The following is a 57671-nucleotide window of genomic DNA, read 5'->3' on the forward strand; positions in this document are numbered from 1 at the left end:
GGAAATGGAATCACAGAGCAGACCTCAATACCAGGGGGTTTTTCGAACCCTCCACGTCCAATTTCAGGCTGGCCCAGTGGACGAACAATCTCGATTTCCGCCGGAACTTCAAGATCGCCAACGCAGTTCCCATGACCGTGGCTTTCGGTGGCGAACACCGTCTCGAGCAGTACACCATCCTGGCGGGCGAGCCTGCATCCTATGAATATGGTGGCACGTCGGCTCTGGCGGGTCTGACACCGCAGGATGCCGGAAAGTGGGATCGTGATGTCTGGGCTGCCTATCTGGATGGTGATTTCCATCTTCTGAAGAACTGGGATCTGGATTTCGCCGGACGTTTTGAGCACTACACGGACGTCGGCAACACCGAGAACGGCAAGGTCTCGACGCGGTACGACATCACCAAGCGGATCGGTCTGCGTGCGACGATCAGCAATGGTTTCCGTGCGCCGACGATGGCCGAACAGCATTACAGCGCCATCAATGTCGGTCCGACATCCGTGCTGGGTCTGCTGCCGGTTTCGTCCTCCGAAGCGCGTGCGACAGGTGCGTCTCCGCTCAAGCCGGAGCGTTCGACCAGTGCGACGGGCGGTATCGTTCTTGAGCCGGTTAACGGGTTTCATGTCGAGGCGGACGTCTATCAGATCAACATCCGTGACCGTGTTGTGCAGGGTGGTAACGTGACGGGTGCGGCGGCGATCTCGGCGCTGGAAGGAATGGGCGTTTCACTGCCCGCGCTGACGCAGTTGTCTGAAAACGCCGTGCAGACCTACTACTTCACGAACGGGGCCAGTACGCGGACACAGGGGCTGGATATCAAGGCGGATTACATGTTCCGCATGCACCGTTACGGCAACCTGAACCTGTCCATGGCGCTGGACCTGAACCGGACGCGCCTGTCGCATAACGGTATGTCGGCCACCGGATCGCCGCTTCTGAATGCGCAGAACATTGCCTATCTGACGACGGCCTATCCGCGCAGCAAGATCATTCTGAACGCCTTCTGGACGATCGGGAAATGGGACGTGAATGTGCGTCAGACCCGTTACGGCGAGACGACGGGCATGATGACGTATCAGGATTGGACCCCGACGGCTGCGATCTGCCCGATCGACGGCAAGCAGCTTCAGCAGTCCAGCAGCTGTTTCGCCCAGTTCAAGAATTCCCCGCGCTGGCTGACGGATCTTGAGATCGGCTATCGTGTGAATTCGCGCTGGCATGTGGCCGTGGGTGCGAACAACATTTTCAATGTCCGTCCCCGCAAGCTTTCGGGCGAGCTGAACCAGCTTGGTGCCAACCCTTATGATACCTTCTCGTCGCAGGTTCCGATGACGGGTGGTTATTATTACGGGCGTGTCAACTTCACGCTCTGAGGCCCGAGCTTTTTTCAGACCGAAGAAGACTTCCCTGTAACGGGGAAGTCTTTTTTGCTGGCGTGCTATCCTGATCTTCAGATCAGCCCGTAACGCTCCAGCAGATCATCGATTTCCGTTCCATCCGTCAGGCGACGGAGCATCCCGGACGCTGGAACCTTTTTCCCGTCCCGCAGTTCCGCGGCTGCCTGTAGCAGCATCCGGACGTCATAGATGCTGCCAAAAACCTCCGGGACGGCCCGGTCGATATCCAGCAGCGTATAGACCGCCTCCATTGCGGTGCGGACGGAATATTCTGTCGTAAACACTGTATCACGCGGCGTCTCGGCGAACTGTCCGAGAAAGGCGAGATTGACGCTGCCTGCCGGCACGACGTTCGGGCGATCTCCCGGAGAGCGGGGCATGAACTGTGCGGTGATGAACGGCATCATGCAGGGATGTGTGATCGCGCCCGTTGCCGCCATATCGTCGATCTCTCCGGGTGGCACCCCCATATGGAACAGCCATTCCCGCGTGATCTCCTCGCCGGTACAGTCCTGCATCGGTTTTTTCACGTAATTGCCCGCCACATCGCTGAACAGTCCGTAGAGCCACGCCACCATCTGCCCTTTTTTCTGCCCCTTGAAATGGGGCTGACGACTGACAACCCAGCTCATCAGCCACGCAGAATCCTGAATGGTGACCGGACCGCCCGTGACCGTGCGGCCGGAGAACGGGTCCCGGCCCGTTATCTTCTGAACCAGATCAGGAATACGTGCATCCAGCGTCGTGACCGTTGCGGATTCCCAGCGGGATGCTGTCGTATCGCCGCAGAAGACGTCCGGGTGCCCGAAAGCCGGATCCTGCGCCGCAATGTTGCGCCAGAGCTGCCAGACGCTTCCTTCCGTGATGGTGGTATCGATGGGGGCGGGCGTGCCGTGATCGCCCCAGCGGGAGTTCTCCACCATGGAGCCGTTGGTGACGAAAACCAGTTCGTCCGCACTGAGATCGACGCCTGATGCCGCACCGTTTGTCAGCCAGTCGATATGGGTCGCCACTTTTCTGCCGCCCGACGTATCGACCACGACGTTCGTCACTTTTACCCCATGACGAAACACGACTCCCTGCTCAGCCAGCCATGTCGCCAGTGGTTTGCTGAGGGATTCCTGCTGGTTGTATTTCGTGAATTTCAGCGTGTGCAGATCCTTCAGTCCAAGGATCTGATGGATGAAGCGGGCCAGGTAGCGCTTCATTTCAATCGCGCTGTGCCAGGTCTCGAAGGCGAACATCGATCGCCAGAACAGCCAGAAATTGGATGTCATGAAGTCATCGGACAGCATGTCACGGATGGTCTTGCCCGCAAGTTTCTCCTCATCCGCAAGAATGAGCGCAATGATCTCCCGCCGGGCCTTGCCGGTCAGCGTCAGATTATCCCGATTCGGCAGGGGGCGGCCATGCCCGCACATCGCGCGGACCGGGCTGCTGCTGGGGTCAGTCCGGTTGAGGCGGTAGAATTCATCGAGCACCGAAGCATCCGGGACTTCCAGCGAGGGGATGGAACGATACAGATCCCACAGGCACTGGAACTGCTCCTCCATCTCCCGACCGCCGCGGATCAGCCAGCCGGTTTCCGCGTTGCCAGCGCCATCCAGCGCTCCGCCGTCAGCATCCGATGCCTCAAGAATGGTGATCTTCGAAGGGGTCATGCCCGCATCGCGGATCAGAAACGCCGCCGCTGCCATGCCGCCCAGTCCGCCACCGATGATCCAGGCCGAGCGGCTGTCCATGTTTTCGGGCTTTGCGGGGCGGGCAAAGGCTTCGAAATTGCTATGGGCGTATCTCATGGCGCGTTGCGTCTTTCAGAGCCGGTCGCGGCCCAATCGATATGACGAAAAGAGAATCCTTCAGACCATAGCCGCCCTCATGGGGGCTGCTGTCGTTGATATGCGTCAACTTCACGAAGATGGCATTGTGGGCAGGCTGTCGCCCTTTTGCCCAGGGGGGCGCATCTCTTGTAATTGTGGTACGGTATAGTACCATACCGGATGATGTATGAAGGAGTTGTGTTCACGGATGATGGCCATCGATTCCCATCGGCCCGCGGTACAGGACAAAGGACTTCGGTCCAGAGGCAGTGAGCGGCTCAGAAAACTCACGGCCTCAGCCACCGAGCTTTTCCTTGAGCACGGTTATGAGGCGACCTCCATGGACATGCTGATCCAGAAGGTCGGGGGATCGCGTCGCAACATCTATGACCGTTTCGGTGGCAAGGAGGGGCTCTTTTTTGCCGTCATTGCGGAAGAATGCAGGAAACTGGCGGGGCCTCTGGAAAGCCTTACGCTGGAAGATGGTTGCGTCCGGCAGACATTGATGAAGTTTGGCACCGAAATCCTGCACATCATCAAACAGCCCCGGGTGCTTGAACTGCATCGTCTGATGATCGCTGAAGGCAAGCGGTTTCCCGAGCTTTCGCGGACCATCTGGTCTGCCGGTCATCATAACGCAAAAGCGGTTCTTGCCGCCTGGATCCAAAGGCAGCAGGAGCTGGGTCAACTTCGCTTAACCCTGGATCCCTCAGGGCTGGCTTACGCTTTCATCCACATGGTCACCGGGGAAGCCCAGTTGCAGTTGCTGAGTGGCGGCCCCTGCACGACCCAGGAACAGGACAGCAGCACGACTGCCCTGGCGGTTTCGCTTTTCCTTGCAGCGTCTCAGGAGACGGATCATGCGTAACGTTACAGGCAGACAGGTTCTGGCGTATGCCCTGGTGGGCTTCTTCATCATAGGAGCGGCCGGGAACATCATGGCGCCCAAGACCATCGCGGAAGAATATGCGCGATGGGGCTATCCGCACTGGTTCCATTATGTAACCGGCTGCCTTGAGCTGATCTCGGCCGTGCTCATGGCCCGGTCGGCAAGCCGGATCATCGGCAGCCTTCTTGCCAGTTGCATCATGGCATCAGCGGTCGCCACGGTGGTTTTCCACGGCGAATATTCTCACGCGATTGCGCCGCTCGTCGTGCTCGGTTTCCTGATGTTGTCTGTTTACCTTAACCGGAAATGACGGATGCGTGCCGACCGGCTCGCCAGAGAACGTTTCAACAATGATATTTGAGAGGTTATCCATGACCGAGCTTCAACCGATCGCACTCGTCAGTGGGGCAACACGTGGGATTGGCCGTGCCATTGCGCAGGGTCTTGCCCGGCAGGGGGTAAAGGTCCTGCTGGGGGCCCGCAATCCTGAGACCGGCCGGGAGGTCGCAGCACAGATCAGCACGCCCGAGGCGGCGGTGGAGGCTGTTGAACTGGATACGACCCGGCAGGAAACCATCGACCGTCTGGCAGAGTTGATCGGCACGAAATATGGCCAGCTGGATATCCTGGTGAACAATGCCGGCATCAGCCTGGACTTCTATCCGGAACTTTCGGTGCGGGAGAAACTCTCCAGAACGCTCGAAACGAATGTTGTCGGCACGGCAGCGCTCACTGACGCGATGATCCCGCTGCTTGAGAAGTCCTCCCATGGGCGGATTGTCAACGTATCGTCCGTTCTGGCTTCGTTTGCGAGCCGGGAACAGGCGGACTGGATTTACAAGGACGTCGCCATGCCGACCTATCAGGCGTCCAAGGCCGCAGTGAATTCCCTGACGCTCAGCTATGCAAAACTGCTGGCCGACAAAAACATCAAGGTGAACGGGATCTGCCCCGGCCTGACCGCAACGGATGCGACCAATCATTATGGTGATCGCAAACCCGATCAGGCCGCGAAGATTGCCATCCAGTATGCACTTCTGGACGATGACGGGCCGACAGGAACCTTTGTCAACGAGGATGGCGCCCTGAACTGGTAAACACGGGGTATCGGGTCTGGCCCTCCCCGTGCAGTCGGGACACAGACGGATTTTCCGATAGGGGACGGCAAGCCCTCAATCCGCTGGATTGAGGGCTGTGGATCTTCTGAGCGTGCACTCTACACGATGCGTCAGGCCGTCATCTTCCATGAAGATCGGCTGGTTCGTGGGGACGGGCCTGCCGTCGAGCACCATGGAGACATCTCCGTGGCAGACGTAGTCAGGATTTTCTACGTGCACATGATATTCCGCTGTTTTCCAGCGCAGCCGGACTTCATAGGATGGCCATCCCGAAGGAATGTGCGGATTGATGGACAGTCTGTTCTCTTCAACCTGCACACCCAGTAAGGTTTCAATCCCGATACGTTGCATCCATCCTGCCGATCCGGTGTACCAGGACCAGCCACCCCGGCCGACATGCTGGCTGGAGGAATAGACGTCCGCAACAACAGCATAGGGTTCGACCCTGTAGCGGTCTGCCGCTTTCCTGTCCCGGGAATGATGAACGGGATTGAGCGTGGAAAACATCTCATGAGCCGCGTCGCCTTTCCCGAGAAGGGCCGTTGCCATGACCGTCCAGAGGGCTGCGTGAGTATATTGACCGCCGTTTTCCCGGATACCGGCAGGGTAACCCCGGATATAACCGGGATCGGGTTCCGAGGTCTCAAAGGGTGGCGTCAGGACCATGATGATCTCCCGCTTCAGGTCAACGAGCTGTTCCTGAACGGACTGCATGGCCTTTTCCGCGCGCCCGGGAGAGCCGGCTGCCGAAATCACCGCCCAGGACTGGGCAATGGCATCGATGCGCCCTTCGCTGTTCGCACTGCTGCCCAGAGGGCTCCCGTCATCGAAATAGGCGCGTCGGTACCAGGCACCGTCCCAGGCTGATTCCAGGGCGGTTTCAAGATCCTTCATGACACGCGTCCACTTCATGACGTGTTCCGTGTCCTGCCGGGCCTGCGCCAGGGGCAGAAATGCCTCCAGCGTGGCGTGTATGAACCATCCCAGCCAGACACTTTCGCCCCGTCCGGCTTCGCCAACACGGTTCATGCCATCATTCCAGTCCCCGGTTCCCATCAAGGGCAGGCCATGCGTTCCTCTCCGCAGGCTGTGATCGAGCGCAAGAACACAGTGGGAATAGAGGGATGCTGTTTCGTCCGTAATGTCTGGCTGAAGAAAGCGTTCATGCTCTCCTTCCGCCAGCACAGGCGCTTCGAGGAAGGGAATCTCCTCATCCAGAACAGCCCTGTCACCGCTGACACGGACGTACTGCGCGACCGTGTAGGCAAGCCAGGCACAGTCGTCAGAGATCCTCGTGCGGACACCATTCCCCTTCTGGGGGAGCCACCAGTGTTGCACGTCTCCTTCCGGAAACTGCCGGGATGCCGCGCGCAGAAGATGCTCCCGTACCAATTGAGGCGCGGCCAGAACGAGAGACATGCCGTCCTGAAGCTGATCCCGGAATCCGTAGGCACCGCTGGCCTGGTAAAAGCCTGCGCGTGCCCAGATGCGGCTGGAGAGGGACTGATACAGCAGCCAGCCATTCAGCATGACATCCATCGCGCGGTCAGGGGTTGTGACCTGTATGTTTCCCGTAATTCTTTCCCATCCACGACGGACATCATCCAGAACCATGTCCAGATTTGCCGTTCTGTAGCGCCGGATGATCTGACGGGTCTGCTCGACATCCCGCCCCTGACCCAGAAGAAAGACGATCTCGGTGCTTTCTCCCGGTTCGAGCGTAATGACAGTCTGCAAAGCGGCGCAGGGATCAACGCCCGCACCGACGATCCCTCCGAGCGGCCCTCCGCGAACAATGGCTCCGGGTGCGGACAGGTTGCCATTCCGGCCGATGAATGTGCTTCTGTCATCCGTAACCGAGGTCTGCTGACCTGAAAGATCAGCAAATGCGATGTATTCACCAAATGTCTCGCCCCATTTATTCCGTGCAAAGAGGGCGGCTGTGTCGGGATCCTGTTCAGTGAAGATAAAGGGGGACGTCGTGCCGCGGGACTGTCCGAGAACCCATTCGGCATACACGGTGGCTCTGAGAATACGGGGCCGGGAGGATGTGTTGGTCAGTTTCAGTCTGGAAATCCTGACCGGATCTTCAGGCGGCACATAGTGCAGCAGGGTCGAGGCAATCTCGTTGGCATGACGGTCAAACTGACTGTACCCGCGCCCATGCCGGCAGACATAAACGGCATTCTCGTCCGGGCAGACGGCGGCCAGCGGGGACCAGAACTGCCGGCTTTCCTCATCGCACAGGTAAAATGCCTCACCGGTCGGATTGATGACCGGGTCATTTGACCATGGTGTGAGCTGGTTTTCCTTGCTGTTCTGGGACCATGTGTAGCTGCTGCCTTCCGCTGAGACCTGAAAGCCGAAATGCGGACTGGAAACGACATTGACCCACGGGGCCGGAGTACGGGTCCTGCCACGTGTTATGATGGCATATTCCCGTCCGTCAGATGTGAAGCCGCCATATCCGTTTGTCAGTTCAAGCTGGGGTAATGTCAGGGTTTCGTGGGGCCCGTGATAGGGTTTGCAGGGATGTGGAGCGCCCTGCACGGCTTTTGCACGCTGCACCATTTCGATGTGGGTTATCTGGTGTTGCAGGTTGCCGCCCTTTCCCGTCAGAACGACAGCGGAGACCGAGAACAGAAGATTCCTGACGGTTTCGGACATCAGCGTGCCGCGTAGAAGGCGGATGGTTCCTGTCTCTCCGGATGAGCGGACAAGCGCTTCGAGAGCGTGCTGCACGTCCTGGGCATAAGAGGTCGGATGATCGTTCAGGATGACGAGATCAAACGCCAGACCTTTGAAGTTCAGATACCCATGGGCGGTGAGGAGGGTTCGGGCGAGATCGAAATCCTCGCTTTCGGTCACGACCAGCAGCAGGATCGGCAGATCACCGGAAACTCCCTGTCCCCACAGGTCCGCCTGCCTGCCCGCACCCTGTTTTATCCGTGCAGCCGAAGAGCGCAGGGCGGGTCCGGGAAACAGGAGATAGCCTGCAAGCTGTTGAAACAGGTCTGCCTGTATCGGCTGGATGTCGAGATGCCGCAAATGAACCTGGGCATGGGTCCATGCCAGGGTCAGAGCCCGATCAAGGTCTGCTTCATTCTGATGGCGTTCAATGCTCTGTATGAGCGTTTCACGTGTCGAGGCCACAATCGTCCAGAATGAGACATGCCGGGAGGAACGCGCAGGCATTGTCAGCCTGCACCGGGCGGAGAAAATAGGGTCCAGAACGGTCCCGGTTGATCCGGAGATCGGCCCTGTCCCGATCAATGCAGCCGGTTCGCGTAAATCCCGGCCGCGACCGATGAATCTGGAACGGTCCGTCTCTATGGAAAGATGACTGCCCCCGACAATCAGATGCGCGGCCCAGATCTCGGGATCAGACGGATTTCTTTTTCTCCGTGTCGCGAGGATCGCCCTGTAGCTGGAGAGATACTCCGTCTGGACAAACATCTTGGCAAAGGCCGGATGGCTTATGTCCATGCCAGGCGGGCACAAGGCAAGTTCCACATAAGAGGTGACATCGATCTCGAGTGTGGACGTGCTGGAGTTGCTGACTGAAATGCGTCGGAGTTCCGCGTCGTCTTCGGCCGAAACCAGAACTTCCATTGTCGTCGTCAGCCTGTTGTCCTGACGCGTATACGTCGCGCGATCTTCCCGGAATTCGACATCATAGGCTTCAGCCTCAATGCCGGAAGGCTGCAGTCCCGCAGTCCAGAAGCGAGGGTTTCCGGTATTCTGCAGGTAGATGTAGTTTCCCCAGTTGTCGCATGTCGGGTCCGGCCTCCATCGCGTTACGGCCTGTTGGCCCCATCTGCTGTATCCTGAGCCTGCGGCCGTCAGCATCACGCTATACCGTCCGTTTGAAAGAAGATGAGCGACAGGGGAAGTTGTGTGGGCCGTGCGCAGATGGCGACCGCCGGACTGTACCTGTACGGTCAGCGCAGTGGGGGCAAACTCTTCTTCTTTCAGCGGCGTTGTGATGGCCCCTCCCGTCGGGGCACGTTCCTGAAGCAGGAGTTCTGCCGCACCAATAATGGGTTCGGCGTGGAAGCGTGAGCGCATGAGCCCTTTCAGGACCGTGTCAGCGATTGCGAGAATGGACATGCCCTGATGATGGGCCATGTAGGAATGAATGATCGCGACGGACTGCTCGGGTTGCAGGCGGGCTTTCGTATAGTCCAGAGCTTCATAAAATCCGTAGGTTCCCTGGGCTCCTGCCTCCTGCAGGGCCCGGAAATTTTCCGTGGCCAACCGTGCGTCCACCATCGTGGCCAGGGCCGTGGCATAAGGAGCGATTACCAGATCCTGTGCCAGCCCTCTTTTCATTCCCAGTCCGGGAACGCCAAAATCGGAGTACTGATAGTTGTATTCCAGGTCCCGGGCATTATAGGCAGATTCTGATATGCCCCAGGGGACACCCCGGAACTGGCCATATTCGACCTGACGGCGAACAATCTGACGGCTGGTTTCTTCCAGAAGACTGTCGAATGGCGCGGCCATGATCAGGGATGGCATGAGATATTCGAACATGGATCCCGACCAGGAGACCAGAGCCTCGCCGTGGGCAACGGCGGCGAGGGGTCTTCCCAGACGAAACCATTCCCGTGCCTGAATATCGCCTTTCGCGATGGCGAAGAAGACAGCCAGCCGCGCTTCCGAAGCCAGCAGGTCGTAGCAGTTGTCGTCCAGAATGCCTTCATTCACGACAAAACCGATCGAAAGCAGTTTCCGGTCGGGATTTCTCAGGAAGGCGAACTCCATGTCCAGCGCCAGGGTCCGTGCGTTCTGTGCAATCCTGTTGAGTTCTTCGTGCAGTGACGCATTGACCTCAAGATCCTTGCGTTCACTCCGGATGCAGTTCTGCGCGGCCTGGAGCCAGAAGAGAAGGTTCTCGACGCCGGTCGTCACAGGCGTAGTTTTGTCCGCACTTCCTGCCAAAGCGCGTCTTTGCAGAAGATGCGACAGTTCTTCCGCCTGACTGACAAGCATCTGCACCCTGTAGGCGAGCGTGATCTGGCTTGCATGGCCGTCTTTCATGTCCTGAAGGAGGGTCTCTATGAGTTGCGCCAGTTCGGAAGAGCGGAAATTACCGCTTGCCGATGTCGCTTCCTCGAACGCCAGATTCAAAGCGTCACGGACACCCTCTCTCCAGGTGTCGGATTTTCTTCCTTTCTGGATCCATTCTTCACAGGCGCAGGCCAGTGTAATCAGATGGCCTGCAAGATTGCCGCTATCAACCGTGGAGACGTAGATAGGGGGCAGCGGAGCAAGATCAGCGGTATTGTACCAGTTATAGAAATGCCCTCTGAAGCGGGGAAGCTTCAGCATTGTTCCTAGCGTGTCACTCAGACGCGACGTGGCATCACTTACCCCGATCCATCCAAAATCGCAGGCAGCGACGATGGAGAGGAGGTAAAGTCCCATATTGGTCGGAGATGTGCGGCGCGCGACGAGAGGCGCGGGGGTCTCCTGAAAATTGTCCGGCGGAAGCATGTGATCTGCGGCAGAGACGAATGTCTCGAAATACCGCCATGTCCGCCGTGCCTGCATGCGCATGAAAACAAGCTCGGCATCCGTTGCCTCAAGTCTGCGGGCGGAGGCGCGGTACTGGCTTACTTTCCAGGCGATCGCCGGGGACAGGCACCAGGTCAAGGCAAAGGGGAGAATGATCAGCCAGACACGAGGGGCCGCCACGAACATGACGCCAAACGCAAGAAGACCAATCACAACCGCGCCGCCCATCTGGCGGAAATATCCCTGGATCTGCTCGCGTGGAGCTTCAGTGGCCTGAGCGGCCGTGACCCATTGCAGGAGATGTTTCCGGGTTACGAAAACGCGCGCCAGTGTGCGGATAATGGCGTCTCCCATCAGGCAGGCCTGATCCGCCAGGAATGCAAAGCACAGGGCAGTCGTCAGGGCAGTCCGCTTGAAGTCAACGGCAAGAAGAGAAAAATAGCTCCGGAAAGTCTCTCCTCTTCTTTGCCGGATCATATCAACGAGAAGGGGGAGCGCTGCGGGAATTGCGAGCGTCGAAACAATGCAGAAACTCCAGACCACTGCATTATGAAGCCCGAGAAACCAGCCTGCAAAAAGCGCCGCTACGGCCATTGGGGCTGAAAGACTGCGCCGCAGGTTATCCAGCATCTTCCAGCGCGCAATGCCGGTGAGAGGGCGTGTCTTGATGCGAATGGTCGGGAAATGACCCATCCATGAAAAGATCCAGGGAAGAAGCTGCCAGTCTCCACGGACCCAGCGGTTCAGTCGCGTAACCGAGACCAGATAGTCCGTCGGGTATTCCTCGATGACTTCGATGTCTGTGACGAGACCCGTTCGTGCAAAGACGCCTTCGAAAAGATCATGGCTCAGAAGCGTTCCCTCAGGAACCCGACCCGCCAGTGCGGCTTCAAAAGAGTCGATTTCGTAAATACCTTTCCCCGCAAACGACCCTTCGGCAAACATGTCCTGATACAGGTCGGATACGGCAGCCGTATAAGGTTCTATGCCATTGGGACTTGAGAAAACCCGCTGGAAAAGAGTGCTCTGTCGTGCTTCGGGTAATGATGGCGTGACACGGGGCTGAAGGATTGCATATCCCTCCACAACGCGTCCTTCGTCCGGATCAAAACGGGCTGTGTTGAGGGGATGGGCAATCTTTGCGATCAGACGCCTGACAACCTCATGGGGAAGACGTGTGTCGGAATCCACGGTCACGACATACCGGACATCCTGAGGAATATTCTGCCCCGCCAGATCGAGAAAACTGGTATCAACCGCGCCGCGAAGAAGGCGGTTCAGTTCATGCAGTTTGCCGCGCTTGCGCTCCCATCCGATCCATTTTCCTTCACTTGTGCTCCACAGACGCCTGCGGTGAAGCAGAAGAAATCTTGTTCCGGCCGGTCCTGTTCCGTAAGTCTGATTCAGGCGGGCAATTTCCCGCGTGACCACTTCAAGGAGTTCCTGATCGCCTTTGCGGGTTTCTGTGGAGGAATCGGTCCAGTCGGTCAGAAGTGCGAAATAGATTTCGCCATCCCGGCTGGCGAGATAGTGTTTTTCAAGACGTTTCACCATGGAGACGATCGATGACCGCCTTGTCAGAAGGGTCGGTACGACCACCATGGTCCGGAGACTGGCAGGGACGCCTCCCTTGAGTTCGAGCGCGGGAAGCTCTGACACCCTGATGGCCCACATCAGGAAACGGTTTACCGCGGCAACAACACAATCGGTGGCGGGAATAAATCCCAGAACAATCAGGATGAAAGCAGCGCGACCTGACAGGTCGCTCCTCATGAAGGACAGAAAGGCTGCCAGAAGCAGAAGCGTCAGTAACGTAACAGCCAGACTGTATCCCGTTATGCCAAGGCGGCGGGACACCTGTCCGATCTGTACGCGCAGAGGTGCCCGGAACTTCAGTTCCGCTTCAAGCCAGGGACGCCCTTCCGCCAGAAGATAATATCCAGGGTCTGAGCGACGGGGATCAGAATTGGCCTCACTCCGCGCATGTGCTGCGAGAGATGTGACCTTTTTTGCGATTTCGCATTCCGTATGGCGGGACCCTTTTGCGAGAGCCTCAATAGCCTTGGTGTACAGATTTCGTGTGGGAAGATCCATTTCAGAAAATCTGTCATTGCCATAAAGTATATGGCTTACGGTGCTTGTCTTTTCAAAGATCTCGTTCCAGTCAAGCATTGCCGTCAGGCGCATGCTTGTAATGATGTTTTTGATTGAGGCGCTAAGAATGCTTTGTTCTTGCAGTTCTTCGGAAACGACCTGCTCCAGATTTGTTCCCTTTTCCTGCAATATTCCCTCCAGCCACAGAAAAGCCGGATCCTTTTGTGGATCACGCCCCTTCAGGCGATGCGCAAACTGGACAAGGAACGCCGGGCCCAGTTTTTCCGTGTCTATTTTGGAAAGGGTACGGAGTATTTTCGTATTGTTGCTCCGGACATCCAGAAGAACCGTATCCGCAAGACTATTGGCCTGCTTCTGGTCCTGCAGGTTCTGACAGATTTTTTCAGCTACGCGCCGAAGGTTCTCGATCAGGACTATTCTGATCTGGGCAGGGATGGCCCAGAGCTCCCTGATCAGGAGAGGCCTGTTTTTCTGATAGGCGTTCAGGAACTGGCAGAGTGTTTTCGGGTCAATATGGCTGTCCGTATGAGCCACCAGCGCCCAGGCTATTTCGAAGACCCGGGGCAGCCCGGAAAAGGGGCCGTCTGAAAGTTCGGGGAGTTCTTTGTAGTATTTGGGCGGAAGGTCAAATTTTATTTTCTGTATCTGTGCATTCATCAGATAATAATTGTCGATCAGCCATCTCCCAGCAGGTGTGATTTCTTCACCATTTTCAGAAGATTTCGATAAAATGATGTTTGCTTCCAGGAGAACCTTGGCATTATCACTCAACCGGTCCGGCAGTGTATGATTATTCTTTGACAGAATAATCTCTCCATGCGCTGCCGACAGACTTTGTGCATGCTGCAAAAGTCGATCCTCACTGAAAAGATCAGCGCGAATGATCTTTCCATCATGAAGTCGAAACGAATTGGCGGCAATTTTACTGAAAAAATTGGCCATTTCCGGGTTTCCTTTAGGCGGACAGAATCCGTCAGTTGAGTGTTTGTTTGGAAAAATTTTCCAGATAAGTAATTCAATGAATAATTGAAATGTATATTGCAGTTATAGCACCACAATTTCTTGAGCCGATAACGTGTGAAAGGAAGAATGGTTACCAGTCGCGCAAAATTTTTCAGCACGAGAGGGTAAGCTTCAGAGCGGTATAAAGGCGCGCTTGGTCTGGAGCGCGTCATCAGGACATGGCGGTGGTTTCGAGGTGGGGCGATGGATCGCGGGACTGTTTCGGCAGCCCGTTCCTGAGCAGCTCCGGTTTCCCCCAGCGCCGTGGAGGGACAGCAAAGTAACAACATGATTATCACACAATTTGTTAATGAGAATTATTTGCATTATCATCGGGGATGAGGAAAACAGGGCTCAGTCAGAACGTCGCGACGGTTTTTCTAAAGGCGGATCGTGTGGGCGCAGCTTGAAACCAGCGCGTTTCAGCCGCAGGCACCGCGGTCCCATCCGGACCAGCCAGAAGCCGTTGGAGGATCTGTGAAGTTTCCAGAGTTCAGGTGTTGCATGCCTTCAGAAAACGATTTTTCGCTCTCTTCGCCTTCGGGCACATCTTTCGGCTTTTCCAAGGATGGTTCGGGTCAGAAATGGTCGGCCCTCGTCATGCTGGCACTTGGGGCCGGGCTGGGTATTGTGGAAGCCGGGGACGCCGAAGCGCAGGACGGAACGGACACTGCAGGCACGACCGTCCCGGACAGCACGATCAACCTGTCCGCCGTGCGTGTTCACGGGCAGGTGGATGCTGACAGCAGCAATACGAACAACACCTCTCTCGACATCGGCCGGATGCCGGGCACGGTTCGCGACACGCCGCAGACCATCAGCGTCGTGCCCAAGGATCTGATTCTCCAGCAGCGTCTGTTCACGCTGGATCAGGCCCTGGCCAATGTTCCGGGCATCACAATGTCTACGGGCGAGGGCAACGGGGGTCTGAACGGGGACCAGTTTCGCATCCGCGGCCAGCAGGCACGGGGCGATATTTACGAAGATGGCCTTCGGGATTTCGGAACCTATGTCCGTGACACGTTCAATACCGAAAGCGTGGAGGTCATCAAGGGGCCGAGCGGCCAGTATTTCGGTGCGGGCAATGTGGGCGGCGTGATCAACCAGACGCTCAAGAAGGCGCATTTGGGTAATCATTACGATCTGGACCAGACGATTGCCAGCGGCATGCAGTATCGCGGCGCGGCCGACGTGAACTACCAGCTTGGCAAGCACACGGCCCTGCGCGTCAACGGCATGTACAACAAGCAGGACGTGGCGGATCGCGACAACATCCGGACGGATCGGTATGGCGTGGCCGCCGATCTGGGTTTCGGTCTGGGGACGAAGACGACCTATCACCTGAATTATCAGTGGCTCGGCAGTCGTGGCGCGCCGGATTACGGTGTTCCCATGATCCAGCTTGGCGGAATCTATTCGCCGATCACGAGCCATGGTCTGAACCGCGATACGACTTATGTGCGCAGCTTCAACATGGACCGCTCGAACATTCACATGGCGACGTCGAAGTTTTCGTCAGAAATCGCGCGCTGGCTGACGTTCAACAATGATACGCGCTTTACGCACTATCATCGTGACTATTCCGCAACGACGCCCAGTGCCTGCACCGGAGATTGTGTCACGTCGTTCCTTGCGGGCGGAAATCCGACGCTGCCTTACGGTGCGGGCGGCGGGGTGGCCTATAATCAGGACGGCTGGGGGATCCAGAATGTCATGATGGCGCGGGTGAAGTTCAGAACGGGTTTCCTGCGCCACGACATCAGCACGGGTGTGGACATCAGTTACACCAAGGATGACCGGATCATGGGAACATACGTGAACCGGCACAACGACCAGAGCCTGCGCAATCCGTACTATACTTCACCGGGCACTTACATCACCTGGCCGTCTTCGGGACACCGGACGGCAGATTTCCGGGATCTGGGTCTCTTCTTCGCGGACAGGATCCATATCACGAAGCGGCTGTCCCTGTTCGGGACGTTCCGCTGGGACAGTTACGAGAGCACCTACTGGAGCGCGGCAGCAGCGTCTGCGGGCGTGCAGTCCCAGTCATCCAACCGGTTCAGCCCGTCTGCGAGCCTGATGTATGACGTGGATGACAGCAAGACCGTCTATTTCACGTTCTCACGGTCCTACAAGCCGGTCGGTACGGATGTGTCGTCGCAGGTTACCAGTCAGGCGACCTCGGCCGATGTCACGTCCAATGGACGGGATCTCAAGCCGCAGCGGAGCGATCTGTTCGAAGTCGGCACCAAGATGGACTTCCTCAACAAGCATCTGGGCATGACGGCGGCGCTGTATCAGATCGAGCAGAACAACTCCTATACCTACGACGAGAGCGGAAACGTCATTACCGGCTTCCAGGATGCGGGAACCGGGCGTGAGATCCGGGGGGCGGAGCTGAGCCTCACGGGCAAGATCACGAAGGACTGGGAAATCTACGCGGCCTATTCCTACATGGGCGGCAAGGTTACGAATGCCACGACGACACAGGGCAAGCAGGCACCGCAGCTTCCGCACAACAACTTCTCGGTCTGGAGCACCTACGACCTGTCGTCTCTGCTGCTCAAGCCGGGGCAGGGCAGGCTGACGGCTGGCGGGGGCGCACAGTACAGTTCCGGGTACTGGGCGAACGAGGCGAACACGGCCCGCATGCCCTACAACTTCTCGCTGAATACCATGATTTCCTACCAGTACGGCCGGTATCATGTGCAGTTCAACGCCAATAACCTGTCCGATCATCTGAACTATGCCTCGGCCTTCAATACGGGACGTGCCGTGCCGCAGTCCGGCCGGACGTTCATGGGCAATTTCGGCATCGGTTTCTGATCAGGCCGCATATCCTGAAAATCCCCGGTCTTTCAGCTTTCATGAAAGACCGGGCCTCAAGAGGAACGAGATGTCATCAGTGTCAGGAGACTGTCAGGATAACAGGGTGTCCCACTCTGTGCCTTCACCTGTTCCAGAACAGGTGAAGGCACAGCTCATTCTGGCGCAGAGCCATCTTGATGCGGGGCGTCAGAAAGACGCCTTTTCCTGTTTCGGAATTGCCGCACGCAGTGGACATCCCGTGGCGCTGAACATGCTCGGCCGTGCCTATGAACGGGGCTGGGGGGTGAAGCGTGATCCGGCCATGGCGGCACGCTGCTTTGAAACTGCGATCGAAGGCGGAGACGGGTGGGCCATGTTCAATCTGGCCGATCTTTTCCTGATAGGGGAGGGGGTGCCGAAGAATGAACAGCGGGCTTACCAGCTTTATGTGGATGCCGCCCGGACCGGAAACGTCAAGGCCCTGAACATGCTGGGTATCATGCATGAAGAAGGTCCCCCACCGTCAGGGAAACCGGATGTCGAGGGCGCCCGTCAGTTCTATCAGGCGGCGGCCGAGGGCGGTGACTGCTGGGCCTGGCTCAATCTGGGACGTCTTGCCCTGGAGCGTCTTTCCTCGGGGGGCGATGAATGGCGTGTGGCGGCGGAAGCGTTCGAAAAGGCTCTGGACGTGGCGGTCGGGGGTGTGTCCGATGCCGTGCTCCATCTGATCCGGCCCCATGCGCGCAAGCCAGCCTTTCAGGCTGTTCTGAGCCGGTGCCTGATGCTGCCGGGCGTGCTAGCGTTCGTGGGGACAGGGCTCGAAATCGGTTGTTGTTTGCCCGGATGATTTACTCCTGTTTCATTTCAACCTGCGTCCGGTCCTGAGCCGGTACAAGAAAGAAATATGTTCAAAACGTTTATGAACCGTTATGGAACCCCGCTGACGACCGGGTTCTTCATCGTCTCTGCCGTAACGGGCGTAGCGATGTTCTTCCACTGGGCGCCGATAGCGTTCCATCCCATCCACGAATGGCTGAGCATGGTGCTTCTGGCGCCTTTCATCCTTCATCTGGTGAAGAACTGGACGTCGCTGGTCAATTATGCCCGACGCAGGACACTGTTTGTGCCGCTGATCATCGCCTTTGCGGCCTGCGTTCCCTTCTTTTTCCAGGGGCCCGGCGGTCATTCGGGCAACAGGCGCACGGCGTCCATCGCGCTGCCCGTTCTGGAACATGCGCCGCTGTCGGAGATCGCTCCCCTGATCCATATGGATGGGGAGGGTCTTGTCCACCGTCTTCAGTCGAAGGGTTATACAGTCGGTTCAGTTGAACAGACCCTTGGGGACATTGCAAAGGCATCGGGACGTCCCGTCAATGATGCAGTGGTCGCGGCCTTACAACAGCCGCAGGGTAATTCCGGGGAGGGATCAGGCTCCGGAGGGGGCGCCCGGAGACCGAACTGAGGCAGGGTCCCGGTCGGACCGGGGTCTTTTTCATGTTCGTGCCGGGGAAGACGCGGACACGATAAAACATGGAAGAGGGGCGAATCATTCTTGATAGTGAGAATGACTCTCATTACCGTAAGTCCCGTCTTCCCGCAGTCCGTACAGGTGCCGTGATGTCCCTAACCTTTTCCCCCTGGCAGATGTTTCTGGACGCTGGACCGGTCGTGCGGGGCGTCATGACGGTTCTGGCGATCGCATCGCTGGTGACCTGGACGATCTTCATTGCCAAATCCATCGAACTGCAGCGCCTTCGGTCCCGGCTGAAAAAGTCGGAAATCACGCTCGAAGATGCCGAGACGCTGGATATCGGCGAGGAATGGACGCGCACCGGTTCGGGCTCCGGCATCGCGCATGCAATGGTCATGGCCGCCGAAGTGGAGCGTCAGCGCTCGCAGGATATTCCGGGTGACCGCGAAGGCATCAAGGAGCGCATCGTGCTGCATCTTGAAAGGCTGGAAGCGGCGGAGGGCCGCCGCCTGATGCGGGGGACGGGCGTTCTTGCGACCATTGGCGCGACCTCTCCGTTCGTCGGCCTGTTCGGCACGGTCTGGGGCATCATGTCGTCCTTCACGGGCATTGCGGCCGCCCATGCCACCAGCCTCGCGGTCGTGGCGCCGGGCATTGCCGAAGCGCTTCTGGCCACGGCACTCGGTCTCGTCGCCGCCATTCCGGCCGTGGTCATCTACAATCATCTCGCCCGTCAGACGGCAGCCTGTCGCGCCTGTGTCGCGGACCTGACGTCACTGGTGATGCGGCTGGTGTCGCGGGATCTGGCGCGTGGGATCAATGGCGGCAAGGTGCTTCGCTTCGGTCGCGATACGCTGGCTGCGGCAGAGTAAACTTCCATGGCGATCCGGATCCGTCACGCGGACGAAACCGTGCTTGAAGCGCACGAAATCAACGTCACGCCGTTCATCGATGTCATGCTGGTGCTGCTCGTGATTTTCATGGTCACGGCCCCGCTTACGACCGTCAACGTGCCCGTCGATCTTCCGTCCTCCACTCAGCAGACGGCACCCCGGCCGGACGAGCCCGTGTTCCTGACCGTCAAGGCGGATCACAATCTGGCCCTTGGTGAAAACGACGTGCCCGCTGCCCAACTGACGGAAGCGCTCGCCGCCGCAACCAAGGGCAACCGTGACGAACGCATTTTCCTGCGCGCCGACAGGACCGTGGATTACGGCACGCTCATGGACGTCATGGATCATCTGAGAAGCGCGGGCTATCTCAAGGTGGCTCTCGTGACGTTGCAGGGCCAGACGACACAAGGCCAGACGACGGGAACGACGCCCTGATGTCAGACGGGCTGGTCTCTGCAAACGTGCCGCTGCCAAGGTTTCGGGAGTGGTATGCCGCGACCTGCCGTGTGGAAGACCGCCGGAGCGCACGGCTCTGGGGCGGGTCAGCCCTTGGTGTGGTCGCCCTTACGGGGGCTGTCCTGTTCTGGGCGGTGACGTCCGCGCATCCCCAGCCCCTTCTGGCGGCGGAACCGCCTCCGGCTGCGATCAGCATTGATCTTGCGCCTGTCCCCGCGCCGGTTCCGGCCCCGCAGCAGGATGTCGATCCCGGTCCGCAGCAGGCGGTGGCCTTCACGGAGCCGCAGCCGGAAGATCCCCCTAAGGTCGAAGCCCCGCCAAGCCCCGCGCCCAACCCCCCGGTCCCGGTACCCAAAACGGAAAAGATCAAGCCGTACAAGCCGAGTGTGCACAAGCCGCTCCCGCCCGTTCCGGTGAAGGCGCCGCCTGCGGAAAAGACCACGGCCCCACGCAATGTGGAGGCGCCCCCTACGACCAGCCCGAGTGCTGCTTCGGCCACCACGTCGAGTCATGCATCGCATGATCCCGTGACCTGGCAGGGTGAGCTTCTGGCGCGTCTGGAGCGGTTCAAGCGCTATCCGGAAGCCGCACAGTCCACGCATCAGGAAGGCACGTCCCTGCTGCATTTCGTCATGGACCGCAAAGGGCATGTCCTGAGTGCCAGTCTCAAACGCAGCGCAGGGTATGACCTGCTGGATGCGGAGACGCTGGCCCTGATCCGCCGGGCCGAACCGCTGCCTATCCCGCCCGACAGCATCAAGGGCGATCCGCTCTCCCTGACGGTTCCCATCGAGTTCTATCTGGAACACGACTGATCTTCCGGATCTTCAGAGCTGCCTGCGGGCTCAGGCGTCGATATCGTCCAGATAATCGGCTGACGGGACGAAGAACAGCGTGCCCGTGACGGGGCGGCTGTAATCCAGCAGGCGGTCGTAATTCCCTTCCGGCTTGCCGACGAACATGTTGTGCAGCATTTCCTCGGTCACGGACGGGGAGCGGGCATAGCCGATGAAATAGGTGCCGAATTCGCCCTTGCCGGCTTCACCGAACGGCATGTTGTCCCGCAGGATATCAACCTGTTTGCCGTTGCGCGTCACGACGTTCAGCGCGTTATGGGCGTAAGCAGGCTTGGTCGCATCATCGAGCTCGACATTGGAGAGCTTTTTGCGGCCGATGATCTTTTCCTGCATCTCGATCGGCAGGGTGTTCCAGGCGTCGAGGTCGTGGAAGTATTTCTGGGTGATGACGTAGCTGCCGCCTTTGAACCCCGCGTCTTCATCGCCAATGATGGCAGCTTCGCAGGCTGCGGCGTTCTCGGGGTTTTCCGTGCCGTCCACGAAGCCGATCAGGTCCCGGTCATCGAAATACTTGAAGCCGTGGACTTCATCGACAACCGTGCACACGCTGCGCAGGCGGTCCATGACCAGCTTGGCCATCTCGAAGCACATGTCCATGCGCGTGGCGCGAATGTGAAAGAGCATGTCGCCGGGCGTGGAGACGGCGTGATGGACGCCTTTGATTTCCTGAAACGGATGCAGTTCCTTCGGGCGCGGGCCGGGAAAGAGACGGTCCCAGGCGGCAGAGCCAAAGCCGAGAACGCAGGAAAGCTGTCCGTTCAGGTCCCGGAAACCCACCGTGCGGCGTAGGCCTGAAAGGTCTGCGCACAGGCTGAGGATGGTCTTTTCCGCATCCGTGCCGGGATTGATGTTCAGGACCAGAAAAATGGCGGCCCGGGTCAAGGGTGCGGCAACGGGCTGGGGCGTAGCGTCGGACATCGGAACAGTCTTTCCATCAGCGTGGCAATCTATGTCTGCCTGTTGATAGCGCGGTCCATGTCGAACGAACAGGTTATGAAAATGGTCGCTCCCCGTTTTGAAATACGGACTGCGTGCAGTAGTGTCCGGCCACAAACGGAAAAAGGTCATCATGGACAGTAATCTGAAATGCCCGGTCTGCGGGTGCGAACATGTTTATCCGGATGGTGCGCTGTGGATGTGCCCGGAATGTGCGCATGAGTGGAACCCGGCCGAGACGGCAGCGGAAAGCAGCGAGGCTTCCGGCGAGATCCGTGATGCCAACGGCAATGTTCTGGCGGATGGCGACACCGTGACGGTCATCAAGGATCTGAAGATCAAGGGCTCGTCCATGGTCGTCAAGGGCGGCACCAAGGTGAAGAACATCCGCCTTTCGGACGGTGGCGACGGGCATGACATCGCCTGCAAGATCGCCGGGATTGGTGCGATGAACCTCAAGTCCGAGTTCGTCAGGAAGGCCTGACGCTCGGCGGGGGCACAACCGTGTCCCCGAGGATCTGGTGGGCGGCTTTCAGCGCCGTGTGTAGCTCGGTGTAGATATTGCCTGCCCCCAGCGCCTGCGTGATGTGATGCCGGTCCATGTCGGCTTGCAGGTAGACGCTCACCCGTCCGAAAATCAGCGCGATGCCGCGCTGATGCAGTTGCGCAATCAGGTCCCGCAGATCGGCGGCGGCGGAATAATCGATATCCGTGACCGGGCTTGCATCGAGCACGACGCAGCGGACCGGATGCGGCGCATGGTCCACGAGACTCAGCAGATCCTGCCGGAAACGCGTTGAATTTGCGTAGAACAGATCCGCGCAGAACCGGAACACCACCAGCCCCGGCGCGCTTTCCAGCCCGTCCTTCGCGGGCAGAGCTTCCAGAACTCCGGCGGTCGGGGACTGTTGCAGGACCATCGTATGCGGCTCGTAGCTGTGCCGCACATGGCGAAACAGCGACAGTGCAATGGCGAGGAAAATACCTTCCTCAACGCCCACGCCCACCACGACGGCGGCTGTCGAGACGGCCAGCCAGAACTCGCCCGGACTTTCCTGCCGGATCGCGCGCAGGCTCTTCAGATCAATCATGCCGACCGCGACGGTAAAGACGATCCCCGCCAGAACGCAGCGGGGCAGGGCTTCCAGCGGGCGCGTGAGGAACAGCAGCACCACGAGCGTCACGCAGGCGAACGTCACCTGCGCCACCTGCGTCCGCGCGCCTGAACGGACAGCCATGGCTGTCTGGGTCGGGCTGCCATTGACGGTGAAAGTCCCGCTCAGACCTGCGGCCACATTGGCCGCCGACAGGCCCAGAAGATCGCGGTTTTCATCCACGGTTTCATGAAAACGCTCCCCGAAGACCCGGGACGTGGCCGCGCTCTGCGCGATGATGACGAACACGCAGGAACCCGCGACGGGCAGGAGGGCCAGAAGCTCGTTCCATGAAACGTCTGGCAGGCCGAAATGCGGTAATCCGCCCGCGACGTGTCCGAGTGTCGGGACACCGTGATGGGACAGGTTCAGCCCCATGCTCAGCGCGATACTGCCGATCACGACGCAGAGCCCGGCTGGAAGATGCGGCGCAAGGCGCTGCCCTGTCATGAGGGTCCCGACCGTCACCGCCGACAGCCCCGCCACCATAAGGCTCGCATGCGGGATCTGCCGGAAGGTTTCGTAAGCCTGCAGCAGCGGATTATGTGCACTGACGGACACGCCCAGCATGTCGTGCAGCATTGCGATGCAGACCTGCACGCCCACCCCGGCCAGAAATCCCGTCAACACGGTGCGGGAGAGGAAATCCGCCAGAAAGCCCAGCCGGAAAACCCGTGCCACCAGCAGAAGTGCTGCGCAGAGCAGCGCCGTCATGCTGAGGAGCGCGATGTAATGCGCGCTTGCAGGCGGCGCTATCTTGCTGATCGCGCTTGAGAAAATGGCCGCCGTCGCGGAATCGGCGGCCACGACCAGATGCCGCGATGATCCGAAAGCCGCGAATGCCACGAGCGGCAGCAGGACCGTATAAAGCCCCGTGACGGCAGGCATGGCCGCAATGCGCGTATAGCCCAGAACCTGTGGAATATTCACCGAGGCAAGGGAAAGACCTGCGACAATATCCGTCCACCCGCGATGGGTCCCGGTGGGGTTCTGCTGTTCCGACATGACATATGTTCTAGGCCTTTGACGGGGGGATGTCTTCACAATGTCAGGGGGGTGGTTGGGTCCGGCACGAAAATGCCTCATGATCCGGCCGCTAAAGACGGATCTTTCGTCAGTGCAGTCAGAAGGAACAGGATCATGACCCAGAGAGTAGCGCTCATTACCGGTGGATCACGCGGCATCGGCGCAGCGATCGCGCTGAAGCTGGCGCAGGATGGCTTTGATATCGCCATCACCTATGCCCGCAACGAAAAGGCCGCGCAGAAAGTCGTATCGGACGTCGAGGCGCTGGGCCGTAAGGCTGTCGCCGTTCAGGCCGATGGCGGCAGCACGGACGGCAATATCGCGGCGATCACGAAGACGCATGAGGCGTTCGGACGTCTGGACGCACTCGTGTGCAACGCGGGCATTTATCCTTACGGCCCTATCGCCCAGATGACCGTCACGCAGATCGAGGATGTCCTGAACCTTAACCTGCGCGCTGCGATGGTCGAGACGGTCGAAGCCCTGAAATACATGAAGACGGGTGGCCGCCTGATCTATATCGGCTCGGCCTTTGGTGAGCGTGCGCCGTTCCCGGGCATTTCGCTCTATTCGGCGACAAAGGCCGGTCTGATCGGCTTTACGAAGGGTGTAGCGCGGGATCTCGGTCCGCAGGGTATCACGGCGAATGTCGTCGAGCCCGGTCCGATCGCAACGGACCTCAATCCCGAGGACGGAGCGGCGGCTGCCGTCATCCGCAAGTTCACGGCCACGGAATCCTACGGTAAGGTCAATGACATTGCCCGTACCGTATCGTTCCTCGCCAGCCCGGATGCGTCCTACATCACGGGTGCGTCCATTCTGGTGGATGGCGGTCTCGTCGCCTGAAACCAAAAACGGCTCCCCCGGTGTGAGGGAGCCGTCGTTTCTTCAGAAGCTCGTAGAGAGCGAGCCCATCATCGAGAAGGGCGGCTGGATGTAATAGGACGGTGCGGAATCCGCGGCGATCTTGTTGCCATACACGCCTGTCGTGGCCTTGGCGTTTTCCGCGAAGTAATACACGCCACCCAGCTTGTACTGACCGGTCAGGTTGGTGAAGTTCAGTTTGAAGACCGGCGCCTGTGCGATGAAGAACTTCGGCAGGTGATAGCCCAGAGACAGCGAGTCCGAGAAATAGGACGGCATCGTCTGGTCGTTCATGAAGGTCGAATACTGCTTGTCCGTGTAACGGATGCTGGCATTGAGGAAGAACGGGCCTTCCGTATAGGTCAGACCGATGCTGCCCATGAACTTTGGCGTCATGATGGGCGTGCGGCCTTTGGTCTTCAGATAGTCGATCGAGCCATTATCCGCTGCGATGGGCAGGTTGTTGTCCATCGTGGCATGCAGGTATTCGAACGACAGATACGGCCGGAAGCGGTGGAACAGTGGCTTGGTGGACAGCATCAGATCCACACCGCGGATCGTCTCGCCACCCGTGTTGAGCGTCTCGCTGACCGGGACGTCGTTGCTGTAGGTGTTGAGGGACAGCAGGCGGTTACTGACGTTGAAGTTGTAGACACTGATATCCGCCAGGAACACGTTGCCCGTATAGCGGTAGCCCAGTTCTTCCTTGATGGAATACTGCGGTTTCGCATTGGCACCCGAAGTCGTCATGGCCCCCGTGGAGGTGCTGTAGCGGGTGATGAGGTTGACGGGTGACGGCGCGCGGAAATCCCCTTCGGCATTGATGTAGATCTGGTGATGCGGCGCAAAATCATAGGACCAGGACATGCGCGGCATCGGGGACACGAAGGTGTGGTTCGAGCGGCTTGCCGTGCTGGCCAGGAAGTCCTGTCCGCGCAGGGTTTCGGAGACGACCTTGATTCCGCCCGTCAGGGACATCTTGTGGTTCAGGAAGTACTGCGTGTCTTCCATGAAGCCGGAATTGAGGCTGTAGGAGCCGACGAAGTTGGTCGAACGATAGATCCCGCCGCTGGTGGTGCGATAATAGGCGGACGTATCCGTGTCCGAAGGCTGGGCGCCCGTGACCTGGTTCATGCGCGACAGGGGCGTTCTGAGGGCATAGGAGTTCTCCTCGTGCCAGTAGCCGATCTGTCCGTCATTGTTGTCGCCATGCCATTTGAGACTGGCGACGACGCCGCCCTGCTGGTTCACTGACATGGAATTCGTGGAAACGTCCACACGCGTGCCGGAGGTGATCCGGCCGTCGCCGTTCAGATCGACCTGCTGCACGGCTGTTCCGGCATAGGTGTGTCCTTCCTGCAGGCGGGACGCACTGTTGATCGTGATGGCGGCCCGCTGATAGTACGGCACCACACTGACACTGAAAATATGGTTCAGCGCGAAGTTCATCGGCAGGGACGCATAGATCTGGTCCTTGTCCGAGCCATGCACGCCATAATAGCTGCTGGGTGATAGCGGATTGAAGGTATCCGTATAGCTGATCGGCGTCTTGACGGTCTGGCCGTTCTTGTCCGCATAGAAGTTCGCCATCGTGGGATAGCGGTTCTGGTAATAGTCGGCATGGTTGTAGCCCACGAACAGGTCGATGGAGCTGCGCTCGCCGATCTTCTTGTCCATCCGGAAATCCATGTGCTTGCGCTCGCTGGTTCCCGAACCGCGCCAGGCATCCGAATGCATGTTCGAGAACGAGGCATAGCTGGTGATGCCGGAGTGACCGATCTCGCCGCTGTCCAGCCGGATGAATTCGCGTGACGTGTTGAAGGACCCGTAGGTTCCGGAGATGAAACCGCCGAATTTCTGCGACGGCGCGCGCGTCGTGATGCTCAGCGCACCAGCCGCGGCGGAAGTCAGCGGATCTTCAACCGAGATCGAGCCCGGCGTCATGGATTCCGAAGCGATGTTGTTGCTGTCGATGTAGTTCTGCACGAAGTTCGACGCCGCCGTCGAAGAACCGTTGGCGATCGGCATGCCGTTGATCAGGAAGCCGATGTCATTGTCATACAGGCCGCGGCTGCTGATGGAACCGCCTTCGTTGCCGGAAGGATCCGGCGTGGAGATGTTGACGCTGGGCAGGTTCTTGATGAGGTCGAGCGGCGAACTGGTCGGGCTCTGCATCTCGATATAGGCCTGCGTGACGGACTGGACCGAGCGTGCCGCCTTTTCCGCCCGCATCATGCCGCCGCCGGGCGCCTGACCGCGCTGTCCGAGGACACTGATGGATTCCTGTCCTCCACTGGGAGCGGCCACCGGGCGGGAAGCATGCGAGGGCTGCTTGTGGACATGCGGGCTCTTCGCCGCGTCTTCGGCGCAGGCCACGCCGCCGGCAAGGGCGCTCGCGCTGCTGAGGATCGTGGCGGCTGCCAGAAATTTTTTCCCTCGTCCCACAAGAAAGGAGAACGCGGGCAGTCGACAGGGACGCACGTGACCTGACAGGGGGGGGATTCGGGTAGACATTTCTGGCGGGATCCTGAAAAAACTAACGCTACGATACCGTTATGAATCTGGAGCTGAAGATAAAGGAGATGATCATAAGAACATTCCGAAGAAATAATTGATAGTTTCATAGTCTGTCATAAATCAGGGGTGTCCATTGCGTTCAGGCAATAGGGGGGGGGTGCGGAACGTTCGGCCTTCAAACCAGGCGTCGGGACAGGAAAATCGCCGTGGCCGAGATCAGAGCGGTCAGGCCCAGATAGAACGCCGGAGCCTGTTCCGTCCCGCTCCAGGACATGAGGGCGGCATTTGTCAGGGGCGCGAGGCCGCCGAACAGGACGACCCCGAAGGAATAGCCGATCGTCAGGCCCCGGCCCCGCAGGCGGTCCGGAAACAGCATGCCGATGAAACCGTCGAGGGAGGCGAAGTAGAACAGCCCGGTCAGGTTGAACAGCAGTGGCATCACCAGGATGCTCTGGGGCCAAGCCGCCACCAGCCGGAACATCGGCCAGGGCAGACAGAACAGCAATGCGCAGGACAGGAGCATCGGCCTGATACTGTGGGTCCTGTCGAAATGGTCGGCGAGTTTCCAGCGCAGGGGCGTGAACAGAAGCTGGCCGCCATAGGTCAGGAGCGCGGACGCATAGGCGAGGGGGGCCGCGACATGGAAATGCAGCCGGGCATAATGCGGCATGTAGATGCCCAGATAGGTGATGCCACTTCCCAGGGCGACCGCCCCCATGACGGCTAGGATGCGCAGCAGGTTTTCGCGGCGCAGGAAGGGGGACGGGAAGGATCTCTGTGCCGGTGGAGAGGAGGGTTGGTCCCGGATGAGCCAGAATCTCAGCACCAGCGCCAGCAGTCCCGCCAGAGCGCCGAAGCCCGCGGCGATCCGGAAGCCATAGCTGTCGAAAGCCCGGGCAGGAAGCAGGATCGTCAGGGTGAGTGTGACGATCGCGGCAAACAGGGAGGCAAGGATCTGCCCGATGGCCTGCCAGCTTGCGGCCCGGGCTTCATGGCCGGGAGCCTGCTCGATCAGGAACGAGGTGGCGCTTCCGAACTCTCCACCAAGGGAAAACCCGTGCAGCAGACGCGCGGTAACGATCAGCAGAGGGGCTGTAATTCCGATGCTCTCATAGCCGGGAGTGAAGGTAATCAGCAGGCTGCCCAGCGCCATGAGCAGGATGCACAGGATCATCGTGAATGTCCGGCCCCTGCGATCCGTGCAGATCCCGAGAATGATGGCGCCGATCGGGCGTGCGAGCAGGGTGAAGCCGAATGTCGCCAGCGTCAGGGCGATCTGGGAGAGCGCCAGCCCGGCTGGGAAGAAGGTCCGTCCGATGGAGGCGGAGAACGAGGCATATATAACGAAATCGTAATATTCTATGATGTTCCCGAGAATGGAGGCGATGACAGGCAGTGTCATTCCGGAACGCGGAAAGGATCTGCCTTTCGTGTTCATATCCGTCCGGATCCGGCCTGACGGTCTCCGAGATGGCGCATCATGAACTGGATGAAGGAGTGCAGTGTCGGCGCGCTGTAACGCTCCTTGTGGTAGAGCAGATAGATCGGCCGTGAGGGCAGGGTATGATCGGGAAGAAGAGCCTGAAGGGTGCCGGCCTTCAGGTCCTCCTGAACCAGATCGGTCGGCAGCATCGCCACGCCCAGTCCTCCCAGGGCGGCGCGTCGCATGGCCTGTGTGCTGTTGAACAGGCCACGCCGCCGCATTTCCACCGTCACTCGGCCTTTGGGGCTTTCGAAATGCCATTCATTCCGCGCCCAGTGCCAGGGCGAGGAGGGCGTATAGGCAAAGGCCAGCGCATCATGGGTCGCGAGCTGCTGGGGAACCAGAAGCTCGTCGCGTCGGCTGAGATAGTCCGGTGAGGCGCAGAGCGTCATGCGGTAATCCGTCAGCCGACGGCACATGAGCGATGAAGGCTCGGGCACGCCAAGACGGATCGCGATGTCGAACTTCTCGTGCGTCAGATCCACGCTGCGTTCCGTCAGCACAAGATCGACATCCACGGAAGGATGCTCTGCCAGATAACGGGCGAGACAGGGCGTGACGCTCTGAGTGCCGTATGTGACGGGAGCTGTGACTCTTAGCGTGCCGGACGGCAGGGTCTGTGCGGCCTGTGCCAGATGCTCGGTTTCATCCAGCAGGTTGAGGATGGACTGGCATTTCTCGAAATAGACGGCCCCGAACGCCGTCAGGCTCTGTCGGCGCGTCGTGCGGCGCAGGAGGCTCGTGCCCAGACGCTCCTCCAGCAGGCGCACGTAATTGCCCACCATTGTGGGGGAAATCCCGCAGCGTTCTGCGGCGGCGGTCATGCTGCCTGTCTCGACGACCGCCATGAAGGTGGTCATGGCCTGAAAAACGTTCATTGCAAACCGTTGGTTGATAATGTTTCCATCATAGCAGCATTTATCGGGGCGATTGAAGGCCGTAACGATCCTGTTACGATGTTTTCCGTTCCGACCATGAAAGTATGTGCTGCATCATGCATTCCAGAGCATTTCCTGCATCCCGTCCATTGGCTCGCAACCGTCTTTTCAGTCGGCGCCGGGCCAGTCTGTGCGGAGTGTTCGGCATGATGGGACTGGTGCAGACACTGGCGCTGGGCGGGTGTGCGCAGACGGATCATCCGGCTGTCAGCACGGTTCCGGTTGCTCAGCCCAGCACGGCCACGACATCCATGACTGCCACCGCCAATCCGCTGGCCTCGCAGGCCGCGATGGATGTGATCCGCCGCGGTGGCAGCGCGGTTGATGCGGCCATTGCGGCACAGATGATGCTGGCAGTTGTCGAGCCGCAGGCTTCAGGTCTGGGGGGCGGCTCCACGATCCTGTACTGGGACAAAAGCGCTGGAAAGCTCTCGTTCTATGACGGTCTGGCGGCGGCTCCCGCCGTCGTGCCGCAGGATTACGCGCATGACGCCGACGGACAGGCCATTCCTCACACTCTGCTGGAACGCAGCGGGCGTGTTGTGGCCGTTCCGGGCACGCTGCGGACGCTGGAGCTTCTGCATAAGCGCTACGGCAAACTCCCCTGGGCCGATCTGTTTCAGGCCGCCATCATCACGGCCCGCAATGGCTATGCGATGCCCGGTTATCTGCATCTTGTCCTGACGGAACGCCCGGAACTGGCGCAGAAAGTCAATTTTAAGGCCTATTTCGACGCGGACGGCCATCCGCTGCCCAAAGGCACGATCCTGCACAATCCGGCACTGGCCGAGACGCTGACGCAGGTGGCGGCAAAGGGTGCGGATTACTTCTACGGGCCTGCTTTCGCCCGCAAAATCTCCGCCGCCGTGGCGACAGGGCCTTATCCGGGACACATCACACCGAAGGATCTCGCGTCTTACAAGGTCCGCGAACGCGCGCCGCTCTGTGTCGAGGCCTTTGGTCGCCGCATCTGCTCCGCCGCTCCGCCGGTCGCGGGTGGTCTCTCCGTGCTTCAGCAGCTTGCGATTCTTGATCGTCTCAAAATCGGTCAGTACCGCCCCGGCAGCGTTGAAGCCGCGCATCTTCTGCTCGAAGCCTCGCGTCTGGCAGAGGCCGACCGCCGCAAATACGCTGCCGATCCAGACTACACCCCCGTTGCAACGGACGAACTGCTGAGCCCGGCCTATCTGGACGCGCGTGCGGCTCTCGTCTCGAAAGGTGAGGCGGCAGGGCAGGTTCGTCCGGGTGTGCTGAAGAGCCGTCTGGCCAGTCTGCCAGCGTCCGATGCCATGACAGTGCCCGCCACGACGCATCTCGCCATCCGTGATGCTGCCGGGGATGCGCTGTCCTTTACCACGACCATCAACCTCAATTTCGGGGCGGATATCGTGGTGGACGGCGTCGTCCTCAACAACGCGATCACCAATTTTGCGACGCATCCTGTCGTGGACGGGCAGCCGGTCGCCAATATCGCAGTTCCCGGCAAGCGACCGATCACGACCATGGCGCCAACCATCGTGTTCGGACAGGACGGGCAGCCTGAAGTGATCGTCGGCGCTGGCGGTGGCGCACGGATCATTGATTCCGTGGTGCAGACGCTGGTTGGTCATCTTGCCTGGGGCCAGAACATCCGCACGGCCATCGAACAGCCGCGCATCGGCGCGCAGAACCGCGCGGAAGAGCTGGAACACGGCACGTCAGCCGCAGAGCTGAAATCTGCTCTTGAGAGCATGGGCCATCACCCCCATGCTGCCGTGATGAACGCAGCCGTGCAGGCCATCACCATTGGCCCGGATGGACTGAGCGGCTGGGGTGATCCGCATCGTGACGGCGTCGCCCTCGGCCAGTAAGTCTTTTCTGACAGTTAGCGACATTCTTCCCATTCGCTGGAGAACATCATGAAGTTTCCTGCCCGCCTTTTCCTGTGTGCCAGCGCACTGGGATCGCTCGTTGCCTGTACGACGCCCCAGCCGGCTCCAAAACAGTCGGTTGCCGTGGCCGAGCCGGACCGTCCGCATGGAGACGGTGGCGTCAGCGCCTTCTACCAGCCGCCAGCGCAGCTTCCGTCCGGGCCGGGCAATATGATCCGCACCGAAGAGATTCAGGGCAAGCACCTGCCGGAGAATGCTGGACAGGCCGTTCGCACGCTCTACACCTCCGTCAGTGGTGTCGGTGATCCGTCGCCCGTGGCTGTGTCCGGGCAGGTCATTTTCCCGAAAGGCACGCCGCCGAAAGGGGGCTGGCCGATCGTGGCCTGGGAACATGGCACGACCGGAATTGCCGATATCTGCGCTCCGTCATGGCGCGGCTATTTCTCGCGGGACCGGGCTTATCTGGATCGCTGGCTGGCGGCAGGCTTTGCGGTGGTCGCCAGTGACTATCAGGGGCTGGGAACACCGGGGCCGCATCCGTATCTGATGTATCGCCCCGAAGGGTACAGCGTGCTGAACGGGCTGCGGGCGTCCCTTCAGCAGTATAAGGGCACGCTGCGCAATCAGATCATCCTCGTGGGGCAGTCACAGGGGGGAGGAGCCGCGCTTGGAACGGGCTGGCTCGCCCCGCAATACGCGCCGGACCTGCATGTTCTGGGCACGGTGGCGACGGGTGTCGTGATCGCATTTCATGTCCCGGCGAAAACGGCTCACCCGCAGATTACGCGGGGGAACCCGGAATCCCCCCATATGTCGGCATCTTACGGTATCCTGACGGTTGAAGGCTCCATGACGAGCCTGCATCCGGAGGCGGATGTGCGGCAGTACATGACGGAGAAGGGAAAAGACCTTTCCCATCAGGCCCGTCAGTCCTGCCTGGGCGATCTGTTCAAATACACGGATGCCCATGACATGACGGAAGAGAACGTCTTCACCGGCGACCGCTCACCGCTGGAACAGGGCTTCGATACGGCCTTCACCATCCCGGACGCGCATCTCAAGATGCCGGTCTTCGTGGGTACGGGCCTTGCGGATGACGAAGCCGGAGTGGCCCAGCAGTACAATGCGGTTGCCGCGATGTGCGATACCGGAACATCCGTGACCTGGAAGCAGTATCCGGGTCTGACCCATAACGGGGCGGTTAATGTCTCGGCCGATGACTCGGTGCCTTTCGCGCTCAGCCTGCTCAAGGGTGTGAAGCCGCGCGGGAACTGCCGGACCATCAAGCCGATTTCGGAACTGGAAAAGCCGCTTCCGGGCATTCACTGGAACAACTGAACCTGCCCTGTTTCAGCAGGCATGAAAAAACCCGGGAGAGGCGAGGGCCTTTCCCGGGTTTTTCTTGTTCTCTCCCGCGGCATTCCATGAAGGAACGCCGCGGAGCCTGAAGGATCAGGCGAACTGCGCGGCCGTCTCGACTGCGCTGTCCGCGAGATACGGGCCAGCGGCGCAGATCTCGATGGAGAGCAGGGCGAGGCTGTCCTGGTCGCGCTCACCGAGCGTCAGCAGGCCATTGCCAGCCGTCCAGCGGCAGGTAGCGTCGTCGGCGACCTGCCAGCCTTCGAGATCGGCTTGGGTCAGATGCGACGTGATGGAGCGCGTGGCGCGGGAGTCGTACAGGACGACATCGCCGACCAGAACGCCCAGTTCACGACGGTCATCAACAAACGGTCCAGCCGTCTCGGACGGACGGGCCGTGCGGGAGACGATCCGGACTGCCGTCACCTCGGTGGGAATCATGAAGATCGCCCGGCCAGCGGCCTCGCGGCTCTGACGGATGACCGTGCCGTTATCGGCCACGAGATGCAGGTCCGCATCCTGCGTCAGTTCGGCAGCAGCCTCATGGCTGTCCAGACCGGAAGCGATGGCGCGGTCCGCAATCTGGCGGAACATCGGCTCCACCGTTGCGCGATCCACGGTCAGAGCTGCTGCGGCGTCCTGCTCCCAGCTCTTCTGACGGCCACCGAGGCTTGCGACTTCACCGTGCTGGATGAAGGTGCGACGGTTGCCGGTGTCGAGATAGCTCTCGGTCAGCATGCCGTCCGCCATGATGACGGAGTGGTTTTCCGTCTCGAGGTGGAAGTAGTCATAGACGCTGATGGAGCGGTCGTAGAACACGGAACGGCCATTGACGAGCATGCGGGTCGGGACGAAACGGCCATCGATGAAGAGGCAGTGTTCCGGCGTGACCAGCAGGTCCTTGTTCGGCACGTTCGCGGCAATCGCATCCCTGAGGATACGCACCGGATGACCGGAGAGGTCAGCCGAGGCGCCGCCCTGCGCACGGACGCGCCTGCTGCCAACCCATGTGACCTTGCGGCTGACAGGGCTGCCGTCCACCCAGGCTGTGACCTCATCGCCGATGCGCAGGTCTTCGACGGCCGTGGTACCGGAGGGCGTCGTGATCATTGTGCCGGGCAGGAAGCAGATCTCGCTGCCCTTGGCGAGCGTGACAACCGTGCTGCCATCGCGGTCTTCGGTCAGATCGGCATGGTAGCCGGAATAATCGCCTTCGAGATCGATGGTGTAGCTCGCATCGCCTTCGGTAACGACAAGGGTGTCGCCGTTGATGGCGGCCTTGGCCACGCCAGCGTACTGGAGGCTGTCGATGTCGATATGGCCACCGACTGCGAGAATCGTCTCGTCGATCTCGCCACCCGCGTCCACGGTCAGCCAGGAACCGGAAGCGACAGTGGTTTCGTCAGCGACGCCGCCTGACAGGACCGTCTCGAACGCACCTTTCTGCAGGACCGTGTGATCGGTGCGGCCGCCATCATACTGGGTGGAACCGCTGCCGACCGTCGTTTCGCTGGCCGTACCCCCCGCGCTGATGAACTGCTGGCTTCCGCCCTTGAGCGTGGCGCTGATGGAGGCGCCCTGCACGTAGTCCATGCCCTGCTGATCGAGGACGGTGCCAACGGCGGTGCCGCCTGCGCTGACCGTCTCGTGAGCATGGCGCGTGATGGTGCTGCCGCTGGTATAGCCGCCGGAGAGCACGTCGATCTTGCCAAGCGTCGTGGCGCTGTTGCCGAAGGCGGATCCTGCAACCCACTCATGACCGCGAATGACGGTCGCACCGTTTTCGACGCCACCGGCCTGAACCGTCTCGAAAGCCTGACCACCGCTGAGGAGCGTGCCAACCGTCGAACCGCCGGACTGGACGGTGATGTTGCCCCTGGTGTCGGTCGTGGCGTTGGCAAAGCCGCCGCTGGCAACCGTCATGGAGCCACCCGTGATGGTGGTTCCGTCCGCAATGCCGGCATCAAGGAGCGTACCGCCGCTTACGGCCGTGTTAAGAGCCTGCCCGGTGGCGCTGACGACTTCGCTGCCGCTGAGCAGGTTCGTGCTGACGCTGCGACCACCGGCTTCGACCGTCTCCGTGCCGCCGGCCACGTTGGCATTATAGGTCTTGCCGTCGGACAGGACGTCGAGAACGCCGCCCTTGTTGACGGTCTCGCTGACGCCAGTGCCACTGGCATTGATCTTTTCGACACCACCGTTGTTGATGGTGGTCTCAAAGGAAATGGCATACTGGCCGACGACTTCTGTGCCGCCTGCGTTCAGCACGGTGTTCTGGGAAATCCCGTTGTCGTACTGGACTGCGCCGGTGGAAAGCGTGGCATTGTTGGCCAGGCCGTCAGCATTGACGATCTGGAGGCTGTTGGTCGAGAGCGTGGCGGCCTGCGAGGTTCCGTCCACGAATTCCATGCCCTGATAGGACAGGGTCGTGCCCGAGGCGACGGCGCCCGCGCTGACATATTCATGGCCATGGGTGCTGACGGCCGTGTTGGACGCGATGGCACCGGATGCGATGTGCAGTTCGCCAACGCCGGAAACCACGTCATTGATGGCGGTACCGGACAGCCATTCCTTGGCCCCGTTGATGATGGAGGATGCGGAGTCCACGGCACCCGAGGCAACGCTCTGGAAGGCGGCGCGGCCATTGATAACGGCCCCGCTCGTGACGCCACCGGTCTCGACGACGGACCAGCCGCTGGTGTTCTGCGTGCCTGATGCAACGCCACCGGCCTTAACTGTCAGGGTGCCGCCGCTGATGGTGGTGTCGAGGGCCGTTCCCGCGTCGTAGAGCTTGCCGCCGGAAAGGGTCGTACCGCTTGCAATGCCATGAGCGTAAAGCTGTTCATAACCGCCAGTGTTGACGGTCTCGTTGACGGATCTGCCACTCAGAACGAGATCGAAGCCACCATTGTTGACGACCGTGTTGTAGGACGAGCCACCCTTGCCGGTCGTGTCGCCGGAGTCGCTGTATTCGATCATGCCGCCGCCGCTGTTGATGACGGTATTGGTCATCGTGCCGCCATCGACATAGACCGCGTAGTTGCCCTGCGAATTTACGGTGACATTGGTGGCGGAGCCGGTGCCCTGAACTGTCATGCCGCCATCGTTGAGGACGACACCTGATGCGGACGCGCCGTTCAGGACAATGAACTGATCATGAAAAACAGTCGTATCCACGGCGGAACCGCCGCTGCGGACGATGACGGACTGGTTCTGGTCCTCGGTGTCGGCGGCGCCGGAAATCGTGGTGGCGGAAATGACACCGCCACCGAGGACGCTGACGGCCCCACCATCGAGGACAGTAGTCGAAACGGCGCTTCCGCCAGAGGACACGACCAGAGTGTCGCCTTTGGAAACCTTGATGCCGCTGACTGTCCGGCCGGATGTGACTGTCTGTTCGCTCATGATGTGTCCGCTCCACAATGATGTGGTTAATAGTTTGTTAACTATGCACTTCAGGAAAAAACTAACAACCGTTTTTTGATATTTCCGACAAAATGTGACTATCCGTGACATCTTCTGACGGATTTGTGGGAACAGCAGGGGCGTGGTTTCATGGTCGGGCCCCTTCCTCGTTCCATCGGAAACCAAGGACAGATTGCATGACCGCGTCCCTCACGATTTACGGCATTCCCAACTGCGACACGATGCGCAAGGCCCGGGCGTGGCTGACAGGGCAGGGCGTTCCATTCGTCTTTCATGACTATCGGAAGGACGGGCTGGAGCGCTCGCGGCTTGAAGGATGGGTGGAGCGTCTGGGGTGGGAAAAGCTGCTCAACCGTGCCGGGACGACCTTCCGGCGGCTTGCGCCGGAGCAGCGGGACGGTCTGGATGCGGCGCGGGCTGTTGCGCTCATGCTGGAGCATCCGGCCATGATCCGGCGCCCGGTTCTGGAAGGGCCGGGTCTCCTGCTGGTCGGATTCCGGCCTGACGACTACGCGGCAGCCCTGTCAGGGCTCAGTGATCCAGACCAAGCATCCTGATCTTGCGGTGAAGCGTGGAGCGGCTCACGCCGAGGAGGCGGGCGGCCGCGCTGACATTCCCATGTACCGTCACGAGTGCCGAGCGGATGACCTGTGCTTCTGCCTTGCGGAAGCTGGGCTCTTCCTGTGTGTCGAGCAGGGGAAGCAGGGCCGGGAGACTGGATAGTTCGCCTTCCGGCCAGTTCATGTGCCGCCTGCTGGCATGGGTCGCTCCCCGGATGTGACCGTCCCGGTCGAGAGCGACCAGCATCGCCGAGGATGATGTCGAAGGCCCGAGGGTCACGATCATGTCCTGCCGAAAGCGGTCATGGAACAGGTTTTCCTCCACGCGCCGGGCCGTTGTCAGCAGGGCGTCCATCAGGAGCGGCGCGGCGGGCAGGGTGCTTTCGGCGGCGAACGAACTGATATCGAGGGCGCCGGCAAGTTCTCCGATGGAATTATAGACCGGAACGGCCATGCCCGTGAGCTTGCGGAAGCACAGTCGCCAGTGCTGGTCATGGACGACCATGACCGGGCGCTCCTCCCGCAGACAGGTGCCGATGGCATTCGTTCCGGCATTCTGTTCGTCCCAGACCGCTCCCGCCTGAAAGCGCCATCGCCGGCATCCGCTGAGATTGCTGCGCTGCGTGTGGCGCGAGAGGACGATGCCGGTGGGATCGGCCAGCAGGACCGTGAAATCCAGCGGATCAACGAGGGTATGCAGACGCTGCATTTCCGGCAGGGCGCTCTGGATCAGGCGCTCCGTGCGGCCGCTGATGAAACGCAGTTCAGGCTGGCTGAGAACCTGTGTCTCCCAGCGTTCGGACGGGTCCAGATTATAGTTCGTGGAGCACCGGGCCCATGAATCCGAAAGGGAGGTGCGGGATGTCGCGACAGTCATCGCAGGCCTTTTGGGGGAGCATAAGGCGCCGGGTGCCGCAGGACTGTCGCAGTTCTGCGACAGGTACGACGCAGACAGTCACAATCGGGTGAGAGTTCAACGATGCGGGATAGCCCGCGACGAGAACAATCGGGAATGACGGGTTCTGGAAAAGGCGAAGCGTTGTTCATCGGATGTGTTTCTTTACAGGCCATCGGTCACGTAACGCTCCTTTCTTTTCCGGTACAGTGCTGTGGAACGGAAGGAAAGCAGGCATGAATCCGGGGCTTTTATAAGCACCGGCTCTTGTCGCTCCTGACGTACGAACAGGGCTGTTCCGTCCGTCACAGCCATGACGGGACGCTGACGATATCGCGTTCCGCCGATGATCAGGAAAGACAAATCATTTCAGAGAGAATGGTTTTCGTTTTCCGCAAGAACGAGGTGTCATGTCTGCTTCACTCCAGAGGGTAATGTCTCCATTAACCTCTATCCTGCTCGCACTTGTCGGGCTTTTTCTGCTGGGAGGGGGAGGATATCTCCTCATTCTCGGCGGCTCGTGGTTCTATGCCCTTCTGGGCCTCGTGATGCTTGCGGCTGCGGGTATCAGCTTCAGGAACCCCCTGCTGGCCGCGCGTCTTTACGCGGCTCTTCTGCTGGTGGCGACCATCTGGTCCGTTCTTGAAGTCGGGTTCGACATCTGGGGTCTGGAAGTCCGTCTCTTCACGCTCGTCGGCATCGCAGCCTGGATGCTGCTGCCGTGGGTGTGGCGCACCGGTCATAACTGGGTATCGGACAAGCGCGAACTGCTTGGCTCTGCCGCCATCGCGATGGTTGCAATCATTGCGAGCTGCTTCACGTCCTATTCCATCAACGGCACGCTTCCGGCGGACCGCATGGCGGCGACCAACCAGTCCGACCTGACGGCCAAGGACACGCCTGACGCCGACTGGCCGGCCTATGGCCGTACGGTCGGTGGTGACCGCTACAGCCCGCTGGCCCAGATCACGCCTGCGAATGTCAGCAACCTCAAACGCGCCTGGGTGACCCGCACGGGTGACGTCCAGAAGGCTGATGAAGGCGTTGTTGCCGGACCGGATCAGGGGCACGAGTTCAACCTTGAAGTCACCCCGATCAAGGTCGATGACACGCTCTATCTCTGCACGCCGCATAACTGGGTCATGGCGCTCGATGCCAAGACCGGCAAGGTGAAGTGGAAGTTCGATCCCAAGCCTGCTGCCGCCGATCTGGCCGCGAACGTCTATCTGGCCTGCCGTGGCGTCTCCTACTACAAGGCCGCTGACGACTATCAGGCTCCCGACGGGTCCAAGGCCTGCCAGAAGCGCATCTTCTCCCCGGTCGGCGACGTGCGCCTGCTGGCTGTTGATGCCGAAACCGGCAAGCCCTGCGAAGACTTCGGCGAGCACGGCTTTATTTCCCTGCGCCAGTATCTCGGTCATGTTCCGCATGGCTTTCACTTCGTGACGTCGCCGCCGCTGGTGGTGAAGGATCGCGTGGTTCTGGGCGGCTGGATTTTCGACAACCAGGCAAATTTCGAGCCGTCCGGTGCGATCCGTGCGTTCAACCCCATCACGGGTGAGATCGAATGGGCCTGGGATGCCGGCCACAACCCGGAAAACTGGAAGCCCGGCCCGAACGACGAACTGACGCGTGACACGCCGAACGCATGGGGCGTCTACACGGCCGATCCGGATCTGGGTCTGCTCTACATCCCGACCGGAAACTCCCCGCCGGACAACTGGGGTGGCTCGCGCCGTCCGTTCGACGATGCAACCTCCAGTGCCACGATCGCTCTCGACATTGAGACGGGTGAACGCCGCTGGACCTTCCAGACCGTGCATCACGATCTGTGGGACATGGATCTGGCCATCGGACCGTCCATGGTCGATCTGCCGGGCCCGAATGGCGAGAACATCCCGGCTCTGATCCAGAGCACGAAGCGGGGTGAGTTCTTCGTTCTGGACCGTCGCACCGGCAAGCCGGTTCCGGGTTATCCGGTTGAGGAACGTCCTGTTCCGACCGCAGGCGTTGCAGCGGATGACCATGTCTCTCCGACGCAGCCTTTTGCTGTCGGCCTGCCGTCCCTGACGCCGCCGGACCTCAAGGAAAGCGACATGTGGGGCGCGACGCTGCTGGATCAGATGATCTGCCGCATCCAGTTCCGCCAGTCCGCTTACGAAGGTCAGTTCACGCCGCCGCATGTTGGCAAGACGACGATCGTCTATCCGGCATTCTATGGTGTGGTTGACTGGCAGGGTGCTTCCATCGATCCGCAGCGCAAACTGCTGATCGCCAATGCGAGCTACCTGCCGTTCCGGATCCGTCTGGAGCATCGCCAGAAGGCCGAGAACGCCGGCATTCTGCCGAAGTGGAACGGTCAGGGCGACAAGCCGGAAGCCAAGGGCGATGCGCTGAGCGTCTCCCCCGATTACGGCACGCCGTACATCGCCTACACCAGCCCGTGGCTGAACCCGCTTCAGATTCCCTGCAAGGGACCGGTCTGGGGCAAGATCACGGCCATCGATCTGGTGACGAAGAAGATCGTCTGGCAGCACCCCGTCGGCACCACGCGCGACACGGGTCCTTTCCGGACGCATAACAACCTTCCGCTTCCGACCGGCATGTACAACATCGGTGGCAGCGTCCTGACGAAGGGCGGCGTGTCCTTCATGGGGGCGACGGCCGACGATTACCTGCGCGGTTTCGACATGTCGAACGGCAAGGTCATCTGGCGCGACCGTCTGCCCGCAGGCGGACAGGCCACACCTATGTCCTATCAAATTGATGGGAAACAGTATGTTGTGATCGCCGCGGGCGGTCATGGGGGCCTTGGCACCCGCAGCGGTGATTATATCATCGCCTACACCCTGAACGGGGAACAGGGCGCAGCCGCGCACTGATCGTCCGGTCATGAATGGAGCGTGTCCCTGGCGGGCACGCTCCACACTCCCACCCATTTCTATGGAAATTCACGTCATGCGTCGCAAATTCACGCTCGGAGTGCGCCTTGGGGCCCTGACAGTCTGGTTGCCTGCTGTTGCTTTCGTTCCGGGCTTTGCCGCTCATGCCGCGGATATTCCACTGGCCATCATCGGTCCGCACGAATACGACCTTCCGGTGGACTTCAAGCCGTTCAACGTGGTCGTGCAGTATGGTGACGGCAACGCAGCCGGCTCGATCTATGACAGTGGCGGCCAGCGCCGGGCGCGGGGCGGCAGCCATACCTGGAGCGGCATGACGAAATACGTACATTTCCGCAGCTTCGATGCCATCCCGCATGTCAGCTTCGCTTTCGAGCTGATCCAGTCCGAGGCCTACACGCTGGCCAATGGGCAGAACTGGGGTGGTCTGGGCACAACGATTGTTGGACCCGCAGCCTGGTTCAAGCCCAACAAGCACAGCACGCTAGGGATCCAGACCTTCATGGAAACGCCGTCCGGCACGCGGGATTCCATGGCGATGCATTACTGGGCTAACCTGTCGAGCATCATCTTCGATTACGAATGGAAGCATTTCAGCTTCGACGGCGATCTGGGCAGCGTCGTAAGCTCCACCAAGCACCGCAATGGCGATCATAGTTATTCGGCTGGAAACGTGTTCTACACGAACCTGCGCTTCAGCTGGAAAGCCACGTCACGCATCGAGCCGTTCTTGTCGCTCGACTGGCAGAACAGTGGCGGCATGCACGACAACACCTCCAATCTGTGGGTCGCCAATTCCAGCAGCCGTGAGACGGCGCTGGGTGTCGGTGCGATGTTCTACATCACCAAGCGCCTGTCGTTCACGCCACGGTATTCCCATTCCGTCGAAGGCCGGAACGTGCCGGAGACGAACGCCTATTACATGAAAATCGCCTATCTCTTCTGAGATCAGGGGGCAGGAATAAGAAAACTTTCCGGACAGGAATCGCTCGTGGGCGGCTCATCCGCGAGCGAGGATGCGGCAGGAAAAAGCGCCAGTCGCCGGGCCCGGATGCCGATATAAACCCGGTCGAGCACGGCTTCCCGGGATGTCTGATCGGTCGCACAGCGCAGACGGATCGCCTCTTGCCTGCGGCTTCCCAAAGACACGGCAAGATCGCGGATCAGCGCGTCACGATGAACCGTCTTTCCAGCATTTCCCCTCAGAATGGTTGCGGCCGGGCTGTTGCTGAAAGCGGTATAGGTTCGTGCGGCTTCCTCAAAGAAATCCTCCTGCGCAAAGCCCAGACATGCCGCACGGACCTGATAGTCCCAGCTCAGCGACGTGTCCGTTTCCCCGGGCGTCAGGGCAATCATGTCCTTTCGCAGGGCAGGCAGGAGAACAACTGGCGGGAAATGGACCGGACCATAGGACCGGCATCCCCGATCGCGCCAGTCATCGGCTGAAACACCGGCTTTCTGAAGATCCCGCGGAATGGAGCCCCTGAAAGCCCACAGATAGAGGGTTCGGGCAGGGGCCGCCAGAGTATCGGTACGGTTCGTGCTGCCGGTCCGGCTCAGGGTGGGTGTCCAGCCGATTTCGAGCGTATAAGCCGAGAACTGGCGTCCGGTCGCCGGGTGCAGGGGACCTTCCGCCGCACATCCGCCCAACGCGAGGAGAAGCCCTGCGGCCCATACACCCATCCACCGTCTCATCGCAGGCGTCCCGTAACGTTTATGCAATAAAGACGTTGGCCTGCGACGGGACTGATTACAAGCCTGTTTCAGGCTGCGGCCTTCGGGCGGAAACGTGCCGTGGTGATGTCGCAGTCATACTGCGCAGCCGTCTCGCAGGGGTTGCTGGCAAGTTCATTGACCGCGTTGAGGATACGCTCGACCTTGCCGTCATCCATCAGCACGCTGAAATTCAGGCGCGTCCAGCCCGGCTTTTCAATTTCCTGACCTGAGAGAATGGCGCTGCGGATCAACCCGGACTCATCCTCATCAATCCCCAACAGACGATGCGCGTAAGGGCCCGCACACGCACAGCCGCCACGAACCTGAATGCCGTAACGGTCCGACAGCATCCGCGTGAAAAGCTGCTGGTGAATAAAGCCGCCATTCTTCACATCGCGGATGCGGAAGGAGAAGATCGGAAGGGCATTGGCGGTCGGATGGCCAAGGATCTCGATGGCCGGATTGCTGCTCCAGGCCTTCATGGCACGCGCGCGCAGTTCGGCGTTGCGCTGCGCCATATAGGCCTCCCCGATGACGTCCTTGACGATGAAGGCCAGGGCCGCGCGGATATCCCCGATCACGTTCGGCGTGCCGCTTTCCTCGCGTGCGGCAAGGTTCGTAGTGTAATCGTGGTTCCAGGGCGAGACGAAGCGCACCGTGCCACCGCCCGGAAGGACAGGCGTCGTACGGGGCATGGCGGCATTGCGTACGATCAGCACGCCTGATGCCGCCGGGCCACCGATGAACTTGTGGCAGGACACGACAACCGCATCTTTTTCGAACGGCGTGCCCGCCTGCATGTCGATCGGGCAGTAAGGCCCAGCTCCGGCATAATCCCAGATGGACAGAGCGCCGTAACGCTTAAGCAGGACCGTGACCGCATTCACATCCGTCAGGATGCCCGTCACGTTGGACGCAGCCGAGAAGGAGCCGATCTTCAGCCGATCCGCCGGGCAGGCTTTCAGCGCCTTTTCCAGAACATCCAGATCCGGACCACCTTCGGTCGCCTCGGGGATTTCGACGATCTCCGCACCGCTTTCACGCCAGGGCAGGATGTTGGAGTGATGCTCGTAAGGGCCAATGAAAACGGTCGGTCGCTTTCCGGCTTCGCACAGGGTCGGGATTTCCAGCAGGTGAACCAGACGGTTCAGCCCGGCCGTGGCGCCGTTGCCTATGAAGATGGTCGTGAAATCGGGGGAAGGGGCGTGGCAGAGCTGGGCGATCATGGCGCGGGCGCTGTTGCGCAGGCGCGTCATGTAGGCACCGCAGAAAGATGCTTCGGTGTGGCTGTTGGCGTAGAATGGCAGGATCTCGTCCATGATGAACGTCTCGATCTGCTTCAGCGCACGGCCGGAAGCAACGTAATCAGCATAGAGCAGGGACTGCGTGCCGAACGGCGTCGAGAACTTCGCGCCATCCCCGATCACACCCTTGGCCAGCGCGCTCAGCCCGTTGTTGCGCAGTGTCTGCTCGAACTGCTCAAGAATGGCCGTGCTGTTGTCGAGATTGCCGATCGTTTCCATGGCGCGATGTTTTCCCCGTGCGTGATGAAAGGACGATAGACCGATGGAACGGGTGAAAACCGCTTCTTTTTTGAAGGTGAAAAATCCTTTTTGTGGTCATATGATGCGATATGGCCAGAAAACTCGATCAGACGGACAGAGCGATCCTGAGAATCCTGCAAAAGCAGGGTACCCCCTCCCAGCGCGAACTCGCCGAAAAGGTCGGCCTGTCGCAGAATGCCTGCTGGCGGCGGCTGAACGCCCTGCGCGAGGATGGCGTGATCGCCCATGACACTGTGCGGCTCAATGCGTCCGCGCTGGGCCTGACCCTGACGGTCTTCGTGCTGATGCGGACGCGCCATCACTCGCGTGAATGGTTTGAAACATTCCGCAAGGTGGTCGGTTCGATCCCGAACATTGTTGATTTTTATCGGATCGCGGGCGAATACGACTATCTTCTGAAGGTGGTGGCCTGCGACATGAACGATTTCGATCGTGTGTACCAGCAGATCATCAGCAAGGTGGAGCTTGATGCCATCACCTCGTACATGACCATGGAAACCCTGGAGGACAACAGGGATCTTCCGGTCTGAAACCGCCATTTCGTCCACAGCAGGAAGTCTTTTGTCCATGAGCCAGCCCGACCAGCTCGCCCACAGTCTGCGCACGCGCCACGTCGTCATGATCGCTCTTGGTGGCGTGATCGGGGCGGGGTATTTCATTGGAGCGTCCGCAGCCCTGTCCTTGGGCGGCCCTGCGGTGTTGCTCTCCTATGCTCTGGCGGGAACGCTGGTGTTCCTGGTCAATCTGATGATGCGGGATCTGGCGCTGAAGGTGCCGGGGCGGGCCTCGTTTCTGGGGCAGATCCAGTATTCTCTGGGAAACCGGGCCGCGTTCGTGGCGGGCTGGGCATACTGGCTGACATGGATCATTGCGATCGCGGTGGAAGTCATTGCAGTGGCGACGATGCTCGCGCCCTATATTCCGCTGCCCTATGCCGTGCTGGAAATTCTCATCATGGGGCTGATGACCGGCGTGAACCTCATGTCCGTCAAGGGCTATGGCGAATTTGAATACTGGTTTTCCACCATCAAGGTTCTGGCGATCGTCAGCTTCATCGGGATCGGCGTCTGGGCCCTGCTGAGCCGCCCCATTCCGGTGCATGAGAACCTGTTCGCGCATGGTGGCCTTCTGCCGCATGGCTGGCTGGCGCTGCTGGCGGTGATCCCGACCATCCTGTTCTCCATGGGGGGCAGCGAGATTTCCACCGTTGCGGCCGTTGAATCCGACAACACCGAGCAGAACATCGTCCGGGCCACGCGCTCCATCGCATTGCGGATCGGCGGATTCTATATCGTTTCGATCGCTCTGGTGCTGTGTCTGGTGCCGTGGAGCGATGTGGTGCCGGGGTATTCGCCGTTCCTGCTGGTGCTGCACCGGCTGCATGTGCCGTTTGCGGATGTGGCGCTGGCGCTCGTGGTCATGACGGCGGCGCTCTCCAGCCTCAATTCCGGGATCTATGTAACGTCCCGCATCCTGTACGAACTGGCGGAATCCGGCTCCGCTCCGGGGCTGTTCCTGACCGTGGATGCGTCCACGAAACTGCCGCGCCGGGCCATTCTGGTCAGCGCGCTGGCGTCCATTCTTGTGGCGGCTGTGGCCGTTCTTTCGCCGACGCTGATCTTTGGCCTGCTGGTCAGTCTGACGGGCGGCTTTATGGTGTTCAACAACACCATGATCGTGGCAGGACGTCTGAAGCTGGTGCAGGACTCATCGTGGAAGGCGTATGTCGCGCTGGTTCTGATCGGCTGTACACTGATCGCCATGCTGATCCAGCCCGAGACGCGCTCGCAGATCGTATTGGGCGCAGCCGCGCTGCTGCTGATTTTCGCAGCGGAGCGGTTCGTACCGCGTCGCCAGCCTGACTGAACGCTCTCAGAACAGCGCCCCCTGCGCCGGGCTGCTGGGAACGGTCCGGCCAAAGTCCCGCTCGATCCAGCTCCGAAGCACGAGCAGGATCTGCGCCTGCTGCTCGGATGTCAGGGGCCTCCCGGGCGCCATATCGTGCCATTTGGACAGGCAACTCCGGCAGCACGAACCGGTAGCATGCTGGGCGATGAAGACCGGATGACCGCGCATGGGGGTCTGTTTGCCGTCGCGGGGCGGATGGGCCGGGGCGAGACGTTCGGCGATGAAGGCCGAACCATGCTCCATGACCGCATCGAGGCCCCGGCTTTCGAGATAGAGTCGCGCCTGATCGTCCAGATGGAACCGTGTGCGAAAACGCGACCGGGCGAGGCGTTCGAACAGTTCTTCGGGATCAAATCGGCTCACCAGCCCACAACCTTCTGAAAAACAGGCAAAAAATCGCGTGAGAGGGCGTCAGCCCCCTGTAAGAACATTTGTTCTTTCTCCATATGGTGACGGATGGACGCTTTTCCGAGACGCTCCCGCTCATCTTCCGCGGCGGGAGATACGACAACACTGACGGTTCTCTCTCCGCTTCAGGTGCAGGACCTGTTCTCCGCCCGGCTGGACGAGATCTGTGCCGCTTTTGACGAATGGGGCTTTCCGCTGGTCGTGGCGGGGCAGCTTGGCGATGCCGCGCCCAATTCCTATCCCAAATACTATCAGCTTCCCCTGATCGACCCGCAGTTCGGGACAGTCCTGTCTCTTGAGGTCCAGAAATCCATTCTGGCGCGGGCGGAAGTGGGGCCGGGCGATCATGTGCATGTGACCGGTATGCTCCGGGCGCGGCAGTATCGCGGGCAGGTTGCCCTGCGGTTCGAAGTGGTGGCGGTGGAACTCCATGATCCGGGGCGGCAGCGGGCGGAGCGTGTGGAGCGTTCCGTTCTGGACGTTCTGCGGGGGCTGCCCTGCGCGTTTCATCCCTATCCCGCACGGCCTGACGCTCGGCTTCTGCTGATTCACTCGGCGGCGTCCAGCGCGCTGGTGGCGGAGGATTTCCTTCAGGCGCTCGGCGGAGCCTGGCGTCCCGAGCGTGTGAGAAGCCTTCCCACGGCCATGAACGATCCGGCCCGTCTGGCGGAGGCGATCGGCACCTGCCGTGAAGAGATCATCGTCCTGATCCGCGGGGGCGGGGATGTCTCGGATTTCGTGGTGTTTGAAAACCCGCTGGTCATGGAAGCCCTGGCCGTCTGTCCGGCGCACCGCGTTCTGGGGCTGGGACACACGGCCAATCGCACGCTGGCCGAGCGCGTCGTGGATCATGCCGCAACGACGCCAGCCGATGCCGGGCATTACATCCGGCGCATGAGCGGACGGATCTGGCAGGAACAGGAAGAAGCGCGGGCGCAGCAGGAAGAAATGGTCGCACTCCGGGACAGTGCTGCGCTGACTGTCGTACCCGAGCGGACGCCTGTCACGCTGCGCCTGCGGAACGGGCTGATCCTGCTCGCGATCGGCACGGTTCTGGGACTGTTGCTCACCCGCCTGCTTTAGGGAGCGAAAGACTTACGGAGAGGATGTTTCCCGGAGCGTTCCGGTCATCCGCAGAACGGCGAGGGCCATTGCTCCAAGAAACATGCACAGGCCAAGACGACCATACCCATGACCCTGTAACAGTACGGTGTTCAGGGCAAGAATATAGGTAAAGAGGGTAAGCTGCCCCCGCATACCATGTGTGCTGAGGCGAAGTGCGAAAACGGCACACAGGATGCCCAGCCCCAGTTCGGCACCGGTCATATGTCCTGTGTAGCCGCTAAGGGTGCCTCCAATTCCAACCAGCGCAAGCAAAGCGTCTGTTCTGGACATGGTCACTGGCTTTCCTCTCCAACGTCTCCAGAAATGGGTAGCGTGGGTAGGATCGGCGCGTCAATTTGAAACCGGAATGGATTTGACGCGGGACAGGTAGCCGGGTCTGTCCGCACGATGTCAGCGTACGTCCACGCGGACGAACGGCTTGGTGGCCGACGGATCGGTAATGGCGTGCATCTCGATCTGGATAGGCTGGGCGCCGGCTTTGGCAAGATGCGCCGCGACCAGAGCGCCCAGATGATTGGTCACATCCGTCAGGGCCTGTGCCTGGGCGTCCGGTGTGGGCTGTGGCGGAGCGAAGGCCTGCACGGTGAAAAGCACGTTCGGCTTGCGCGACAGGGCGGCCTTCGCGGCACGCTCGACGATGGGGCCATATTCGGATTCCGGAGTGCCTTCGGAGACCGACAGGAACGGGGCGTGCGGCGGCGGTCCCGGCGGTGCGGGGGGAATATAGGGCTGGGGTGGCTTGCCCGCGTTCGGGTTGAACGTGCGCTGGTCCAGCAGCTTGCAGCCCGACAGCAGGGGCATGGCCAGCAGGAGCCCTCCCATCAGGAGTGCGGAGTGCGGAACGAAGCCCCGCTGCGAACGGAAATGTCGGACGAAAGGTGCCATATCGCGCGGAACCGTCGCAGGAACGGAGGGTTTGAGCAAGATTATAGAGCCAACTTCGTGAAAAACTGTTGATCCCCCCTGTTGCTTCGCTGTGGCAGTGCTATGGAAGATGCCCCAGTTTTCAAGGAACGGAGTAGGGCAGGTCATGGCTGTAAAAATCGCGATCAACGGTTTCGGACGGATCGGACGGCTGGTGCTGCGTGGCATCATCGAAAGCGGACGTACGGATGTCGAGGTTGTCGCCATCAACGATCTGGGTTCGGTCGAAGCCAACGCGCATCTGCTGGCCTATGACAGCACGCATGGCCGCCTTCCGGGAACTGTCCGCGCCGAAGGCAACAGCCTGATCATCGAAGCCAATGGCCGCACCTATGGCCCGATCAAGGTCTCTGCCGAGCGCAACCCGGCGCAGGTCCCGTTCCAGGGCGTTGACGTTGCGATGGAATGCACGGGCCTGTTCACGTCCCGCGAGAAGGCTTCGGCCCTGCTGGAAGCCGGTGCCAAGCGCGTCGTTATTTCCGCGCCTGCGACGGATGTGGATGCGACGATCGTATTCGGCGTGAACAACGACGTTCTGACGCCGGACATGAAGATTATCTCCAACGCGTCCTGCACCACGAACTGCCTCGCCCCGGTGGCGTCCGTTCTGGACAAGGCCTTCGGAATCGAATGTGGCTACATGGTCACGATCCATTCCTACACGGGCGACCAGCGCACGGTGGACACCCTGCACAAGGATCCGCGCCGCGCCCGCGCCGCCGCCCTGAACATGATCCCGACCTCCACTGGTGCTGCCAAGGCCGTGGGACTGGTCCTGCCGCACCTGAAGGGCAAGCTGGACGGCACCGCCATCCGCGTCCCGACGCCGAACGTCTCGCTCGTCTCGCTGGACTTCGTGCCCAAGACGGCCCCAGCCTCTGTTGAAGCCGTGAACGAAGCGATCCGCGTGGCTGCGTCCGAAGGCCCGCTCAAGGGCATCCTGGCTTACAACACGGCCCCGCTGGTGAGCTCCGACTTCAACCATGACGTCGCATCCTCCACGTTTGATGCCACCCAGACGGCTCTGGTCGATGGCGGCAAGCTGGTGCGCATCTGCGCCTGGTACGACAACGAGTGGGGCTTCTCCAACCGTATGGCCGACACAGCCGCCCTGTTCGGGAGCCTCTGAGTGATGGCCTTCCGCACCCTTGATGGTGTGGACGCACGCGGCAAGCGCGTGCTGGTCCGCGCCGACCTCAACGTCCCGATGCATGACGGCGTCATCACCGACGATACCCGCCTGCAGCGGGTTGCCCCCACCATCCGCGAACTGGCCGACAAAGGCGCGCGCGTCGTGGTGTTCAGCCATTTCGACCGTCCCAAGGGGCAGGTCGTGCCGGCGCTGTCGCTACGTCCGATCGCGCTGAAGCTCGGCCAGATCCTCGGTCAGCCAGTCGGCTTCGTCGCTGAATGCGTCGGCCCGACCGTGGAAGCGGCTGTGGGCGCGATGGCGGACGGGGACATCATCGTTCTCGAAAACACGCGCTTTCATGCCGGTGAAGAAGCCAATGATCCGCAGTTCGCCAAGGCTCTGGCGCAGAATGGCGATATTTTCGTCAATGATGCGTTCTCGGCCGCACACCGCGCCCATGCTTCGACCGAAGGCGTGGCGCGGGATCTGCCGTCCTTCGCCGGGCGTCTGATGCAGGCGGAACTGAGCGCGCTGTCCGCCGCTCTGGAAAATCCGGAGCGTCCGGTCGGTGCGATCATCGGCGGCTCCAAGATCTCGACGAAGCTCGACCTGATCGGGAATGTCATCGAGAAGGTGGACACGCTGTTCATCACGGGTGCAATGGCCAATACGTTCCTTGCGGCTGAAGGCATGAATGTGGGTAAGTCCCTGCAGGAAGCCGACATGCACGAGACGGCGCGCAAGATCGCCCATCTTGCGCAGGAAAAAGGGTGCGAGATCATCCTGCCCGTCGATGCTGTCGTAGCGCGTGAGTTCAAGGCCAATGTCCCGACCGAGACTTGCCTGATCGGCGAAGTCCCGGACGATGCCATGATCCTTGATGCCGGTCCGCGCACGGTCGAACTGATCCGCGAGCGTCTGGACACGCTCAAGACGCTGGTCTGGAACGGTCCGCTGGGTGCGTTCGAGATCGCGCCGTTCGACAGAGCGACCGTCGAGGTTGCGCAGTATGCCGCGCAGCTCACGGACGAAGGCAAGCTCAAGACGATCGCCGGCGGCGGTGACACGGTCTCGGCCCTGCGTCATGCAGGCGTCGTGGACAAGATGACCTATGTCTCCACTGCTGGCGGGGCTTTCCTCGAATGGCTGGAAGGCAAGATCCTCCCGGGCATCGAGGTGCTCCGCTCCGCGGGCCACGATCTGGGGCTCGAATAAGAGAAAAGCCGGGGAGGGTAACTTCCCCGGCTTTTTTATGTTCTCTGAGAGGGGGCATTGGCTGTTGCGGAAGGTCGTGTGGGGCTGTTTTCTGCTTTGTGGTCTTGCAGGCTGTCAGGCCTATGACCATCCCCCGACACAGCCCGCCCCGCCTTCGACGGGAGAACCCGTCCTGAGCGGTCGTCCGGACGGCATGCTGCTGTTTCCCTCAAGAACTGAATCGCAATCCGCTTATGGCGACCGGTTCAATGCCGACGGGAGCCACAACAACGGCTTCTGACCCGAAGGTCCGGCCTGCATCGAAGCGGGGTTGGTGTGCCGACAATAAAAAACCCCGCTGAAGCGATGCTCCAGCGGGGTTTTCGTTAAAGACTCGACCTCAGGCCTGAAGCCCGTTTTCGCGGCGGCGATGTTCCACTTCGGCGGCCATGGCCTTCTGAAGTTTCTCCATCGCACGGGCTTCGATCTGGCGGATGCGCTCCCGCGAGACGTGATAGTGATGGGAAAGCTCTTCCAAAGTGGAAGGCTCTTCCTTCAGGCGACGCTCGCTCAGGATGTGACGCTCACGCTCGTTCAGCGTCATCAGTGCCTGATCCAGAAGGGCCTTGCGGCCCGTGAACTCTTCGGACGCAGCGTAAGTCTGTTCCTGGTTCTCGTGATCGTCCACGAGCCAGTCCTGCCACTCCCCTTCGCCATCGATGCGCAGCGGCGCATTCAGGCTGTGGTCGGGCGCGGCCAGACGCTGGTTCATCGAGACGACGTCCTGCTCCGGCACGCCGAGCGTGGTTGCGATGGAATTGACCTGCTCGGGCTTTAAATCGCCGTCATCAATGGCCTGCATCTGCCCCTTGAGGCGACGCAGGTTGAAGAACAGCTTCTTCTGCGCGGCGGTCGTGCCCATCTTCACCAGCGACCAGCTATGCAGGATGTATTCCTGCATGGCAGCGCGGATCCACCACATGGCGTAGGTGGCGAGACGGAAGCCACGCTCCGGATCGAACCGGCGCACGGCCTGCATCATGCCGATATTACCCTCGCTGATGAGTTCGTTCACCGGCAGGCCGTAGCCACGGTAGCCCATGGCAATCTTGGCCACGAGACGCAGATGGGAGGTGACGAGGCGGTGTGCCGCACTCGTATCTTCGTCCTTGCGCCAGCGCCGGGAGAGATCAAGCTCTTCCTGCGGCGTTAGCAGCGGGAACTTGCGGATTTCCTGAAGGTAGCGGGTCAGGTTGTTTTCGGGACCCACTGAAATGACGGCTGGGGATGCCATGATCTTCGACTCCTTTCGCCCGGGGCTTAACCCGCATCCGGATGAGATGAAGACTCATACGGACCGGCGACGGGATAGTTCCGTCTGACCCAGGTGACGCATTGGGAAGGACTTTCACGTCCCCGACCGTCAGCCCCCGGACTGGGCGACCTCTGGTGGTACGATCCGTTCCGGCGGCGCGTCAGCTCGTCGGATGAGCAGTTTATGACAGGCCCAGCCAAAAAAGTCAATGGCCTTTTAAGGTTTAGCCTATCAGTCGCTTTTTCAAGGTCTGGAAGTCTTCAGGAGGGGCAGTTTCGAAGGAAAGCTGCTTTTTTGTCCGTGGATGGATGAATCCGAGTCGGGTCGCATGGAGCGCCTGACGGGGGAAATCAAGGGCCGCTTCCTTCGCATCCTGCGACAGACCGCGCGCCGCGGCTGGGATCCGGCGCAGATAGACCGGGTCTCCGAGCAGGGGATGGCCTGCATTCGAAAGGTGAACACGGATCTGATGGGTCCGTCCAGTGGCGAGGCGACATTCGATCAGGGAGACAGCGGCCTGAAAGGGTTCGATCAGTCTGAAGCGTGTCAGGGCGACCTTGCCGCCACTGCCCACGACCGCCATGCGTTTGCGGTCCCGCTTGTCGCGGCCGATATTGCCGTCGAATTCGCCTTCTGACGGCAGAAGCCCCCAGGCAAGGGCCAGATAGGCGCGGTCGATGTCTCGGGCAGCAAAGGCGTCCGACAGGGCGTTGTGAACCATGGCCGTCTTGGCCACGACCATTAGACCGGACGTATCCTTGTCCAGACGATGCACGATTCCCGGACGCTTCTCGCCGCCGATCCCCTCGAATCCTTCGCCGCAATGGCCGAGCAGGGCGTTGACCAGCGTGCCGGTCTCGTTGCCCGGGGCAGGGTGGGTGACGAGGCCAGCCTGCTTGTCGAGCACGATCAGGTCGTCGTCCTCGTAGAGGATGTTGAGCGGGATCTGTTCCGCGATAGGCCGGGCCGGGGTCGGGGCTGGGAATGTCAGCAGCAGTTCCATGCCGTTGCGCAGGGTTTCGGCAGGCTCGCAGACCGTCTTTCCATTGACGGAAAGATTGCCGCTTTCAATCAGGGCCTTGACCCGGGAGCGCGAAACCGTGCCGATGGCGTCCGCCAGCGCCCGGTCGGCCCTCTGGCCAGCCGTGGACGCATCGACAACAAGACGGAATGGGGAAACAGGATCAGACATGACACAGGGTGTAGCCGAGGAAATGGCGAACAGCGAGTCGCAGACGCCGAAAGCGCTTCTGGCCGCTGTGATTTTGATGGGTGTGCTGATTATCGCGGCCGTCTTCGGGCTGATTGGCGTGATTGCCTACCGTTTTCTGCATCCCCGTCCGAGTGTCACGGCCACCGTGCCGCTGGCTGAGGGAGGCTTTTCCCGTCTGGCGTTGCCGCTCGGACCGGGAGAGCATGTGACGGCGGTGACGGCCCGGCCGGACGGGCTGATGGCCGTGACGCTGAGCGGTGCGGGAAGTGACCGGGTCCTGCTGTGGAATCCGGAAGCCGGAAAGATCGCCGCCGAGCTCGATTTCGGTACGTCTGCGCCGTCCACAGCGCCGACGCCCTGAACCGTGAGCCCTGCTGCCGCGTTATGGCAGCAGGATTTATGAAGGATCAGGGATTATGGGACGTCTGATTGATGCGGTCGTGGCGGCTGGCACGGTTTTCGGGGTTCAGTATGCCGCCCGGGAAATCAGCCCGGCCGATGACAAGTCCACCCGCCGCTGGTACGAGCATCTGAACAAGCCGCATTTCAATCCGCCCGGTCCGGCCTACGCTGTTATCTGGACGGTGCTCGACGGCCTTCTGGCCTGGTCAGGATATCGCCTGCTGCGGGCGGAGAAGTCCTGCGCCCGCACGGCTGCGCTTGTGTTGTGGGCACTGTGCGTGGCTGGCGTGGCCGGTTTTCCGTTCTTCGTGTTCCGCAAACGGCAACTCGGAACGGGCCTTGCGATCTGCATCGGCCTGATCATGACGTCCGGCGCGTCGATCTGTACGGCGCACAAGGTGGACTGCAAGGCGGCTTCCATGCAGGTGCCGTTCTTCGTCTGGCTGGTTTTTGCAACCTGCATTCACGAAGAAATCTGGCGCAGGAACTGAAAGCGCCTCCTCCAAGGCGTCTCTCAGGGTGCGTTCAGAATCGCCGCCAGCAGCCCGGGGAACCGTTCGTCGAGTTCCTCGCGGCGCAGGGAGTTGCGATGCTGGACGCCTTCAATGCGCGTCCTCAGGATTCCGCTGTCCCGCAGAACCTGAAAATGATGCGACATGCTGGATTTGGGCCGCGTCCCGATCAGTGTGGCGCAGTTGGCTTCCCCGACCCGCTCCAGATGCCGAACGATCTCCAGACGTGCAGGGTCGGCCAGCGCGCGCAGCACCAAAGTCAGTTCGAACGTCGCGGGATCAGGATGGTCGTAGGCAGCCATGGGGTCTTATCCCTTTCCTGAGATTTTATCGCAACACCTGCTTTGTTCGACTCGCATCAAACAAAAAGCTTGCCTTGTTCGAATATAGTCGAACAATATGAGGGCCTGTCCAGAGGAGACAAGTGATGCCAACCCTGTTCGATCCCATTGATTTCGGTCCCATTCACGCGAAAAACCGCATTGTGATGTCCCCGCTGACGCGGGGGCGTGCCAGCAGGGATGCCGTTCCAACGCCCATCATGGCGGAATATTATGGTCAGAGGGCCAGTGCCGGGCTGATTATCACGGAGGCCACGGGGATTTCCCGTGAAGGTCTGGGCTGGCCTTTCGCCCCCGGCATCTGGTCCGACGAGCAGGTCGAGGCCTGGAAGCCGGTTGTCGCGGCGGTTCATGCAAAAGGCGGAAAGATCGTCTGCCAGCTCTGGCATATGGGGCGTATGGTCCACTCCTCCGTGACGGGGACCCAGCCTGTCTCGTCCTCCGCCACAACGGCGCCGGGCGAGGGCCATACCTATGATGGCAAGAAGCCTTACGAGCAGGCGCGGGTGCTCGATGGGGCGGATATCGCCCGGATTCTGGGTGATTATGAGAACGCGGCCCGCAATGCGATCCGCGCCGGTTTCGACGGGGTGCAGATCCACGCAGCCAATGGCTATCTCATCGACGAGTTCCTGAAAGACGGGACAAACAAGCGGACCGATGAATATGGAGGCTCACCCGAAAACCGCATCCGTTTCCTGCGGCAGGTGGTCGAACGCGTGAGCGCGGCCGTGGGAGCCGACCGTACAGGTGTGCGGCTGTCGCCCAACGGCGATACGCAGGGGTGCATCGACAGCGCGCCGGAGACGGTTTTCGTCCCAGCGGCAGAAATGTTGCAGGATCTCGGCGTGGCATGGCTCGAACTGCGCGAACCCGGCCCGGACGGAACCTTCGGCAAGACGGATCAGACCAAACTGTCTCCACAGATCCGCAAGGTGTTTCTGCGTCCTCTGGTTCTCAACCAGGACTACACGTTCGAGGATGCGCAGAAAGCTCTGGCGGAAGGGCGTGCGGATGCCATCGCTTTCGGACGGAAGTTTATCTCGAACCCGGATCTGCCGGAGCGGTTCGCCCGGGGCATCGCCCTCCAGCCTGACAATGTGAAGACCTGGTACGGCCGCGGGGCGGAAGGATATACGGATTACCCCTCAGCCACGTCCGGGCCCAACTGAGACCCGGACATCCGTTCAGACAGGGCGCACGAGTTCATAAAGTGCGACGGCCGCGGCATTGGAGACGTTCAGGCTCTCCATGTCGCCGGGCATGTAGACGCTGGCGATTTCGTCACAGGTTTCGCGGGTCAGACGACGCAGTCCGGCCCCCTCGGCTCCCAGAACCAGCGCCACGCGACGTCCGGCAAAGCTCTTGCCGTTCAGTCGCGTGCCGCCTGCGTCCAGTCCAACCACCCAGAAATCTTCAGCCTGTAGTGCCTGAAGTGCACGGGAAAGGTTGACCTCCCGCAGAATGGGTACGATGTCCAGCGCGCCCGAAGCGGCCTTTGCCATGGCACCGCTTTCCTGCGGGGCATTGCGATCCTGTACGAGAAGGGCAGCAGCTCCGAAAGCTGCGGCGGAGCGAAGGATAGCGCCGATATTGCGTGGATCCGTCACCTGATCGAGCACCAGAACCGGGCCGGTCCGCTCGACGATATCGGGAATGGCCAGCGTCTCCAGCGGTTCAACCCGCAGACAGACCCCCTGATGAACGGCATCGCGCTCACATAGCCGGTCGAGGCGCTCACGGTCCACGATCTGCGGCTTGCGCGATGACGTCTCAAACGAGGCCGCAGCTTCACGCGTTGCCAGGAAATCATGGATCACCCGCTCGGGATTGGCGAGCGCGGCCTGCACCGCATGATGGCCATAAATCCAGTAGCCGGGACCGGAACTGGCGGCATGGCCACGACCGGAACGGCCGCCCCGTTCCCTGGTGCGACCACCAGACATGGAAGAGCCGTGATCGGCATTGCCGGCGGGAGGGGAGGAGCGATCTGTGGAACGATCGGGGGCGGAACGGGAGGGAGATCTTCTGGCCATAAAAAAGCATATAATCGACAACAGGCGATTGACATAGCCGTCAATCCGCCATATCCCAACCGCCGACCCGGAGAGGTGCCCGAGTGGCTAAAGGGGGCGGACTGTAAATCCGCTGGCGTACGCCTACGTTGGTTCGAATCCAACTCTCTCCACCAGGTCCTCTCTTTCCTGTATTGATGTAGATAACCGGCGAAGATGGAGCACAGGTTCTCTTTGGCGGATTTCGCCTGTCCAGCGGATTTTTGGGCCGTGTCTGTGACGGTCGTATTTGATGATCCGGACGGGGTTTCCCGTCCGGATTTTTTCTGGGTTCAGACGGCTGTCTGAAGGACTACCTTGCAGGCCAGGGCCTGTTCGAGGGCCGTGGTGACGGCTTCTGAGGAGAAGGCTCGGGTTGCATAGGTCTGGCCGGCTTTGACCAGCGCCGACAGGTCGGTCGTGTTGTGCAGGGTCACGATCTGATGGGCCAGGCTGGCGGTGTCAGAATGGACGAGCCCCTGAAGTTCGCCGGGCAGGGCAAGCCCTTCGGCTGCGACCGGTGTCATGACGCAGGGCAGGCCGGAGGCGAGACTTTCGATGACCTTGCCCTTGATGCCCGCGCCGAAACGCAGCGGGGCGACACTGAGGCGATGGGCTGCGAGAATGGCACCCAGATCCTGCACATGTCCCAGAACACGGATGCGGTCATCGGCGAGGGCCTGGAGGCTCTCCGGCATGTCCGCTCCGATCAGGGTGCAGCCGATGGTTGGATCAGCCGCCCAGACGGCTGGCATGATCTCGTTCACCAGCCAGCGGGCCGCATCGGCGTTCGGCGCATGGGCGTAATTGCCGACGAACACCACGCCGCTTCGACGGACAGCATGACCGGTCTGTGCAGGAATGGCCCACGGAACGACATGTACACTGGCCTGTGGCAGATCCTGACGAAGCCGGGAGGCTTCTGCCTCGGAATGCGTCAGGACGGCATCGGCCTGAAGTGCAGCCCTGTACTCTGCAATACGCATCTGGTTGGCCTGCGCCATCAGTTCCGGCCGCCCCTGAATCGCTGCCTGACGGGCAAGACGCAGGAAGTGCAGATCCGCCACGCTGTAGAGGACGCGGGCCCTGCGCTGGTTGCGGCGTACCAGTGCCATATACCGCGTCGCGATGTCTTCACGATGCAGATACACCACGTCGAAGCTGTTTGCCTGACGCCGCAGCACGTCTTCCACTGACGCAAAAAGCGGGAGCCCGAGGACGGTTGCGCCGGGGAGCGTGGTCAGTGTGGAAGCCTGATTCATCTGGTCCGCGGCCACGAAGCAGACCTCGTAGCCAAGGGCTTCGAGAGCGGCCATGTGTGACAGGACAGCCTGTGATCCGGCATCGCGTTTCGCGTCCGGATGCTGACCATCGATGACCAGTGCCCGTTTGCGTTCGACGGGCGCCAGCGTAACCATGCCGCGGCGGCGACGGGCCGCGCCGAGAGTCGCTTTTGCGGTGCCACTTGCAGCGTCCGCACGGGCCTGACGGAGTTTTTCCACCTGTGCGAGCAGGAAGGACAGAACCTGGTCCCCGTCCTGATCGTTCGCAGCGGCAGTCACAGCGCGGGCTACGCTCTGC

General features: G+C 60.5%; 45 protein-coding genes and 1 tRNA gene (1 of these 46 running past the window's edge). 27 read left to right on the plus strand and 19 right to left on the minus strand.

What is annotated here, in order from left to right; translation table 11 throughout:
• A partial coding sequence (locus tag ABF859_RS02070) for a TonB-dependent receptor plug domain-containing protein (protein ID WP_415525687.1) occupies positions 1-1373 on the plus strand: 1373 nt, incomplete at its 5' end.
• A 77-nt stretch (positions 1374-1450) separates the two neighbouring features.
• Here the strand turns inward: ABF859_RS02070 and ABF859_RS02075 are convergent.
• Positions 1451-3196: an oleate hydratase gene (locus tag ABF859_RS02075; RefSeq protein ID WP_415525689.1), complete on the minus strand. Its 1746-nt coding sequence runs from the start codon at positions 3194-3196 to the stop codon at positions 1451-1453.
• Between the two features lie 229 nt (positions 3197-3425).
• Here ABF859_RS02075 and ABF859_RS02080 point away from each other — a divergent pair, with 229 nt between their 5' ends.
• The 3 genes from ABF859_RS02080 (at position 3426) to ABF859_RS02090 (ending at position 5203) form a co-directional block, all read left to right on the plus strand.
• On the plus strand, positions 3426-4085 hold the full coding sequence (locus tag ABF859_RS02080; protein WP_415525691.1) for a TetR/AcrR family transcriptional regulator: 660 nt from the start codon (positions 3426-3428) through the stop codon (positions 4083-4085).
• Positions 4078-4416 carry a DoxX family protein gene (locus tag ABF859_RS02085; RefSeq protein ID WP_415525693.1) on the plus strand — a complete coding sequence of 113 codons (339 nt, stop codon included), beginning with the start codon at positions 4078-4080 and terminating at the stop codon, positions 4414-4416. Before ABF859_RS02080 ends, ABF859_RS02085 begins: the two co-directional genes overlap by 8 nt.
• A gap of 61 nt (positions 4417-4477) precedes the next feature.
• A complete protein-coding gene (locus tag ABF859_RS02090) occupies positions 4478-5203 on the plus strand; it encodes an SDR family NAD(P)-dependent oxidoreductase (protein WP_415525695.1) in 726 nt (241 codons plus the stop codon).
• Positions 5204-5278: 75 nt separating this feature from the next.
• Here ABF859_RS02090 and ABF859_RS02095 read toward each other — a convergent pair whose 3' ends face one another.
• Positions 5279-12838 carry a GH36-type glycosyl hydrolase domain-containing protein gene (locus ABF859_RS02095; protein ID WP_415525697.1) on the minus strand — a complete coding sequence of 2520 codons (7560 nt, stop codon included), beginning with the start codon at positions 12836-12838 and terminating at the stop codon, positions 5279-5281.
• Positions 12839-13060: 222 nt separating this feature from the next.
• Between ABF859_RS02095 and ABF859_RS02100 the strand changes: the two genes are divergently transcribed.
• From ABF859_RS02100 to ABF859_RS02130, 7 genes are all read left to right on the plus strand, one after another.
• On the plus strand, positions 13061-13447 hold the full coding sequence (locus tag ABF859_RS02100; RefSeq protein WP_415525699.1) for a hypothetical protein: 387 nt from the start codon (positions 13061-13063) through the stop codon (positions 13445-13447).
• Positions 13448-14365: 918 nt separating this feature from the next.
• Positions 14366-16690 (plus strand): TonB-dependent receptor, encoded by a 2325-nt coding sequence (locus ABF859_RS02105; RefSeq protein WP_415525701.1) that lies wholly within the window; start codon positions 14366-14368, stop codon positions 16688-16690.
• Between the two features lie 106 nt (positions 16691-16796).
• On the plus strand, positions 16797-17519 hold the full coding sequence (locus ABF859_RS02110; RefSeq protein WP_415525703.1) for a tetratricopeptide repeat protein: 723 nt from the start codon (positions 16797-16799) through the stop codon (positions 17517-17519).
• A gap of 57 nt (positions 17520-17576) precedes the next feature.
• A complete protein-coding gene (locus ABF859_RS02115; protein ID WP_415525705.1) occupies positions 17577-18134 on the plus strand; it encodes a DUF4405 domain-containing protein in 558 nt (185 codons plus the stop codon).
• Between the two features lie 155 nt (positions 18135-18289).
• Positions 18290-19015, plus strand: a complete 726-nt coding sequence (exbB, locus tag ABF859_RS02120) for a tonB-system energizer ExbB (RefSeq protein WP_415525707.1) — start codon at positions 18290-18292, stop codon at positions 19013-19015.
• A gap of 6 nt (positions 19016-19021) precedes the next feature.
• On the plus strand, positions 19022-19471 hold the full coding sequence (exbD, locus tag ABF859_RS02125) for a TonB system transport protein ExbD (RefSeq protein ID WP_415525709.1): 450 nt from the start codon (positions 19022-19024) through the stop codon (positions 19469-19471).
• Positions 19471-20307: an energy transducer TonB gene (locus ABF859_RS02130; RefSeq protein WP_415525711.1), complete on the plus strand. Its 837-nt coding sequence runs from the start codon at positions 19471-19473 to the stop codon at positions 20305-20307. The genes exbD and ABF859_RS02130 overlap by 1 nt, the downstream gene beginning before the upstream one ends.
• A gap of 30 nt (positions 20308-20337) precedes the next feature.
• Here the strand turns inward: ABF859_RS02130 and ABF859_RS02135 are convergent, their stop codons facing one another.
• Positions 20338-21267, minus strand: a complete 930-nt coding sequence (locus ABF859_RS02135) for a Dyp-type peroxidase (protein ID WP_415525713.1) — start codon at positions 21265-21267, stop codon at positions 20338-20340.
• 151 nt (positions 21268-21418) lie between these two features.
• Here ABF859_RS02135 and ABF859_RS02140 point away from each other — a divergent pair, with 151 nt between their 5' ends.
• Positions 21419-21769, plus strand: coding sequence for a zinc ribbon domain-containing protein YjdM (locus ABF859_RS02140; RefSeq protein ID WP_415525715.1), 351 nt, complete (start codon positions 21419-21421; stop codon positions 21767-21769).
• On the opposite strand, the gene ABF859_RS02145 is transcribed toward ABF859_RS02140, so the two are convergent.
• On the minus strand, positions 21756-23444 hold the full coding sequence (locus ABF859_RS02145; RefSeq protein WP_415525717.1) for a SulP family inorganic anion transporter: 1689 nt from the start codon (positions 23442-23444) through the stop codon (positions 21756-21758). The two genes, ABF859_RS02140 and ABF859_RS02145, sit on opposite strands and share 14 nt — an antisense overlap.
• A gap of 135 nt (positions 23445-23579) precedes the next feature.
• Between ABF859_RS02145 and ABF859_RS02150 the strand changes: the two genes are divergently transcribed.
• Positions 23580-24311 carry an SDR family NAD(P)-dependent oxidoreductase gene (locus ABF859_RS02150; protein ID WP_415525719.1) on the plus strand — a complete coding sequence of 244 codons (732 nt, stop codon included), beginning with the start codon at positions 23580-23582 and terminating at the stop codon, positions 24309-24311.
• 42 nt (positions 24312-24353) lie between these two features.
• On the opposite strand, the gene ABF859_RS02155 is transcribed toward ABF859_RS02150, so the two are convergent.
• From ABF859_RS02155 to ABF859_RS02165, 3 genes are all read right to left on the minus strand, one after another.
• Complete coding sequence (locus tag ABF859_RS02155) at positions 24354-26843, minus strand: TonB-dependent receptor (protein WP_415525721.1); 2490 nt, start codon at positions 26841-26843, stop codon at positions 24354-24356.
• A gap of 178 nt (positions 26844-27021) precedes the next feature.
• On the minus strand, positions 27022-28284 hold the full coding sequence (locus ABF859_RS02160; protein ID WP_415525723.1) for an MFS transporter: 1263 nt from the start codon (positions 28282-28284) through the stop codon (positions 27022-27024).
• Positions 28281-29189, minus strand: a complete 909-nt coding sequence (locus ABF859_RS02165; protein WP_415525725.1) for a LysR family transcriptional regulator — start codon at positions 29187-29189, stop codon at positions 28281-28283. The genes ABF859_RS02160 and ABF859_RS02165 overlap by 4 nt, the downstream gene beginning before the upstream one ends.
• 224 nt (positions 29190-29413) lie before the next feature.
• On the opposite strand from ABF859_RS02165, the gene ggt reads away from it, so the two are divergent.
• Complete coding sequence (gene ggt / locus ABF859_RS02170; RefSeq protein WP_415525727.1) at positions 29414-31117, plus strand: gamma-glutamyltransferase; 1704 nt, start codon at positions 29414-29416, stop codon at positions 31115-31117.
• Between the two features lie 48 nt (positions 31118-31165).
• Positions 31166-32476, plus strand: coding sequence for a lipase family protein (locus ABF859_RS02175; RefSeq protein ID WP_415525729.1), 1311 nt, complete (start codon positions 31166-31168; stop codon positions 32474-32476).
• Positions 32477-32590: 114 nt separating this feature from the next.
• Here the strand turns inward: ABF859_RS02175 and ABF859_RS02180 are convergent, their stop codons facing one another.
• Entirely contained in the window at positions 32591-35902 is a 3312-nt protein-coding gene (locus ABF859_RS02180) for a Hint domain-containing protein (protein WP_415525731.1), read from the minus strand.
• A gap of 197 nt (positions 35903-36099) precedes the next feature.
• Here ABF859_RS02180 and ABF859_RS02185 point away from each other — a divergent pair, with 197 nt between their 5' ends.
• Positions 36100-36480 carry an ArsC family reductase gene (locus ABF859_RS02185; protein ID WP_415525732.1) on the plus strand — a complete coding sequence of 127 codons (381 nt, stop codon included), beginning with the start codon at positions 36100-36102 and terminating at the stop codon, positions 36478-36480.
• On the opposite strand, the gene ABF859_RS02190 is transcribed toward ABF859_RS02185, so the two are convergent.
• The gene (locus tag ABF859_RS02190; protein WP_415525734.1) at positions 36455-37360 is read right to left on the minus strand and encodes a helix-turn-helix domain-containing protein; all 906 of its coding nucleotides are present in this window, start codon (positions 37358-37360) and stop codon (positions 36455-36457) included. The genes ABF859_RS02185 and ABF859_RS02190 overlap by 26 nt on opposite strands.
• 428 nt (positions 37361-37788) lie before the next feature.
• Here ABF859_RS02190 and ABF859_RS02195 point away from each other — a divergent pair, with 428 nt between their 5' ends.
• A complete protein-coding gene (locus tag ABF859_RS02195; protein ID WP_415525736.1) occupies positions 37789-40260 on the plus strand; it encodes a membrane-bound PQQ-dependent dehydrogenase, glucose/quinate/shikimate family in 2472 nt (823 codons plus the stop codon).
• A gap of 76 nt (positions 40261-40336) precedes the next feature.
• Positions 40337-41227 carry a transporter gene (locus ABF859_RS02200; protein WP_415525738.1) on the plus strand — a complete coding sequence of 297 codons (891 nt, stop codon included), beginning with the start codon at positions 40337-40339 and terminating at the stop codon, positions 41225-41227.
• Between the two features lie 2 nt (positions 41228-41229).
• Here ABF859_RS02200 and ABF859_RS02205 read toward each other — a convergent pair whose 3' ends face one another.
• Both ABF859_RS02205 and ABF859_RS02210 read right to left on the minus strand, forming a co-directional pair.
• Positions 41230-41964: a hypothetical protein gene (locus tag ABF859_RS02205; protein ID WP_415525740.1), complete on the minus strand. Its 735-nt coding sequence runs from the start codon at positions 41962-41964 to the stop codon at positions 41230-41232.
• 80 nt (positions 41965-42044) lie between these two features.
• Positions 42045-43520 (minus strand): aminotransferase class V-fold PLP-dependent enzyme, encoded by a 1476-nt coding sequence (locus ABF859_RS02210; RefSeq protein WP_415525742.1) that lies wholly within the window; start codon positions 43518-43520, stop codon positions 42045-42047.
• Between the two features lie 110 nt (positions 43521-43630).
• Between ABF859_RS02210 and ABF859_RS02215 the strand changes: the two genes are divergently transcribed.
• Positions 43631-44092: an Lrp/AsnC family transcriptional regulator gene (locus tag ABF859_RS02215; protein WP_415525744.1), complete on the plus strand. Its 462-nt coding sequence runs from the start codon at positions 43631-43633 to the stop codon at positions 44090-44092.
• A 37-nt stretch (positions 44093-44129) separates the two neighbouring features.
• On the plus strand, positions 44130-45428 hold the full coding sequence (locus ABF859_RS02220; protein WP_415525746.1) for an amino acid permease: 1299 nt from the start codon (positions 44130-44132) through the stop codon (positions 45426-45428).
• Between the two features lie 6 nt (positions 45429-45434).
• Here ABF859_RS02220 and ABF859_RS02225 read toward each other — a convergent pair whose 3' ends face one another.
• Positions 45435-45833: a DUF4186 domain-containing protein gene (locus ABF859_RS02225; protein WP_415525748.1), complete on the minus strand. Its 399-nt coding sequence runs from the start codon at positions 45831-45833 to the stop codon at positions 45435-45437.
• Between the two features lie 93 nt (positions 45834-45926).
• On the opposite strand from ABF859_RS02225, the gene ABF859_RS02230 reads away from it, so the two are divergent.
• Positions 45927-46961, plus strand: a complete 1035-nt coding sequence (locus ABF859_RS02230; protein ID WP_415525750.1) for an exodeoxyribonuclease VII large subunit — start codon at positions 45927-45929, stop codon at positions 46959-46961.
• A gap of 12 nt (positions 46962-46973) precedes the next feature.
• Here the strand turns inward: ABF859_RS02230 and ABF859_RS02235 are convergent, their stop codons facing one another.
• Together ABF859_RS02235 and ABF859_RS02240 are read right to left on the minus strand one after the other, a co-directional pair.
• Entirely contained in the window at positions 46974-47273 is a 300-nt protein-coding gene (locus tag ABF859_RS02235; protein WP_415525752.1) for a hypothetical protein, read from the minus strand.
• Between the two features lie 120 nt (positions 47274-47393).
• Positions 47394-47888, minus strand: coding sequence for a hypothetical protein (locus tag ABF859_RS02240; RefSeq protein WP_415525754.1), 495 nt, complete (start codon positions 47886-47888; stop codon positions 47394-47396).
• Positions 47889-48033: 145 nt separating this feature from the next.
• On the opposite strand from ABF859_RS02240, the gene gap reads away from it, so the two are divergent.
• Positions 48034-49056 carry a type I glyceraldehyde-3-phosphate dehydrogenase gene (gene gap, locus ABF859_RS02245; protein ID WP_415525756.1) on the plus strand — a complete coding sequence of 341 codons (1023 nt, stop codon included), beginning with the start codon at positions 48034-48036 and terminating at the stop codon, positions 49054-49056.
• A gap of 3 nt (positions 49057-49059) precedes the next feature.
• Positions 49060-50274 carry a phosphoglycerate kinase gene (locus tag ABF859_RS02250; RefSeq protein WP_415525758.1) on the plus strand — a complete coding sequence of 405 codons (1215 nt, stop codon included), beginning with the start codon at positions 49060-49062 and terminating at the stop codon, positions 50272-50274.
• A 379-nt stretch (positions 50275-50653) separates the two neighbouring features.
• On the opposite strand, the gene rpoH is transcribed toward ABF859_RS02250, so the two are convergent.
• Positions 50654-51547, minus strand: a complete 894-nt coding sequence (gene rpoH / locus ABF859_RS02255; RefSeq protein ID WP_062507856.1) for an RNA polymerase sigma factor RpoH — start codon at positions 51545-51547, stop codon at positions 50654-50656.
• A gap of 244 nt (positions 51548-51791) precedes the next feature.
• Positions 51792-52760 (minus strand): RluA family pseudouridine synthase, encoded by a 969-nt coding sequence (locus ABF859_RS02260; protein WP_415525760.1) that lies wholly within the window; start codon positions 52758-52760, stop codon positions 51792-51794.
• Between ABF859_RS02260 and ABF859_RS02265 the strand changes: the two genes are divergently transcribed.
• Both ABF859_RS02265 and ABF859_RS02270 read left to right on the plus strand, forming a co-directional pair.
• Positions 52759-53142, plus strand: coding sequence for a hypothetical protein (locus tag ABF859_RS02265; protein WP_415525762.1), 384 nt, complete (start codon positions 52759-52761; stop codon positions 53140-53142). The two genes, ABF859_RS02260 and ABF859_RS02265, sit on opposite strands and share 2 nt — an antisense overlap.
• A 55-nt stretch (positions 53143-53197) precedes the next feature.
• Positions 53198-53674, plus strand: a complete 477-nt coding sequence (locus tag ABF859_RS02270; protein ID WP_415525764.1) for a TspO/MBR family protein — start codon at positions 53198-53200, stop codon at positions 53672-53674.
• Between the two features lie 23 nt (positions 53675-53697).
• On the opposite strand, the gene ABF859_RS02275 is transcribed toward ABF859_RS02270, so the two are convergent.
• Entirely contained in the window at positions 53698-53997 is a 300-nt protein-coding gene (locus tag ABF859_RS02275) for an ArsR/SmtB family transcription factor (protein WP_415525766.1), read from the minus strand.
• Positions 53998-54122: 125 nt separating this feature from the next.
• Between ABF859_RS02275 and ABF859_RS02280 the strand changes: the two genes are divergently transcribed.
• Positions 54123-55208, plus strand: coding sequence for an alkene reductase (locus ABF859_RS02280; RefSeq protein ID WP_415525768.1), 1086 nt, complete (start codon positions 54123-54125; stop codon positions 55206-55208).
• Between the two features lie 15 nt (positions 55209-55223).
• Here ABF859_RS02280 and rlmB read toward each other — a convergent pair whose 3' ends face one another.
• Positions 55224-56072 (minus strand): 23S rRNA (guanosine(2251)-2'-O)-methyltransferase RlmB, encoded by an 849-nt coding sequence (rlmB, locus tag ABF859_RS02285; RefSeq protein ID WP_415525770.1) that lies wholly within the window; start codon positions 56070-56072, stop codon positions 55224-55226.
• A gap of 69 nt (positions 56073-56141) precedes the next feature.
• Between rlmB and ABF859_RS02290 the strand changes: the two genes are divergently transcribed.
• Positions 56142-56227: transfer RNA gene (locus tag ABF859_RS02290), tRNA-Tyr, on the plus strand.
• A gap of 156 nt (positions 56228-56383) precedes the next feature.
• Here the strand turns inward: ABF859_RS02290 and ABF859_RS02295 are convergent.
• Positions 56384-57671 carry the final stretch of a Hint domain-containing protein gene (locus tag ABF859_RS02295; RefSeq protein WP_415525772.1) on the minus strand. 3965 nt of this gene lie beyond the right edge of the window, so 1288 of the gene's 5253 nt are visible here — the last part of the coding sequence; its start codon lies beyond the right edge, outside the window; its stop codon occupies positions 56384-56386.

The organism is Gluconobacter sp., assembly GCF_047722525.1.
Taxonomy (GTDB): domain Bacteria; phylum Pseudomonadota; class Alphaproteobacteria; order Acetobacterales; family Acetobacteraceae; genus Gluconobacter.

Bases quoted from the DNA above. Each gene is read 5' to 3' on its own strand.
- ABF859_RS02075 (WP_415525689.1), bottom strand. From the start codon at position 3,196: ATGAGATACGCCCATAGCAATTTCGAAGCCTTTGCCCGCCCCGCAAAG.
- ABF859_RS02080 (WP_415525691.1), top strand. From the start codon at position 3,426: ATGATGGCCATCGATTCCCATCGGCCCGCGGTACAGGACAAAGGACTT.
- ABF859_RS02085 (WP_415525693.1), top strand. From the start codon at position 4,078: ATGCGTAACGTTACAGGCAGACAGGTTCTGGCGTATGCCCTGGTGGGC.
- ABF859_RS02090 (WP_415525695.1), top strand. From the start codon at position 4,478: ATGACCGAGCTTCAACCGATCGCACTCGTCAGTGGGGCAACACGTGGG.
- ABF859_RS02095 (WP_415525697.1), bottom strand. From the start codon at position 12,838: ATGGATCTTCCCACACGAAATCTGTACACCAAGGCTATTGAGGCTCTC.
- ABF859_RS02105 (WP_415525701.1), top strand. From the start codon at position 14,366: ATGCCTTCAGAAAACGATTTTTCGCTCTCTTCGCCTTCGGGCACATCT.
- ABF859_RS02115 (WP_415525705.1), top strand. From the start codon at position 17,577: ATGTTCAAAACGTTTATGAACCGTTATGGAACCCCGCTGACGACCGGG.
- exbB (WP_415525707.1), top strand. From the start codon at position 18,290: ATGTCCCTAACCTTTTCCCCCTGGCAGATGTTTCTGGACGCTGGACCG.
- exbD (WP_415525709.1), top strand. From the start codon at position 19,022: ATGGCGATCCGGATCCGTCACGCGGACGAAACCGTGCTTGAAGCGCAC.
- ABF859_RS02130 (WP_415525711.1), top strand. From the start codon at position 19,471: ATGTCAGACGGGCTGGTCTCTGCAAACGTGCCGCTGCCAAGGTTTCGG.
- ABF859_RS02135 (WP_415525713.1), bottom strand. From the start codon at position 21,267: ATGTCCGACGCTACGCCCCAGCCCGTTGCCGCACCCTTGACCCGGGCC.
- ABF859_RS02140 (WP_415525715.1), top strand. From the start codon at position 21,419: ATGGACAGTAATCTGAAATGCCCGGTCTGCGGGTGCGAACATGTTTAT.
- ABF859_RS02145 (WP_415525717.1), bottom strand. From the start codon at position 23,444: ATGTCGGAACAGCAGAACCCCACCGGGACCCATCGCGGGTGGACGGAT.
- ABF859_RS02150 (WP_415525719.1), top strand. From the start codon at position 23,580: ATGACCCAGAGAGTAGCGCTCATTACCGGTGGATCACGCGGCATCGGC.
- ABF859_RS02155 (WP_415525721.1), bottom strand. From the start codon at position 26,843: ATGTCTACCCGAATCCCCCCCCTGTCAGGTCACGTGCGTCCCTGTCGA.
- ABF859_RS02160 (WP_415525723.1), bottom strand. From the start codon at position 28,284: ATGAACACGAAAGGCAGATCCTTTCCGCGTTCCGGAATGACACTGCCT.
- ABF859_RS02165 (WP_415525725.1), bottom strand. From the start codon at position 29,189: ATGACCACCTTCATGGCGGTCGTCGAGACAGGCAGCATGACCGCCGCC.
- ggt (WP_415525727.1), top strand. From the start codon at position 29,414: ATGATGGGACTGGTGCAGACACTGGCGCTGGGCGGGTGTGCGCAGACG.
- ABF859_RS02175 (WP_415525729.1), top strand. From the start codon at position 31,166: ATGAAGTTTCCTGCCCGCCTTTTCCTGTGTGCCAGCGCACTGGGATCG.
- ABF859_RS02180 (WP_415525731.1), bottom strand. From the start codon at position 35,902: ATGAGCGAACAGACAGTCACATCCGGCCGGACAGTCAGCGGCATCAAG.
- ABF859_RS02185 (WP_415525732.1), top strand. From the start codon at position 36,100: ATGACCGCGTCCCTCACGATTTACGGCATTCCCAACTGCGACACGATG.
- ABF859_RS02190 (WP_415525734.1), bottom strand. From the start codon at position 37,360: ATGACTGTCGCGACATCCCGCACCTCCCTTTCGGATTCATGGGCCCGG.
- ABF859_RS02195 (WP_415525736.1), top strand. From the start codon at position 37,789: ATGTCTGCTTCACTCCAGAGGGTAATGTCTCCATTAACCTCTATCCTG.
- ABF859_RS02200 (WP_415525738.1), top strand. From the start codon at position 40,337: ATGCGTCGCAAATTCACGCTCGGAGTGCGCCTTGGGGCCCTGACAGTC.
- ABF859_RS02205 (WP_415525740.1), bottom strand. From the start codon at position 41,964: ATGGGTGTATGGGCCGCAGGGCTTCTCCTCGCGTTGGGCGGATGTGCG.
- ABF859_RS02210 (WP_415525742.1), bottom strand. From the start codon at position 43,520: ATGGAAACGATCGGCAATCTCGACAACAGCACGGCCATTCTTGAGCAG.
- ABF859_RS02215 (WP_415525744.1), top strand. From the start codon at position 43,631: ATGGCCAGAAAACTCGATCAGACGGACAGAGCGATCCTGAGAATCCTG.
- ABF859_RS02220 (WP_415525746.1), top strand. From the start codon at position 44,130: ATGAGCCAGCCCGACCAGCTCGCCCACAGTCTGCGCACGCGCCACGTC.
- ABF859_RS02230 (WP_415525750.1), top strand. From the start codon at position 45,927: ATGGACGCTTTTCCGAGACGCTCCCGCTCATCTTCCGCGGCGGGAGAT.
- ABF859_RS02235 (WP_415525752.1), bottom strand. From the start codon at position 47,273: ATGTCCAGAACAGACGCTTTGCTTGCGCTGGTTGGAATTGGAGGCACC.
- ABF859_RS02240 (WP_415525754.1), bottom strand. From the start codon at position 47,888: ATGGCACCTTTCGTCCGACATTTCCGTTCGCAGCGGGGCTTCGTTCCG.
- gap (WP_415525756.1), top strand. From the start codon at position 48,034: ATGGCTGTAAAAATCGCGATCAACGGTTTCGGACGGATCGGACGGCTG.
- ABF859_RS02250 (WP_415525758.1), top strand. From the start codon at position 49,060: ATGGCCTTCCGCACCCTTGATGGTGTGGACGCACGCGGCAAGCGCGTG.
- rpoH (WP_062507856.1), bottom strand. From the start codon at position 51,547: ATGGCATCCCCAGCCGTCATTTCAGTGGGTCCCGAAAACAACCTGACC.
- ABF859_RS02265 (WP_415525762.1), top strand. From the start codon at position 52,759: ATGACACAGGGTGTAGCCGAGGAAATGGCGAACAGCGAGTCGCAGACG.
- ABF859_RS02260 (WP_415525760.1), bottom strand. From the start codon at position 52,760: ATGTCTGATCCTGTTTCCCCATTCCGTCTTGTTGTCGATGCGTCCACG.
- ABF859_RS02270 (WP_415525764.1), top strand. From the start codon at position 53,198: ATGGGACGTCTGATTGATGCGGTCGTGGCGGCTGGCACGGTTTTCGGG.
- ABF859_RS02275 (WP_415525766.1), bottom strand. From the start codon at position 53,997: ATGGCTGCCTACGACCATCCTGATCCCGCGACGTTCGAACTGACTTTG.
- ABF859_RS02280 (WP_415525768.1), top strand. From the start codon at position 54,123: ATGCCAACCCTGTTCGATCCCATTGATTTCGGTCCCATTCACGCGAAA.
- rlmB (WP_415525770.1), bottom strand. From the start codon at position 56,072: ATGGCCAGAAGATCTCCCTCCCGTTCCGCCCCCGATCGTTCCACAGAT.